Genomic DNA, 55219 nt, shown 5'->3' on the forward strand with positions numbered 1-55219 from the left:
CCCACGCCGGCAACGCCCGCCCCGACAAGAAAAAGTCCAGACTGGTGGAAACCGCACGCCGCGCCAAATACCCAATACCCAGCACAAAAGCGAAGTACAACGCCAACAACGCAAAATCCACCGCGTTGGCGTCAAGCAGCTGACCCTGAGCTAGCACCACCGTCACGCCACCTCCAGACCCAACAAACTCGAACGACAACCACCACGTTTGCGACAGCAGCCGGACAGTACCGCACAGTGGGGCGGATCACATCGAGCCGATACCATTTCGTTGAAACTCGACACTAAATCGATCAGGCGACTTCCGCCCGATGAGACGCCCCGCCGATCACCCGCCGCACAGGGGAGCGCGACCCGACGCGGCCATGCGAGTGATATGCGAAAAAGCGCTCCCCGCAACGGAGTGTGACCGGTATCGTCACTGTTGGCACATGCGCAGCGACGGGGGTGAAGCTGTGAACGCCCGGATCGATCTGGCGATCATCGCCGGACTCGCGGACGACCCGAACGACCAGACCGGGAACGACGCACAACCAGACCGCGGCCGAGCAGACCCCTTCCTCCGGCACTTCGCCGGACTGCTGGACCCGTGGACGGCCGTGCGACTGCGCCCCTGCGGCAAGTCCGACCGCGGCTGACTCGCGTGGTCACGGTGCTGATGGGGCTGGTGTTTCTCGGGCTGATACCGCCGTTGCAGCGTGACATTCGCCTGCACCGTGCCCCCCGGCGCCGGGCTGCTGGCGGCCATTGCTGGGCGGGGTGTTAGGACTGGGATGGACTCCGTGTGTCTGAGCCCGACGCCCTACGCTGATCAGGGTGCGGCCAGCGGGAGTCCGGGCACGGATCCAACAGCTCCAGGAAGGGGAACAGCAGCATGCCCGTGCACACCCGGAGCAGGCGCTGCAGCGGGCGCTGACCTGGTTCATTCACGGCTGTGCGTTGCTGGCCTACGCCGACGAGGGCGCTAGCGGCGTCGTGGAGTCCTATCGGTCCGTGCTGGTTTTTCTGGACAACCCGATCCAGCGCCGGAGCACCAGCGTGTGGGAGCAGACGGGATTGGAATGCCTCGCCCAACTCCGGGAGCCACTGGCCGAGGTCGCTGCGGATCCGCAGCGGCGCGCCGCGCGCGACGAGGAGATCGCCGCGTCGGCGCTGCTGAGGATCCCGCCCACGGTTCTGGTCGGTCGCGCTACGCCTGACGCCTACTTCCCGATGGCGTGCCTCAACGCCGCGGGATCGCTGCGGGAGGAGGCCATCACCCCGTATCAGGCGGTCACCCTGATCTGCGGTGTCGGCTTCTACGAGCCAGCGCAAGAACGCGATCTGCTCACGACGATCCGCACGCTGCGCACTCGTTACGAGGAACGACCAAGCGACCGTACGTCTCTCGATAACGAGATTCGCCGCAAGCTCCAATCCTGGGAATCGGCATACCGTAACCACGACAGTCATTAGCCACGACAGCTACGCCACCGCGGTCGGCAAGACCGCGGTGAAGATCGGCGACCCGGCCGTTGGTGACGGTGGCCGACGACGAGGTCGGCGAGGCCCTGGAGTCGTTGTGGGGCCGGTCGGCGGTGGGGACCTGGAATCCCGCAGGGGCCGCGGTGGGGTCGTGGCTGTCCGCAGGCCGCGCCGCCGTGTTGCTCTTCGCCGGGGACCTCGATCCCTCTGGCGTCGACCTCGAACGAGACTTCCTCGCCCGCGTGCTGGGACCACGCCGAACGAGTCGGCCTCACCGCCGAGCATGTTCGCGAATACGATCTGCCGCCCCAGCCAGGGAAGGGCACCGACTCCCGCGCGCCACGGTTCGTCGCTGAACACGGCCAGCTGGTCCAGGTGGAGGTCGACGCCCTCGAACCCGACGACCTCCACCGGCTCTTCGACACAGCCCTCGCCCGCTGGTGGAACCCCGCCGCCAACGAAGCAATCCTTGAGGCCGAAGACCACGACCGAGATCAGCTCAACGCGCAGTGACCAGCCCTCCAGCCCTTACCGGAGAAGCCTGTTCGGCTGCTACTCGCGCACACTCCTGCCACGCCTCTGTGACTCCTCGCCCGCCGCTGGCGACGGACGAGGAGCGGAGCCGCGTCAGAACAGACGGAACTCGTCGGGGTCGGTGCCGCGCAAGGCGTCATAGTCCAGCACGACGCACTGGATGCCCCGGTCCTCAGCGAGGGTGCGGGCTTGGGGCTTGATCTGCTGGGCGGCGAACACGCCCTTCACCGGGGCCAGCAACGGGTCGCGATTGAGCAGTTCCAGGTACCTGGTCAGTTGCTCGACGCCGTCGATCTCACCACGTCGCTTGATCTCCACCGCGACGCTGACCCCGGCCGCATCTCGACACATCAGATCCACCGGGCCGATCGCGGTCGGGTACTCCCGGCGCACCAACGACCACCCTTTGCCGAGAGTGGTGACGTGCTCGGCCAGCAACTCCTGCAGGTGTGCCTCCACTCCATCCTTCTGCAAACCGGGATCGACACCTAGCTCATGCTTCGAGTCATGCATGATCTCGTCGATCAGGATGACCAGCTTCTCCCCGGCCTTGTTCTGCACCGTCCAGACATCCGGATCCTCAATAAGCCAACAAGGAGGCGACATCCAATTGAGCGGCTTATAGGAGCCACCATCCGAATGGACGAGAACAGAGCCGTCCGCTTTCACCATGAGCACCCGATTCGCCATCGGCAAATGCGCCGTAAGCCGACCGACATAGTCAACCTGGCAACGAGCGACGACCAACCTCACTGGGCACACCTCCGCAAGAGCGAGCATCCGGCGCATCCTCGGACAGCACCGCGAAGCCAACCCGCGAACAGAGACAGATGTCTCGACCACGGATAGCGGAATTTGCAGGCGCGGTCGTCGGAGTGCACCGACACGGAACCATCGGCCTTGACCAGCAGCAAGCGCTGCGCCATGGGCAGGTGCGCGGTGAGCCGACCGACGTAGTCCACCTGGCAACGGGCAATGACAAGTCGCACCCGGCACAGAGTACGGACGTCGATCGAGAAGTCGAGCACCCCCGGGGCCCGGACAGGTCGGACCTCGATCTTCCCGCTGGGCGAGATACGGCTACGCCCCGTGTCGTTCGCCCGAACCCTGCTGCGCGTCAAGCCCGCGAACAACTCGCCGAAGACGGCGCGCACACCCAGTTGCACCAGCTCCTCGGCCCGGTGCCGCTCATCGCGCTGTCGGTCGGCGCGACGCTCGGTACCAAGGCGCGCCCGAAGGTGACAGGAAGGTTCCCATGCTCCAACCCGCTGCCCCCGGAGGTGACAGGAAGGTTCCCATGCTCTCGTCAGGGTTGGCGTAGCCAGGCCGTGGCGTCGCCGGGGAGGTAACCCTCTTCCGGTGCGGCGCTGGACAGGAGGAGCTCTCCCGGCGGGAGCAGGATGGCGACCGGTCCGGTGTTGACCAGGACCAGGATGTTGCTCCCACGCCAGAAGGCCAGGACATCGCCGACATTGTGCTGGTCGTCCCAGCCGAACTGTTCGCCGCTGCTGAACCCGCGGCGCACTCGCAGCGCAGCGCGGTAGAGCTCCAGCATCGAGCTCGGGTCGCCGCGCTGTGACTCGACCGAGTAGTCGCCCCAATCGGCGGGCTGCGGCAGCCAGGGCGGCGCGGCGCTGAAACCGAAGGACACCCTGTCGGGCTGCTCCGGGGCGAACAGGTGCAGGTACCACTGGCCGTCGGGCACCCTGCTCCAGGCGCTGCCGCCGAAGCGGGACTCCCAGTTGCTCGGCGGGCACTCCCCTCTCGGGCCCTTGCCGTCGCGGAAGATGTAGCGGTCGCGCTCAGGGGAACCCGGGCCCGCTGCCAGGGCTTGCCGGAACCACTCGCGTCGGTCCGAGGTGTGGTTCGGGACGATGTCGATCAGGACTCGGATACCTCGCTCGTGCGCCGCCGACACCATCCGGTCGAAGTCCTGCAGGGTGCCCAGGGACGGGTCGATGCCGCGGTGGTCAGTTATGTCGTAGCCGCCGTCGACCCATGGGGATGGGTAGCAGGGCGTTAGCCAGATCGCGTCCACACCGAGCCAGGCGAGGTAGTCCAGCCTGGACGTCACGCCCTGAAGGTCGCCGACTCCATCGGCGTTCGCATCGGCGAAGCTGCGGGGGAAGATCTGGTACGTGACCGCGTTTCGCCACCAGGGGTGGGGCATTGGGGTCCTTCGGTGGGGCTCTTGGCCTGGGTTGGTTGTTGGCCTGGTTGGTTGTTGGCGTTGAGGTTCGCAGGGTTTTGGGTGTTGCGCCCTTTTGGCTTGGTTTTTGGGGTCGGTCGGTTCGGTGGGGTTTGACTCGGGGGGTTGGGACCTTTAAGGGAACGAGTTCTCAAACCGCTTCTACAGCGCTTGAAGCCCTTGCGGTGTCGAACTTCCGGTGTTTTTGCTTCTGCTGCTTGGGTTTTCGTCCCCAAGAGGGTTTTTTCACCTGATCAAGTGACCATAAAAGACGTGCGAACAGGCGTTCTAATGCGGGAGAATACTTGGTATGACACCGCTGTTGAACACCCAGGATCCGGCCGTCGGCACCGCTGGTGCCCGGTCGGCGGTGTCGTGCACGGATGCCGAACTCGCCGCCCGTATCCGTGAACTGGAGGAGGGGATGCGGGTGTTGATGATGGAGCAGTTGCTGTGCATCGCCGAAGCCGACCACCGGGGTGTGTATGCCGAGTTGGGGTTCCGGTCGACGCAGGTGTGGCTGCAGGGGCTGCTCAACATCGATGCGCGTGATGCGCAAACCCGGGTCAAGGTCGCCCGCAATGTTGAGGACCGGCAGAGCTTGTATGGCGAGGTCATGCCCGCCGACCTACCCGAGACCGCCGCGGCTTTGGCCGAGGGTGCGATCGGGTTGGAGCATGCGCGGGTGATCGTGGACGGGGTCCGTCGCCTGCCGGAGTATGCCCGCTGCCATCAGGTCGGTGAGGTCGAATCAACCCTGGCCGGGTATGCGCGGATGATGACGCCTCGTGAGCTGGAGAAGCTCGCCGAGCGCATCCGCTATCTGCTGGACCAGGACGGCGCCTACGACGACGAGGAAGACCAGCACGAGTCACGGGAGCTGCACTACACCGTTGCCCGGGACGGGATGACGGTCATCAAAGCCCGCCTCGACCGCGAGACCGGCGCGAAGTTCGCAGCGCTGATGCAGCCGCTGGCCGCTCCCCGTCCGGAGGTGGAGGGGGAGAAGGACCCGCGCACGGTGGGGCAGCGCAACGCCGACGGGTTCGCCGCGATCCTGGACCTGGCGCTGGATCATGACGGGGTTCCGCGCACGGGTGGGCAGCGCCCGCACCTGACGATCTCTATCGATTTCGAGGATTTGAAGAAGGGGCTCGGGTTCGTCGCCGCCGAGACCGGTATGCCCGGGACCCTCAACACCGAACGGGCCATCACCGCCGAGAACGCCCGACGGATCGCCTGCGATGCCGAGGTGTTGCCGATGGTCCTCGACGGGGACGGGCTCCCGCTGGACGTGGGCCGGGCGAAGCGGACCGCGCCCGCCCAGATCCGCGCGGCGTTGCTGCAGCGGGACGGGGTGTGCGCGTTCCCGGGGTGCGACCGGCCGCCGGGAACCCCGGAAGCACACCACCTCGCCCACTGGGCCGACGGTGGAGCCACCGAGCTAGGCAACATGGTGATGCTCTGCGGTCACCACCACCGGACCCTGCACAACCAGCGATGGGAAATCACCATGCGCGGTGGGCGACCCGCGTTCATGCCACCGCCCACAGTGGACCCCAAACGAACACCACGACCAGGCGGTAGAGCACTACCCACCCAACACCGCGCGATCATTGATCGGCACCTGCCGGTGTCGGGCGGGTATGCGACCACGCCCACATGTTGACCAGGTTGTGCCACCACAGCGTGGCCCGCGTCGGGCACCATGGCCGTATGCAGCAGACGAGCAGTCGCGAGGTGTACGCCAACCCGTGGATGACCGTCCGCGAGGACGGCGTTCGGCGCGCCGATGGTTCCGACGGGATCTACGGCGTGGTCGACAAGCCCGACTACGCCTTGGTGATCCCGCTCGACGGCGATCGGCTTCACCTCGTGGAGCAGTTCCGGTACCCGTTGGGCCTGCGGCGGTGGGAGTTCCCGCAGGGCACCGCTCCGGACCGGCTCGAAGTCGAGCCGACCGAGCTCGCCGTGCGGGAGCTGCGCGAGGAAACCGGCCTGCGGGCAGCGAGCCTCGTCGAGATCGGCACCCTCGACGTGGCTCCCGGCATATCCAGCCAGCGCGGGCGGGTGTTCCTGGCCACCGGGCTGACGCCGGGCGAGCACGAACGCGAGTCGGAGGAGCAGGACATGCGGGCCGCCTGGTTCTCCCGGGCCGAATTCGAGAAGATGATCGCCGCAGCCGAGGTCACCGATGCGCAGTCGGTCGCCGCCTACACGCTGCTGCTCCTGCACGAACGCCGGAACCCCGCCTGAACGGCCGTTACCGGCGCCGACAGGTCAGGCTTCCGCCAGCACCGACCGCAGGAACGCCCGGGTGCGCTCCTGTTCCGGCCTCTCGAACAGATCGGCCGGCGGCTTGTCCTCGATGATCTTGCCTTTGTCGAACATCAGCACCCGGTGGGAGACGTCGCGGGCGAACTTCATCGCGTGCGTCACGCACAGCATCGTGATGTCGCTGGTGCGCGCCAGATCTCGCAACACGTCGAGCACCTCGGCCGCCAGTTCCGGGTCCAGCGCCGAGGTGATCTCGTCGAGCAGCAGCACGTCCGGGCTCATCGCCAGCGCTCGGGCGATCGCCACGCGCTGCTGCTGGCCACCGGAGAGCTGCGTCGGATAGGCGTCGACCTTGTCCGCCAAACCCACCATGTCCAGGAGTTCCCGCGCTCGCCGCTCGGCGTCCGCAGTGGACTTGCCGAGCACGTGGACCGGTGCCTCCGTGACGTTGCGCAGCACCCGCATGTTCGGGAAGAGGTTGAACTGCTGGAACACCATGCCGATCCGCCGTCGCACCTTGCGCAGGTGCTTCTCGTCGGCGGGCACCAGCCTTTCGCCGCGGCGCACGTGGGTGAGGCATTCCTCGCCCACGTGGATCGTGCCGCCGTCCACCCGCTCCAGGGTCATCAGCAACCGCAGGATCGTCGTCTTGCCCGATCCGCTCGGCCCGATCAGGGTGACCCGCTCGCCTGAGCGGACCGCGAAGTCCAGTTCGTCCAGCACCACGTTGTCGCCGAACCGCTTGACCACGCGGTCGAACCGGATCATCTCGCCGCCCGCCTCAGACCCCAACACGCCGTTCCAACCTCCGCACCAGCAGCGACGACGGATAGCTGAGCAGCAGGAAGCAGATGCCCGCCAAGGTCAGCGGCTCCACGTACCGGTACGCGTCCGACCCGGCTTCCTGTGCCGCCCCCACCAGGTCGAGTACCCCGATCGCCAGCAGCAGCGGCGTTTCCTTGAACATCGAGATCGTGTAGTTGCCCAGCGCGGGCAGCACCCGCGGGATCGCCTGCGGCAGGATCACGCTCGTCCACACCCTGCGGATCGGCAGGCTCAGCGCCGTCGCCGCTTCCCACTGACCTCGCGGCACACCTTCGATGCCGGCCCGGTAGACCTCCGCCGTGTAGCAGGCGTAATGCACTCCGAGACCGATCACTCCGGTGGTCAGCGACGAGAACTTCAGGCCGATGCCCGGCAGCACGTTGAACAGGAAGTACAGCTGCACCAGCAGCGGCGTGCTGCGGACGAACTCGATGAACGCCCAGACCGCCGTGCTGACCAGCCAGACCCTGGATCGCCGCAACAGGGCCAGCACAAGACCGAGCGCGAACGCCACGATCGAGCCCAGCACCGTGGCCTCGAACGTCAACACCAGGCCGCCGAGGATGTCCGGGATGATCCGGCCGGTGAACTCCCAGTCCCAGATCAACTAGATCGCCCCGCCTTCGACCCGGCCGAGCGCCTTCGACGGTTCGACCGGTTCGCGGCCGACGGCCGCGGCGGCCCGCCGCTCCAGCACCCGCATCACCATCGTGACCAGCACCGCCAGCACCAGGTATAGCGCGAGCATCAGCAGGTAGATCAGCGCGGTCTGGCCGGTGAAGTTCGGTTCGAGTACCTCCCGGCCCTGGTAGGTGATGTCGTGCACGAAGATCAGCGACAGCAGCGCGCTGCTCTTCAGCAGCTGGATGAACAGGTTGTTGAACGGCGGGATCATCTCCACCACCGCCTGCGGCAGGATCACCCGCCGCATCCGCTGCACCCGGCTGAAGCTCAGCGCGACCGCGCACTCGTACTGCTCCTTCGGCACCGCCTGCACCGCACCGCGCACGATCTCGCCGCCGTACGCGCCGTGGTTCAGGCCGAGCACGAGGACGCCCGCCCACAGCGGCAACAGCTCGAAACCGACCAGCAATGGCAGCGCGAAGAAGATCCAGAACAGCTGGACCACTTCGGACGTGCCGCGCCAAACCTCGACGTAGCTGCGGGCGATGACGCGGACCCACCGCCAGGGCGCGAGCATGCCGAGTCCAGCCGCGAACGACAGCACGATGCACAGCGCTATGCCGCACAGGCTCGCGATCACCGTCGGCGGCACACCCTGCAGCAAGACCGAGAGGAAGTGCGAGAAGTTCTCGAACATGTCGCCTCCCGTCGCCGGGATCAGCTACCGGCGCACAGTGCCTCCGTGGTCACCCCGGCCGGTGGCAGGTTGTCCTCGGTGAAGCCGAACGGCTCGGCGATGCGGACCCACTCGCCGCTGTCGTGCAGCTTCTTCAGCTCGGTGTTGAACGCATCGCGCAGCGAGGTGTCCGGCGCGCGGAACACGAACGCGCCCGCCTGCACCTCGGGCCTGCCGTTGATCACCGGCGTGAAGCCCTTGGTCACCTCGACCTGCGCGCCCGGGCTCTTCCGCACCAGGTCGTTGAGCGAGATGTTGGTCAACGCTGCGCAGTAGACGCGTTTGTTGGTGACCGCCTGCAGGAGCGCGTTCTGCGAATCGAAGACCTGCACCTGCGCGTCCGGCACGCCCAGCCGTTGCGCGTAGTCCTTCTCCACCGCTCCGCTGAGGACCGCGACGTTGAGCTTCTTCTTCGCCACGTCCTCGAAGCTAGTGACGCCCTCGGGGTTTCCCGCGGGCACCAGGAACGCCGTCGGCGCGATGTAGTCCGGGATCGAGAACGTCGCGTTCTTGCAGCGCTCCGGGGTGATGAACATGCCCGCCGCGACCACGCTGAACTTGCCCGCGTTGAGGGCCGGGATCAGCTGGTTGAAGTCGACCTGCGAGGCCAGCACGGTGTTCACCCCGAGGTTCCGGAACACCGCCCGCGCCACCTCCGGGGCCTCGCCGGTGATCTTGCCGGATGCGTCGGTGAAGCCGTAGGGCGCCTCACCGGCTATGCCGACCTGGATGGTGCCGGAACTTCGGGCCGCCTGGAGCGGATCACCACCCGCACCACCCCCGCCGGTGCGGGTGCACCCGCCCAGCACCAGCGCGCCCACCGCGGCGCCGGAGCCCTTCAGGAAATCTCGCCGCGTCCAGCCTCTGCTCGCCATGACCATCGCCCCTTCGAAGCGGGAGCAGGGTTCTCGCCCATGGTCAGGCCCAAACGCATGACTTGCATCACTTGAGCGCGTCGGGTTGGTGGACCGCTCAGTCGGTCACGCGTTCGATGTCGGCGCCGAGACCGCGCAGGTTCTCCACGAAGTTCGGGTAGCCGCGATCGATGTGGAACACGTCCCACACCTCGGTCGAGCCGTCCGCGCACAGCCCGGCCAGCACCAGGCCCACCCCGGCGCGGATGTCGGTCGCCCACACCGGGGCGCTGGAAAGCCGCTCCAGGCCGCGCACCACCGCGTGGTGCCCGTCGGTGCGGGCGTCGGCACCCATCCGGACCAGCTCCTCGATGAACCGGAACCTGGACTCGAACAGGTTCTCGGTGATCATCGACGTGCCGTCGGCGACCGCCGACAACGCCAACGCCATCGGCTGCAGGTCGGTCGGGAAACCCGGGTACGGCAGCGTCACGAAGTCCACCGCGTGCGGGCGGCCGTGCATCGCCACCCGGAAGCTCTCCTCTGACGTGGTCACCTCGGCGCCCGCGCTGCGCAGCTTCTCCAGCACCAGGTTCACGTGCCGCGGATCGACCCCGCGCACCGTGATGTCGCCGCGCGTCGCAGCCGCCGCGAACGCCCAGGTCGCGCCGACGATCCGGTCCCCGATCACGCGGTGCTCGACGGCCTTCAGCGAGGACACGCCGTGCACCGTCAACGTCGACGTACCGGAACCCTCGATCTTGGCGCCCATCTGCTGCAGCATCACGCAGAGATCGACGATCTCCGGCTCCCGCGCCGCGTTGTCGATCACCGTGGTGCCTTCCGCCAGCACCGCGGCCATCAGGATGTTCTCGGTCGCACCTACGCTGGGGAAGTCCAGCCAGATTTGGGCGCCGCGCAGGTTCTCCGCCTCCGCAACCACCGCGCCGTGCTCGATGTGGCTGGTCGCGCCGAGCTGCCGCAGGCCGTTCTGGTGCATGTCCAGCGGGCGGGAACCGATCGCGTCACCACCGGGCAGCGTCACCACCGCGCGGCGGCACCGGGCCACCAGCGGCCCCAGCACGCACACTGACGCACGCAGCTTGCCCATCGACGGCGAGATCGCCTCGTGGTTGATCGACGCCGGGGTCGTGATGTGCACCGTGCCGCCGTCGATCGACACCTCGCAGCCGAGGCTGCGCAGCACGTCGGCCATCAGCGGAACGTCGAGGATCTCCGGGCAGTTGACGATCGTCGTCGTGCCCTCCGCCAGCAGCGCCGCAGCCATCAGCTTCAGCACGCTGTTCTTCGCCCCGACCACGTCGACTTCGCCGACGAGGCGCGCCCCGCCGTGTACCCGGAAGTGCTCACTCACGAGCATCGAGGTTACGGCCCGACCCCCACCGCCATCGGATCGGGTTGCGATCGGGGCGAGCATGGGAACCTTCCTGTCACCCCCAGCGCGGTCGGACTGCAGCATGGGAACCTTCCTGTCACGCACGCCCGGGCACCGGCGGCATCCGCCTAGGCTGTCGGCATGGCAGTCCACCTGACGAAGATCTACACGCGGGCCGGCGATTCGGGAACGACTCGGTTGTCGGACAACTCCAAGGTGCACAAGACCGATCCGCGGCTGATCGCCTACGCCGATGTGGACGAGACGAATTCGGTGCTCGGCGTGGCGTTGGCAACCGCGCAGCTCGCCGGCGACGTCGTCGAGGTGCTGAGGGCGGTGCAGAATGACCTGTTCGACGTCGGAGCGGACCTGTCGACGCCGGTGGTCGAGAACCCGAAGTACCCGCCGCTGCGCGTCACCCAGGCCTACGTCGACCGCCTCGAGAGCTGGTGCGACGAGTTCAACGCGCGCCTGGGCAAGCTGGACTCGTTCATCCTCCCAGGCGGCACCCCCGGCGGCGCGCTGCTGCACCAGGCACGGTGCGTGGCCCGGCGCGCCGAGCGGTCGGCGTGGGCGCTGCAGGAAGCCGACGGTGAGCGCACTTCGCCGCTGCCCGCCAAGTACCTGAACCGGCTGTCTGACCTGCTGTTCATCCTCGCCCGGGTGGCGAACCCGGACGGTGACGTCCTTTGGAAGCCGGGCGGCAACGCCTAGACCTCCTTGGCGAAACACCTGATCATCGGGTCGTCGCGGCACGTCCCGAACGTCGCGAAAAAGCGGGGCCCGGAAGCGGACCCCGCTGGAAGGTTTCAGGATGCCCAGGGCACCGATCGGCCCGGTGGGGCGGATTCGAGCCAGGACAGGAAGCCGGTCAGGGCGTCGGTGCTCATCGCCAACTCCAGCTCCGGGCCGGTCAGGTCGAGGACCGTCGACCCGGTAGGCATCGCGTAGGCCTCCGCCATCGACGGCTCGCGGCGCCGCGCGATCTCCACGTCCCGGCGGTTGATCACCCAGTTCGGCCCCGATCGCAGGCTTAACGCCCGGTACCAGGCGAACTCCTCGCCCCGGTAGTGCGCGACACCCAGGTGCCAGCCGCGGCCACCGCCGTCCTTGCGGGCGCGCAACGCCACGTCGATGCCCCCGACGCGCAGTTCCCGCAGCCGCCGCCACGCGAGCGCCGCGACGACCACGGCAGCGATCAGCAGCAGCCCGAAGGCCACCGCGAGCAACAGGACCGGGGAACCCATGCGCGGCCCGGTTCAGGCCGAGTGGCCGGCTGCTCGCAATCGGCTCAAGGCCCGTGCCCGGGCCTGTTCATCGGCGCTCTTGACGTCCTCGCGGGCCTGCGCCACGTCGATCTCGGAGGCGAGCTCCGCGGTCTCCGCCAACACGCTCACACCGTCCGCGGTGACGGAAAGGAAACCACCGTGCACCGCGGCGGTCACGGTCTCCTTGTCGGTGGTGGTGATACGCACCACGCCACCCTCGATCAGCTCGCCGAGCAGGGGCTCGTGCCCCGGCAGGATGCCGATCTCCCCTTCGGTGGTCTGGGCGACCACGGCGGTCGCCTCCCCGGACCACAGGCGGCGCTCGACGGCGACCAGTTGGACGGACATGTTGGCCACGCGCGTCTCCTTTGTCGGGTGTGTGCCCGCAGTCTATCCGGTGCCACCAGGGCGATCGTGACTGGCCGGGCTGGAATTGCATTGTCGCGGTGCTTGGCAAGCGGGGTCGGGGTCCGCTCGGACCCCGACCCCGTTGCCGGTCTGCCGTCCCCGTCAGTGGGGTCCGGCACCTTATGTTTGTAAGCGGCGAAGCCGCTTGGCCCACGCTCGCAAGATGACCACCCGCGGGTTCTCAGGTTCCGCTACGGGACCACTTACGCAGAGTGCGCCGGATCCTCTTATTTCTCGGTGAGCTTCTTGTACGCCTGCTCCAGGTCGTCGAGACCACCGATGGACAGGAACGCCTGCTCCGGGTAGTGGTCGAAGTCGCCCTTGCAAAGCTTGTCGAACGCCTCGATGGTCTCCTTCAGCGGAACGAAGGAGCCCTCCTGGCCGGTGAACTGCTTGGCCACGAAGAAGTTCTGCGACAGGTAGCGCTCGATGCGCCGCGCCCGCTGCACCGTCACCTTGTCCTCTTCGGACAGTTCGTCCATACCGAGGATGGCGATGATGTCCTGCAGTTCCTTGTACTTCTGCAGGATCCGCTTGACCTCCTGCGCCACCCGGTAGTGCTCCTCGCCGACGATCGCCGGGTCGAGGATCGTGGAGGTGGACGAAAGCGGGTCCACCGCCGGGTAGATGCCCTTCTGCGAGATCGCACGGGAGAGCTCCGTGGTCGCGTCCAGGTGGGCGAAGGTGGTCGCAGGGGCCGGGTCGGTGTAGTCGTCCGCGGGCACGTAGATCGCCTGCATCGAGGTGATCGAACGACCCCGCGTCGAGGTGATGCGCTCCTGCAGCTCACCCATCTCGTCGGCCAGCGTCGGCTGGTAACCCACCGCAGACGGCATCCGGCCCAGCAGGGTCGAAACCTCCTGGCCGGCCTGGGTAAACCGGAAGATGTTGTCGATGAACAGCAGCACGTCCTGGTTCTGCACGTCGCGGAAGTACTCCGCCATCGTCAGCGCGGACAGCGCCACCCGCATACGGGTGCCCGGCGGCTCGTCCATCTGCCCGAACACCAGCGCGGTGTCGGCGAGCACGCCCGACTCGTCCATCTCGACCCAGAGGTCGTTGCCCTCACGGGTGCGCTCACCGACGCCGGCGAACACCGAGGTGCCACCGAAGTTCTTGGCGACCCGGCGGATCATCTCCTGGATGAGCACCGTCTTGCCGACACCGGCACCACCGAACAGGCCGATCTTGCCGCCCTGCACGTACGGGGTGAGGAGGTCGATGACCTTGATGCCGGTCTCCAGCATCTCGGTCTTGCCCTCGAGCTGGTCGAAACTCGGCGCCTTGCGGTGGATCGCCCACTTCTCGGCGTCCGAGGCGTAGCCCGGCTCGTCGAGGCAGTGGCCCAGCGCGTTGAACACGTGGCCCTTGACGATGTCGCCGACCGGCACCGAGATGCCGGCACCGCTGTCGGTGACCACGACGCCGCGGACGAGACCCTGGGTGGGCTGCATCGAGATCGTACGCACGACGCTGTCACCCAGATGCTGGGCGACCTCCAGCGTCAGCGTCTTCGCCATGCCCTCGGCGGTGATGTCCACCGTGAGGGCGTTGAACAGGTCTGGCACCTGGTCACGCGGGAACTCGACGTCCACGACCGGGCCGAGCACCCGGACGACGCGGCCCGTGCCAGTGGTGGTGGCAGTAGCAGCAGTCATGTCACTCACTTCCTGCGGACGAGAGCGCCTCGACACCGCCGACGATCTCGCTGATTTCCTGGGTGATCTGGGCCTGGCGGGCCTGGTTGGCCTCACGGCTGAGGTTGCGGATCAGCTCGTCGGCGTTGTCCGTCGCCGACTTCATCGCCGTCCGGCGGGCCGCGTGCTCCGAGGCAGCCGAATCCAGCAGGCCCGCGAACAGGCGGGTCTTGATGTACTTCGGCAGCAGCGCGGCGAACAACGTCTCGGCGTCCGGTTCGAACTCGTACGTGGACTTGAGCGTCTTCACCGGCTCGTCGGAGTACTCCACCTCGAGCGGAGCGATCCTGCGGACCGCCGGCCGCTGCGTGAGCATCGAGACGAATTCGGTGTGCACCAGGTGCAGCTCGTCCACGCCAAGCTTACCGTCCGGCCCCCCCTCGTCGAGGTAGTCGTCGGCGCCCGCCAGGAACGCCTTGACCAGCGTCTCGCCGATCTCGGCCGCGTCGGCGTAGTCGGGGCGGTCGCTGAACCCGGTCCAGCTCGCCTCGATCTCACGCTGGCGGAACCGGTAGTACGTCTCGCCCTTGCGGCCGATGACGTACAGCACCGGGTCCTTGCCCTGCTCGCGCAGCAGCGCCTGCAGCTCCTCCGCCGCCTTGATCACGTTGGCGTTGTAGCCACCGCAGAAACCCCGGTCGCTGGTCACGACCAGCACGCCGGCGCGCTTCGGGTTCGAGCGCTCGGTCAGCAGCGGGTGGTCCAACGTGCTCACGTCGGCCAGCGCAGACAGGACGCTGGTGATCTCCTCGGCGTACGGCCGCGAAGCCTCGACCCTGGCCTGCGCCTTCATGATGCGCGAGGTAGCGATCAGCTCCTGCGCCTTGGTGATCTTCCGGGTCGATTTGATCGACCGGATCCGATTCCGGAGTTCCCGAAGTTGAGCCATGACTTACCCGGTCACTTCTTCGGCGCGGGGCGGTTGACCTTCACGGTCTCCTGCCCCACCTCGTCGGCCGCCAGCGCTTCGGCGTCCGGCTCGGCCGGGACGACCGACTCGCCGCCGGAGCCCGTGAACTGCTTCTTGAACTCTTCGACCGCCGACACGATGGCCTTCTCAGCGTCTTCGGAGAGCTTGCCGGTTTCGACGATGTCCTTGAGCGTCGTCTCGCTGGTACGCCGCACGTACCCCAGGAACTCGCTCTCGAACCGGCGCACGTCGGCGACCGGCACCGAGTCCAGGTGCCCCTTGATGGCGATGTAGAGGGAAACGGCCTCTTCCTCGACCGGGAGCGGCTCGCCCTGGCTCTGCTTGAGGACCTCCATCAGCCGGGCACCGCGGTCCAGCTGGGCCTTCGAAGCGGCGTCCAGGTCCGAGGCGAAGGCGGAGAACGCCTCCAGCTCGCGGTACTGGGCCAGGTCCAGACGCAGCGAGCCGGTGACCGACCGCATCGCCTTGATCTGCGCGGAACCACCGACGCGCGACACCGAGATACCGACGTCGATGGCCGGGCGCTGACCCGCGTTGAACAGGTCGGACTGCAGGAAGCACTGGCCGTCGGTGATGGAGATGACGTTCGTCGGGATGTAGGCCGACACGTCGTTCGCCTTGGTCTCGATGATCGGCAGACCCGTCATCGAGCCGGCGCCCATCTCGTCGGAGAGCTTCGCGCAGCGCTCCAGCAGGCGCGAGTGCAGGTAGAACACGTCGCCCGGGTAGGCCTCACGACCCGGCGGGCGGCGCAGCAGCAGCGAGATCGCGCGGTACGCCTCAGCCTGCTTGGTCAGGTCGTCGAAGATGATCAGGACGTGCTTGCCCTGGTACATCCAGTGCTGGCCGATGGCCGAACCCGCGTACGGGGCCAGCCACTTCAGACCAGGCGAGTCGGAGGCCGGCGCGGCGACGATGGTGGTGTACTCCATCGCACCCGCGTCCTCCAGGGACCGCTTCACGCCGGCGATCGTGGAGCCCTTCTGGCCGATCGCGACGTAGATGCAGCGGACCTGCTTGTCCGGGTCGCCGCTGGCCCAGTTGGACTTCTGGTTGATGATCGTGTCGACCGCGACCGTGGTCTTGCCGGTCTTGCGGTCGCCGATGATCAGCTGGCGCTGGCCGCGGCCGATCGGGGTCATCGAGTCGATGGCCTTGATGCCGGTCTGCAGCGGCTCGTGCACGCCCTTGCGCTGCACGACCGTCGCGGCCTGCAGCTCCAGGGGACGCTGCGCCTCGGCGGCGATGTCGCCGAGGCCGTCGATCGGCTCGCCCAGCGGGTCGACCACGCGGCCGAGGAAGCCGTCGCCGACCGGGACCGAGAGGACCTTGCCGGTCCGCTTGACCTCCTGGCCCTCTTCGATCTTCTCGGACTCGCCCAGGATGACCGCACCGATCTCCTGAGCTTCCAGGTTCATCGCGACACCGTAGATGCCGCCCGGGAACTCCAGCAGTTCCTCGGTCATCACCGAAGGCAGACCCTCGACATGGGCGATGCCGTCACCGGTATCGGTGACGACCCCGACCTCCTCGCGGCTGACCTCCGGGGAGTAGCTGGAGACGTATTTCTCGATCGCACTGCGGATCTCGTCCGACGAGATCGTCAGCTCCGCCATGTCTCGTTCCTGCCCTCGGTTAGTTCTTGGAAGGGAGTTGGTGTTCGACGCCCCTTGCCGGTCGACCAGTCGGTCAGTCGGCGAGGTCACGTCGAAGGGACTGCAGGCGTCCCGTGATGCTGCCGTCGATGACCTCGTCGCCGACCCGGATCAGCAGCCCGCCCTCGACACCGGGGTCGACCTCGAGGTGCACGGCGATCGGCCGCGCGTAGATCCGCTGCAAGGTGCGCGACAGCCGCTGTTGCTGCTCATCGCTGAGCGGGATCGCGGACCGGACGTGCGCCACCGAGCGCTCGCGGCGCTTCGCCGACAGCTCGGCCAGCTCTTCCAGGCCTTCGCTGACCCGCCGGCCGCGCGGCCGGGCCACCAGCTGGCGGACCAGGCTCAGGGTCACCGGCTCGACCTTGCCCTCGATGAGCTGGTCGACGACCGCGTGCTTGCCCGCCTCGTCCCCCGTCGGGTCCGACAGCAACCGCTCCAGGTCAACCTGGGAGCCGATGATGCGGCCCAGCCGGAACAGCTCGTCCTCGACGGCGTCGAGCCGGCCGGCCCGCTCGGCCTGCACCAGCAGCGCGGTGCGGGCCAACCGCTCCAGCCCGTCGACCAGGTCCGTCGGACTGGACCAGCGGGCCCGGACGGCCTCGACGACCACCGGCAGTGCCCGCGCGCCGAGCTTGTCCGCCAACAGCCCGCGGGCCAGGTCCTCCCTGGACCGCGGGTCGGTGGAGGCGTCGGCGAGCGCCCGCCGCAGCGTGGACTCGTGGCCCAGCAGGGCGGCCACGCCGAACAGCTCGTCGGCGAGCCCGGTGATCTCCGCGGCCTGGGCCCCATCGGTGGCCTGCAGCAGCTGCAGCTCGGTGGCTGCCAGCGCCTCGCGGCTCGCGGCGTTCACGAGGGTGCTCAACTCTCAGCGCCTTTCACTCGGTTAGGCCTGACCAGACCGGGACGATGCGGCCGATTCGGACGACGCCGGGGCCGAGGCGGCCTCCAGCTCGTCGAGGAACCGGTCGACGGTGCCCCGCCGACGGGCCTCGTCCTCCAGGGACTCGCCGACGACCCGGCTGGCCAGGTCGACCGCCTGGCGGCCGAGCTCCGACCGCAGCTCGGCGACGATCTGGGCCCGCTGGTGCGCCAGCTGGGTCTGGCCCTGGTTGATGATCCGCTCGGACTCGGTCTGCGCCTGGGCGCGCATCTCTTCCAGGATCTGCTGGCCTTCGGCGCGGGCGTCATCGCGGATCCGGGCCGCTTCCGCACGGGCCTCGGCCAGCTGCGACTTGTACTGCTCCAGCGTCCGCTGGGCCTCGGCCTGGGCGGCCTCGGCCTTGGCGATACCGCCCTCGATCCGCTCGCTGCGCTCCGCGTAGATCTTCTCGAAGCGCGGGATCGCGTACTTCCACAGCACGAACAGCAGCAGCAGGAAGGCGATCAGACCGACCACGATCTCCGCTGGTTCGGGGATGATCGGGTTGTGCTCGCCGGCCGCGGCCAGCAGCATCTGCGTCTTCACCACAACGTCTCCCAACGCGTTAAGCCGTTATCAGGCAGCGGAGGCGATGAAGTAGACGACCAGACCGATCAGCGCCAGCACCTCGACCAGAACGAACGAGATCCAGGCGATGCCCTGCAGCTGGCCCTGGGCCTCCGGCTGGCGAGCGGTGCCGTTGATGACGGCCGCCCAGATCAGGCCGACGCCGATACCGGGGCCGACAGCGCCCAGGCCGTAGCCGATCGCGGCCAGACCGGGGTTGATGCTGCCCGCGGCCTCAGCGGCCTGCGCAAGAACGATGTTGCTCACTTTCACTACCTTTCACTCGGTCCGCTTCTCGGCGCGGATCGGAGGTCTTGGTCTTTCTCGTCAGTGCTCAGAGGACAGCGCCGCGCCGATGAAGTTCGCGGTCAGCAGCGCGAAGATGTAGGCCTGCAGCACCTGGATCAAGGCTTCGACGAACGTCAAGGCAATGGAGAAGGCGAACGCGACGATCGAGATCGGCTTGAACGCCCCACTCGCCTCGATGAGCAGGAATTCCCCGCCCAAGGTGAACACCAGGAGGATCAGGTGTCCGGCGAACATCGCGGCGAAGACCCGGACCGCCAGGGCGGCCGGCTGCGCGATGAACTTCTGCAGAAATTCGATCGGGGCAAGCAGGATGTAGATCGGCTTGGGCACCCCGGGTGGGAACATCACGTGCTTGAAGTAGCCCAGGAAACCGTGCCGGGCGAAGCCGACCCCGTGGAACACCAGGTACACCACGACGGCCAGCGCGATCGGGAAACCGATCCGCGACATCGTGGGGAACTGGATGACAGGGACAATGCCGAAGATGTTGTTCACCAGGATGAAGGTGAACAACGTGAAGATCAGCGGCACGAACGGACGGAAGTCCTTGGCGCCGATCTGCTCCCGCGCGATCTTGTTGCGGCTGAACTCGTAGACGAACTCCGCAACGAACTGCCCCTTGCCCGGGACCAGCTTCAGGTTCCGGGTGGCGATCACGAAGTAGGCGCCCACGATGATCGCCGACAGCACGACGAGGAGCATCGGCTTGGTGACTCCGCCGAAGATCGGCGGAAGGACAAAGCTATCGGCACCCGGCGGTTGGAATGTTCCGACCTCGGCCAGCATCAGCGCGCCCAACTGGGCTCCTTCCGGTTCTCCCGGTGAACTTCACTCTGCCGGGGGAATCGTCACGTTTTGCACTTAACGTACCTGATACGCGATCTGGCACGCGGAGGGGCCCTCCCCACCACGTGGGATCGCGGGACCTCCGTGGAGTCCTCCGACCCGCGCTGCGCAGGGAAGGCTTCTGCCGCGGGACGATATCAGCGGGTAAGTAGCCACCCGACATGTGGTCGGGCACCACCCATCCGGCCAACGGCCGACCACGGGGAAATCCCGCCGAAACCGATCAGTTCCCCGGCACGATGGTGGGAATCTTGGTGCGCTTGAAAGCCACCACTTCGGCGCCCGCCCACACCATCACGGTGGCCAGCATGGTGAATGCCAGCGATTCCCGGTGGATCGCGTCGATGCCGCCCAGCAGCGTCATCACCACCAGCAGCACGATCATCTTGCCGATGTAGCCGCCGAGCGCGGCGACCATCACGAAATGCGGGTTCATGCCACCGGTGAACCGCATCAGCCAGATCGTCAGCAGCGACGAGGCGAACGCCACGACGCCGCCGACCAGCGCACCGATCAGCCCGGGCACCCCGAACAGCACGGTCGCCACGATCGCCCCGATGGCCACCGTCGCCACACCCGGCCACACGGCGGTGCGCAGCATGGCCGATGCGAGCCTCCGCACGATTTCCGCATGCGGGTTCGCGGTCTCGGCCGCCTCGGGGGTCTCAGCGGGGGTCGGCGCGTCGGTCGCTTCGCTCATCGGGACTCTCGATCGGCTCGGGTGCGCATTCGCGGAATCACCGAGATGATAGCCGCCAGCAACACCCCGAGGCCTACGACCCATGCCACAACAACCGCGTTGAACAGCGTCAACGACACCGCGCCGAAGGCGATGACGGCCGCCCACAGGTAGATCAGCAGCACCGCGCGGCGCTGCGAATGCCCGATTTCCAGGAGCCGGTGGTGCAGGTGCATCTTGTCAGCGTGGAAGGGGCTCTTGCCTGCCCGGGTGCGGCGCACGACGGCCATGATGAGGTCCAGCAGCGGCACGAACAGCACCGCCGCGACCACCAGCAGCGGCGACAGCAGCGCGATGGTGTCGGTCGGGTTCATGTAGGCGTAGTTCATCCGGCCGGACGCCGACGTGCTGGCGGTGGCCAGCATCAGGCCGATCAGCATCGAACCCGAGTCGCCCATGAAGATCTTCGCGGGCTGGAAGTTGTACGGCAGGAAGCCCAGGCAGGCCCCGGCGATCGCGGCCGCGATCAGCGCAGGCGGGTAGGCGTTGACGTCGCCGCCCTGCCGGTCCAGCACGCCGAGGCAGAACACGAAGGTGGCGGTGGCCGAGACCAGGCCGATGCCGGAGGCCAGCCCGTCCAGCCCGTCCACGAAGTTCATCGCGTTGATCATCGCGACGACCAGCAACACGGTCAGCAGCTGGCCCTGGTTGCTGCCCAGCACCATCAGCTGACCCACATGGCCCTCGTCCCCACCACCCCACGGGACCCAGAACATGAACCACTGCACACCGAAGAGCACCAGGATCCCGGCCGCGGTGACCTGCCCGGCCAGCTTCGTCAGGGAATCCAGCTCGAAGCGGTCGTCCAGCGCTCCGACGAGGACGATCAGCCCCCCGGCGATGATCACGGCCAGGATGTCGTTGGAGTAGGAGAAGCCGCGCGACAGCGTCGGCAGGTTGGCGGCGAGGAACATCGCCACCAGCACCCCGCCGTACATCGCGACCCCGCCCATCCGCGGCATCGGCTTGACGTGCACGTCTCGCTTGCGAGGGTAGGCGACCGCGCCGACGCGGATCGCCAGCAACCGGACCAGCCCGGTCAGCAGGAAGGTCGCCGCCGCAGCGGTGAGCATGACGAGGAGGTACTCACGGGCGGGTAGCCCGGCCGGAGCCCACGGCGCATTGTCCATACCGGTGGCTCACCCGCGCTGCGCCGAGGCCCGCGGGAATTCGGTGTTCAGCCCCCAGAACGGATTGCTCAAGCCCGGCGCTCCTCATCGCTGTTCACGTTGTGGCTGGCGAGTGCTAACGCTATCGGCCCGCGCCCGGGGCGCATTCACCGGTCCGCTTCGAGCTCTTCGCCGAGCACCTCGGACAGGTCGGCGAGGCTCACCGCGCCCTCCCGCAGCACCCGCGGCTTGCCCTGGGTGAGATCGACGATGGTGGAGGCGACGGGTTCCCCGGACGGGCCGCCGTCGAGGTAGACCTGCACGGAGTCGCCGAGCTGCTCGCGCGCCTGGTCGGCGTTGCCGGCCGGCGGGTGGCCGGTGCGGTTGGCGCTGGAGACGGCCATCGGGCCGACCTCGCGCAGCAGGTCCAGGGCCACCGGGTGCAGCGGCATCCGCAGGTTCACCGTGCCCCGGGTGTTGCCGAGGTCCCAGGACAGCGACGGCGCCTGCGGCAGCACTAGCGAAAGCCCGCCGGGCCAGAACGCCTCGATCAACGCGCGCGCCTGTTGCGGAACGGACATCACCAGCCCGTCCACAGTGGACCAGGAGCCGACCAGGACCGGCACCGGCATGTCCGGGCCGCGCCCCTTGGCGGCGAGCAGGGCGTGCACGGCGTTGGAGTCGAAGGCGTCCGCGCCGATGCCGTAGACGGTATCGGTGGGCAGCACTACCAGCCCGCCCGCGCGAACCGCGTTGGCCGCGGCGGCCAGGCCTTCCTCGCGGCTGTCCGGACTGGTGCAGTCATAGACGGTGCTCACACCCCGAATCCTGGCACGCCCGGGATCGGCCCCGTTCGAGTGGTGCGGCTCATCGCCGTCCGGCGGGCCTGCTGCGCGAGTTCGTCAACGCCCGCAGCTGATCCGGCCCGGCGGCTGGAGCATGGGAACCTTCCTGTCACTCCGGCCGGGTGCGGCGGGCGGTGGCGAAGCGGGGGCGACCGGCCAGGTCGGTGTGTTCCTGGACGTCTTCGAGGACGCGGCGGGCGCGCAGCAGAGCGGGCACCGAGCCGCCGTGGGTGTCGTCGTGCTCGATGGCCACCCCACCGCCGGGACGCAGCAGCCGCGCCGCGCAGCCCACGACGTGCCGGACCACGTCGAGGCCGTCGCGGCCGCCGAACACCGCCTGGTGCGGGTCGTGGTCGCGGACCTCCGGCGGCACCGGGGTGCCCTCCGGCACGTACGGCGGGTTGCAGAGGACCAGGTCGGCCAGGCCCTCCAGCTCCATGAACAGCATCGGGTCGGTGACATCCCCCGCGTAGAGATGGATCGGGGTGTCACCGGCCTGCGCCTGCTGGTCGGCGTTGCGGCGCGCCCAGGCCAGCGCGGCGGGCTCCTTCTCCACCGCGTGCACGGTGGCGTCCTTGCGGGCGTTCGCCATCGCCAGCGCCAGCGCCCCGGACCCCGTGCAGAGGTCCACCACGGTCGGCCTCTCCACGTCTTCCAGCGTCGCCAGGCCCCAAGCGAGCAGCAGTTCCGTCTCGGGCCGGGGCACGAACACGCCGGGCCCGACTTCGAGCGCCACGGCGCCGAGCGACGCGGTACCGGTGAGGTGCTGCAACGGCACCCGCGCGGCCCGGCGGCGCACCAGATCGTGCAGCGCCTGGACCACCGGCGGGTCCACCAGCGGCACCATCATCAACTTGGTGCGCTCGACCCCGAGCAGGTGCGCGGCAAGCAGTTCGGCATCGGTGCGCGGGCTCGCCACGCCCGCCGCGGCGAGGATGCGTTCCGCCTCGAGAATGGCCAGGCGTAGGGGCTGTCGCGTCACACGGTTAGCTTAAATGCCTGCTTTTGGTCTTTGCTCTTGAAGCGGCGCCAGCCGCTTAGCCCACGCACGCAACTTGTGGACATACGTAAATCGGGGGCCCCGCAGACCAGACGGCGTCTGAGGTTCCGCCACTCGCACCGCCACGCAAAACGAGCCTGGAAACAGGCCTTAAAGCGCGAGGCGTTCTTTCCGGTCGGCGGCGAGCAGGGCTGCCACCACCGCATCGAGATCGCCGTCCAGGACCTGGTCCAGGTTGTAGGCCTTGTAGTTCACCCGGTGGTCGGAAATGCGGTTCTCCGGGAAGTTGTAGGTGCGGATGCGCTCCGAACGGTCCACTGTGCGCACCTGGCTGCGCCGCGTCTCCGAAGCCTCCCGCTCGGCTTCTTCCTCGGCGAGCGCCTGCAACCGGGCCTTGAGCACCTGGATGGCGCGCTGCTTGTTCTGCAGTTGCGACTTCTCGTTCTGGCAGGACACCACGATACCGGTCGGCAGGTGGGTGACCCGCACCGCCGAGTCGGTGGTGTTCACGCTCTGCCCGCCCGGCCCGGACGACCGGTAGACGTCGATGCGCAGGTCCTTCTCGTCGACCTCGACCTCGACCTCCTCCGGTTCGGGGTAAACCAGCACCCCGGCGGCGGAGGTGTGCACCCTGCCCTGCGACTCGGTGACCGGCACCCGCTGCACGCGGTGCACGCCGCCCTCGAACTTCAGCCGCGACCAGACCCCGTCGGGGCTGGTGTCGCCGGCCTTGGCCTTGATGGCGACCGTGGCGTCCTTGTAGCCGCCGAGGTCGGATTCGGTCTTGTCCAGTACCTCGGCCCGCCAGCCCTGGCGCTCCGCGAACCGCAGGTACATGCGCAGCAGGTCGCCGGCGAACAGCGCGGACTCCTCGCCACCCTCGCCCGACTTGACCTCCAGCAGCACGTCGGAACCGTCGTGCGGGTCGCGGGGCAGCAGCAGTTCGGTGAGCTTCGCTTCCAGAACCGGGACCGACTCGGCGAGCAAGCCGGCCTCTTCGGCGAAGGCGGCGTCCTCGGCGGCGAACTCGCGGGCCGTGTCCAGATCGGACTGGGCCTGGTCAAGCTCCCGCGCGGTGCGCACGATCGGGGCGAGCTCGGCGTAGCGCCGGCCGAGCTTGCGGGCGTTGGCCTGGTCGGCATGCACGCCGGGATCGGCCAGCCGCTGCTCCAGTTCCGCGTACTCGGTGAGCAGCACTTCGAGCTTCGATGTCTCCACTGGCGACCCTCTTCCGCTGGTTCCTCATTAACAAGCGGCGTCAGCCGCTTGCGGTGGGGCAAGCAACTTGCGGTGGGGCAAGCAACTTGCACCGCCGCGGGTTCTCAGAAGTGCCTTGCGGGACTTCTTTTGCTGCGGGCGTTCGGACACCAAACGTGGCGACGGCGCCCGTCCCGCGCTGCTCGCGTGGGACGGGCGCCGTCGGTGCAGCTACTTCTGTGCCTTCTGGCGCTTGCCGTAGCGGGCCTCGAAGCGGGCCACGCGGCCGCCGGTGTCCAGGATCTTCTGCTTGCCCGTGTAGAACGGGTGGCAGTTCGAGCAGACCTCGACGGTGATCTGGCCGGTCTTGCGGGTGCTGCGGGTGGCGAAGCTGTTGCCACAACCGCAGTTCACCTGCGTGACCACGTACTCGGGGTGGATGCCACTCTTCAACGGCTCGTCCTCTCTACTTGGCCGCCGGGTCCACGCGGCCGCTGCCGCGCGGTGAACCGGTGCCGGATCAACCCTGCATTCTGCCAGACCAGGGCTCGTGACCTGCAACGCAGGGGGCCCATCCGGTATTCCGCCGGGCCTTTCGGCGCGTCCGCGCAACCGCCCAACGCACCAAACGAACCGCCTGCCGAGCAACCCCCGGTCGAGGGTGCGTCCGGGGTGGTACGCCGTCCATCCTCGACGCGTGCAGCTGTGTTCGGTCCTGGGAAGGCTCACCGTGAAGTCGTGGGTGTTCCTGCCCCTGCTCTTCGTATGCAGCGCGGCCGGGGTCGCCGCCCTGCTCGACGTGCTGCTCGTGCGCGACCCGAGCCTCGACCAGGACCTGAGCCTCTCCGCGCCGCTGCTGTTCGGGTTCGCCGCCGGGCTGGCCCTGTTCACCGCGAGCCACGTCCGCTGGAACTTCCGTTGGCAGCGCCGCGGCCTGCGGTTCAGCTACCCGCTGCTGATGGTGGCCTGCGCCCTCGCCATGGACGGGCTGCGGCTGCCCGTCGTCGCCGCGCTCGCCTTCGGCCCGGTCGGCGCCGCGCTGCTGGCCGCCCTGCTGGTCCGCGCCTACCGCGACCGGGACACCCCGGAGTGCGCCCGAGCCTGACGCCGCGCGGGTGTGAGCATGGGAACCTTCCTGTCACCCACCCCCAGAAAAACGGCAGGGCCCGCACCGGGGTCGGTGCGGGCCCTGCCGTCGGGCGCGAACGGGACAGCCGGTGGGAACCGGTCAGTCGTCGTCCTTGCCCGGGGTGGTCTTGGCGACCTGCATCAGGAACTCGATGTTGGTGCGCGTCTTGCGCAGCCGGTCCTGCAGGAGTTCCAGCGCCTGCTGCGCGTCGAGCGCGGCGAGCACCCGGCGCAGCTTGTGCGTGACGGCCAGCTCGTCGGGCGAGAGCAGGATCTCGTCCTTGCGGGTGCTGGAGGAGTCGACGTCCACCGCCGGGAACAGCCGCTTGTCCGCGAGCTTGCGGTCCAGCTTCAGCTCCGCGTTACCGGTGCCCTTGAACTCCTCGAAGATGACCGTGTCCATCGTGGAACCGGTCTCCACCAGCGCCGTGGCGAAGATGGTCAGCGAGCCGCCGTTCTCGATGTTGCGAGCCGCGCCGAGGAACCGCTTCGGCGGGTACAGCGCCGTGGAGTCCACACCACCGGACAGGATTCGCCCGGACGCCGGGGCCGCCAGGTTGTAGGCGCGGCCCAGTCGGGTGATCGAGTCCAGCAGGACGACCACGTCGTGGCCCATCTCGACGAGCCGCTTGGCCCGCTCGATGGACAGCTCGGCGACCGTGGTGTGGTCCGACGGCGGCCGGTCGAAGGTGGAGGCGATGACCTCACCCTTGACCGAGCGCTGCATGTCGGTGACCTCTTCCGGACGCTCGTCGGCGAGGACGACCATCAGGTGGCACTCGGGATTGTTGGTGGTGATCGCGTTGGCGATCGCCTGCAGCACCATCGTCTTACCGGCCTTCGGCGGCGAGACGATCAGCGCGCGCTGCCCCTTGCCGACGGGCATCACCAGGTCGATGATCCGGCCGGTCAGGTTGTGCGGCTCGGTTTCGAGGCGCAGCCGCTCGTTCGGGTAGAGCGGGGTCAGCTTGTGGAACTCGGGGCGGTTCTTCGCCGCGTCCGGCTCCAGGCCGTTGATGGAGTCCACCCGAACCAGCGGGTTGAACTTCTGCCGCTGCTGCTCGCCCTCGCGTGGCTGCCGGATGACGCCCTTGATCGCATCGCCGCGGCGCAGCCCGTACTTGCGGACCAGCGACAACGACACGTAGACGTCGTTCGGGCCGGCCAGGTAGCCGGAGGTGCGCACGAAGGCGTAGTTCTCCAGCACGTCCAGGATGCCGGCTACCTGCAGCAGCACGTCGTCCTCGCGGACCTCGGGCTCGCCGCCCTCGCCGCGGCCTCGGTTGCGGCGGCGGTCGCGGTCGCGGAACCGGCGGCCACGACCCCGACGACCGCCCTCGTCGTCATCGTCGTCCTGCCGGTTGTCGCGGTCCCGGTCCTGCCGGTTGCCGCGGTCCGGGCGGTTGTCCCGCTCCGGGCGGTTGTCCCGCTCCGGGCGGTTGTCCCGCTCCGGGCGGTTGTCGCGGCCCTCCGGCTTGCGCTCGGTGCCGCGCTGCTCGTCGGCACCACCCGATTCGGCGGCCGCGCTGGCCCGGCCGGGCGAACGGCGGCGACGGTTACCGCGCCGGTTGTCGTCCTCACCTGCGGACTCGACGGCCTGCGGGCGCCGGGCGCGGGTGCGGGCACCGTTGGTGCCGCTGCCGGACTCGGCCGGGGTCTCGCGCGGGGCGGCCTCGGTCTCGTCCAGCGCCGGCTGGTGGGCCTTGGCGGCAAGGGGCTCCTCGGCGCGGGCCGTGCTCTTCTTGGCGGAGCGGGTCCGCGGCGCGGTCGTGCCGCCCTGCTTCTCCTTGATCGCGGCGATCAAGTCGCCCTTGCGCAGACCACCAGTCTCGATCCCCAGTTCCCCCGCGAGTTGGCGCAGTTCGGCGAGAACCATGCCGGAGAGTCCGCCACGTCGCCGCGGGGTGCCGTTGGCCTCGGATTCCTGCTGGCCAGCCGAAGAGGCGTTCGTCGCCTCGCTGCTCAACAGTTCGGTGTTGCTCACGAATGTCCTTCCTGACCGGACCGCGCCTCCTACGCGACCCAGCGGATTGCCCGCCCGCTCTTGGAGTGCGGGCGGCCGGTGTGTGCTACCAGCCCTCTTGCCGGTTCGGATCAGCTCCGCGCACGCGGCGCGACCGATTTCGGCGATGGCTCGGGAAACCAGCAGCACCGGGCGGTGGGAGGTACCCGGCTCGCGTGGTCCATGTGCGACGCATCCACTCCGATCCACACATGCCGATGCACGCCCTGCTGCCGCCTCATCCCAGGAATTCCCGACTCACCTTGCGCCCCGGTGGAGAACCGGGAAGCTACGGGGCGTCGAGCCGGCGTCATGGTCACCTCGGGGGCCACACCGTGGAACTTAAGGCCCCCACCCCGACATCGGCAACGGATGTGCACCGCCGATCGTCCCGAAGCGAACTCAATTGAGTTGACAACTCCTGCCTCGGTCACCGCGATCGCCCCGGACTCGCTAAGTTGATCTTCACCCGTACCGGGTGGAGTCCAATTCACAGCGGGAGATGCGCCCCGGAAAACGATGTCCCGGGCATGGCACCGGCGCCCTGGGCGCGGTGACTGATTGACCTTGAGGGTAGACGCCCCGTAGTCCGGGTGCAACAACCCCCCCTGGGCGTGGCACGCCCGTCCCAGATCACGCCGTCGACAACTACCCAACGGGAGCCGCTGCCAGCGGCCGACGACACTTCCTTTGTACCACTCGGCCGCAAGACGGCGGGTTCCGGGGCCATGAACTGGGCTTTCCGGCATGGTTCACGGCCCCGGGTCAGACCTGCGGCTCGACCCGCACGCCGGCCGGATCGACCGGAAGGCGCAGCTCGTCGAAGCCGTTCGGCGCAATGCCGGACGCAATGCCGGCCGGAAGCGCCCCGCCGGGCGGGAACGCCAGTACCGTCGGGCCCGCACCGGACACGGCGGCGGCGATGCCCGCCGCGCGCAGCCGGCGGACCAGCGCGATGGTTTCCGGCCAGGCCGGCTCGCGGTAATTCTGGTGCAGCCGGTCGTCGGTGGCGGCGAGCAGCAACGCCGGATCGCTGGTGATGGCGTGCACCGCCAGCGCCGCACGGCTGGCCGCGAACGCCGCGTCCGCGTGCGGAACCCGTTCGGGCAACAAACCGCGGGTGGTGTGCGTCAACGACTCCTCTTGGGGGACAAGGACGATCGGTGACACGTCCGGGTGCGGCCGCATCCGGACCGCGTGGAAGCGCCCGGATTCCTGCCAGGCGACGACGAATCCACCGAACAGGCTCGCCGCGGCGTTGTCCGCATGCCCTTCCCAGACCGCGGCCAGCTGCAACGCCCGGTCGGGGTTTTCCTTGTCGCGCAAATCGAATCCGGCGAGCCCGAAGGCGGCGGCGACCCCGGCGACGATGGCCGCCGCCGAGGAACCCAGCCCGCGCGATTGCGGAATCGAGTTCTGGCAGTGCAACCGCAGCGCCGGTGCCGCGAAACCCAGTTCGGCCAACGCCTTGTGGATGACCCGCACCACCAGGTGACGCTCGTCGGTGGGCAGCTCGGCGGCGCCCTGCCCCTCGACCGACACGCACGCCGAACCCGCGGCTCCATCAACGACCCGCACGGAAACCGCGTCGTACAAGGACAACGCCATGCCCAGGGTGTCAAAACCGGAGCCGAGGTTCGCGGTGGAGCCGGGCACGGTCACCCGGACGGCCGATACCGGCAGTCCGGTCATGCCAGTTCCAGCGCGGTGGCGACCGCGCCGGGGTCCACCGGCAGCGGCTCGACCTCGACCATGCCGGACAGCGCGGTGTCCGGGTCCTTGAGGCCGTGGCCGGTGACCGTGCACACCACGACCGAACCGGCCGGGAGCCGGCCGTCCGCGGCGGTGGCCAGCAGGCCGGCGACGCTGGACGCCGAGGCGGGCTCGACGAAGACGCCTTCCCGCGCGGCCAGCGTCCGGTAGGCGGCGAGGATCTGCTCGTCGGTCACCGCCTCGAACAGCCCGCCGGACTCGTCTTTCGCGCGCACCGCACCGGCCCACGACGCCGGGCTGCCGACCCGGATCGCGGTCGCGATGGTCTCCGGCTGCGCGATGGCCTGGCCGTGCACCAGCGGCGCGGCACCGGCGGCCTGGAAGCCGAACATCCGGGGCGTGTGCTCGATCACGCCGTCGGCCGCGTACTCGGTGTAGCCCTTCCAGTAGGCCGTGATGTTGCCGGCGTTGCCGACCGGCAGGCAGTGCACGTCGGGTGCCCGGCCGAGCACGTCGCAGATCTCGAACGAGGCGGTCTTCTGGCCCTCCAGCCGGACCGGGTTGACCGAGTTGACCAGGGTCACCGGGTGCTCGGCGGAGGTCTTGCGGGCCAACTCCAGGCAGTCGTCGAAGTTGCCCTCGACCTGCAGGATCTTCGCGCCGTGCACGACCGCCTGGGCGAGCTTGCCGAGCGCGATCTTGCCCTGCGGCACCAGCACCGCCGAGGTCAGCCCGGCGCGAGCGGCGTAGGCCGCGGCCGAGGCCGACGTGTTGCCGGTGGAGGCGCAGATGACGGCCTTGCTGCCCTCGGCGAGGGCGTGCGTGATGGCCACCGTCATGCCACGGTCCTTGAACGAACCGGTGGGGTTGGCGCCCTCCACCTTCAGGTAGACGGTGCAACCGGTGAGCTCGGAGAGGTGGTGGGCCGGCACCAGCGGGGTGTTGCCCTCCTGCAGGGTCACGATGCGCGCCCCGTCCGGGACCGGGACCCGGTCTCGGTACGCCTCGATAAGGCCAGGCCACCCAGCACCGGACTGCACCGGCACACCCTGGACGTTCGTCACGACGATTCACCTTCCACGCGCATCACGCTGACCACCTCGCGCACCACCGGTAGCTGCGCGATCTTGTCCACTGTGGACCTCAGTGCCGCATCGGGCGCGGTGTGGGTGACCACCACGAGGCTGGCCTCCGCTCCCCTGCCCTGCTGGCGCACCACCGAAATGCTCACATCGTGCTCGTTGAACGTGGCCGCGACCTGCGAGAGCACGCCCGGCTTGTCGGCCACGTCGAGGCTGATGTGGTAGCGGGTCGGGGTCTTGCCCATCGGGCGCATCGGCAACTGCGCGTGCGCCGACTCACGGGGCCCCTTGCCCGCCACGACCAGGTTACGGGCGACGGCGACGAGATCGCCGAGCACCGCGCTGGCGGTCGGCGCCCCCCCGGCGCCCTGCCCGTAGAACATCAGCTGACCGGCGGCCTCAGCCTCCACGAACACCGCGTTGAACGCGTCACCGACCCCGGCCAGCGGGTGGCTGCGCGGGATCATCGCCGGGTGCACGCGGGCCGACACCGACTCGGTGCCGTCCTCGTCGACCACCCGCTCGCAGATCGCCAGCAGCTTCACCGTGCGGTCCAGGGTGCGCGCAGCGGCGATGTCGCCGGGTGTGACCGCCGAAATGCCCTCGCGGTGGACGTCGCTGGCGGTGACCCGGGTGTGGAAGGCCAGCGAGGCCAGGATCGCGGCCTTCGCGGCGGCGTCGAAGCCGTCCACGTCCGCGGTCGGGTCCGCCTCGGCGTAGCCCAGCCGACCGGCCTCGTCCAGCGTCTCGGAGTAGCCGGCGCCGGTGGAGTCCATCGCCGACAGGATGTAGTTGGTGGTGCCGTTGACGATGCCCATGACCCGGTTGATCCGGTCCCCGGCCAGCGACTCGCGCAGCGGGCGCAGCAGCGGGATCGCGCCCGCCACGGCCGCCTCGAAGTAGATGTCGGCGCCCGAGGCGTCGGCCGCCGCGTAAAGCTCCGAGCCGTGCTCGGCCAGCAGCGCCTTGTTCGCGGTCACCACCGACTTGCCGGACTTCAGCGCGGTCAGCAGCAGGCTGCGGGCCGGTTCGATGCCGCCGATCAGCTCCACGATGACGTCGACATCGCCCTCCACCAGCGCTTGCGCGTCGGTGGTGAGCAGGTGCTCGGGCACGTCGGGGTGCTTGTGCGGGCGGCGCACGGCCACCCCGGTCACCAGCATCGGCGCGCCGGTGCGCGCGGCGAATTCCTCCGGTTGGTCCTGCAACAGGCGCAGCACCTCGGTACCGACGGTCCCGCACCCCAAGAGCGCGACCCTGATCGGTTCACGGTCGTGGATCACTCAACCTCCAGCCGGAGCAGGTCGTCCTCGGTCTCCCTGCGCAACAGCAACCGCGCCTGACCATCGCGAACCGCCACCACGGGCGGTTTGGGCAGGCGGTTGTAGTTGCTGGCCATCACGTAGCAGTACGCGCCGGTGGCGGCCACCGCTAGCAGGTCTCCTGGAGCAATGTCCTCCGGCAGCCAGCTGTCGCGCACCACTACGTCACCGGATTCACAGTGTTTGCCCACGATGCGGGACAGCGCGGCGGGCGCCTCGGCGGCGCGGGACACCAGACGGCAGTCGTAGACGGCGTCGTAGAGCGAGGTGCGGATGTTGTCGCTCATGCCGCCGTCCACGCTCACGTACTTGCGCTCCACGTCGCTGCCGAGCGCCACGTCCTTGATGGTCCCGACCTCGTAGACGGTCACCATGCCCGGGCCGACGATGGCGCGGCCGGGCTCGACGGCGATCTTCGGCACCGGGATGCCGGCGTTCCCGGCTTCCTTTCCGACGATCTCGTGCAGCCGGACCGCCAGCTGCGCCGGCGGCAGCGGGTCGTCCTCGGCGGTGTAGGCGATGCCCAAACCGCCACCGAGATCCACGGTGGAAGCGGTGGCCAGCGCGTCGGTGCCGTGCTCCTCGCGCAGCTCTGCCAGCAGCCGGACCACCCGGTGCGCGGCCAGCTCGAAGCCGTCGACGTCGAAGATCTGCGAGCCGATGTGGCTGTGCAGGCCGGACAGCACCAGCGAGTCGGCCTTGAGCACGCGGTGCACCGCGTCGGCGGCCTGCCCGTTGGCCAGCGAGAAACCGAACTTCTGGTCCTCGTGCGCGGTCGCGATGAACTCGTGGGTGTGCGCCTCGACGCCGACGGTGATGCGCACCAGCACGTGCTGGCGGACGCCTCGCTCGGAGGCGATGTGGTCCAGCCTGGTGATCTCGTGGAACGAGTCCAGCACCACGGAACCGACCCCGGCCTCGACCGCGGCGGTCAGCTCGGCGACGGACTTGTTGTTGCCGTGGAAGGTGACCCGCTCGGGCGGGAATCCGGCGCGCAGCGCCACGGCGAGCTCGCCGCCGCTGCACACGTCCAGGCTCAAGCCCTCCTCGGCGACCCACTTGGCGACCTCGGTGCACAGGAACGCCTTCGAGGCGTAGTGCACGGCGGCCGGGTCGCCGAAGGCTTCGGCGTAGTCGCGGCAGCGCGACCGGAAGTCGTCCTCGTCGAGCACGAACAGCGGGGTGCCGAAGCGTTCGACGAGCTCCCGGACGTCGATCCCGGCGAACCGGGTGACGCCGTCGGCGCCGCGCTCGCAGTTGCGCGGCCACACGTGCGGGTGCAGCAGGTCGAGTTCTCCGGCGGTGCTCGGAACGGGCCCTGCGGTGTTGCCGGGCGGCACGACATCGGCATGCCGCGGCCCGGCGGGATGGGCGCGCATTTATAGCTCCTTCGCGCGGCCTGCTGCTGGACAGGCCGTTGTTACTTACATCGGCTCGCGTCAGCGCGCTACATCTTCTCGGGGGCGCTGACCCCGAGCAGGCCGAGGCCGTTGGCGAGGACCTGGCGGGTCGCCTCGCACAGCTGCAGCCGCGCGATGGTCAACGGGCTCGCCTGGTCGTCACCGGGCTGCAGCACGCGGCACGCATCGTAGAACTTGTGGTACGCGGCGGCCACGTCCTCCAGGTAGCGGGCCACCCGGTGCGGTTCCCGCAGCTGGGCGGCCGAGCGCACCACACGCGGGAATTCACCCAGGGTGCGGATCAAGTCGCCCTCACGTTCGTGGGTGAGCAGCGACAGGTCGGCGTTGTCCACCGAGCCTCGCTCGATGCCGAGCGAGGCGGCGTTGCGCTGCAGCGAGGCCAGCCTGGCGTGCGCGTACTGCACGTAGAAGACCGGGTTCTCGTTGGTGCGCTTGCTGATCAGGTCCAGGTCGATGTCGACCGCGGAGTCCGCGGAGGACCGGATCAGCGAGTATCGGGCCGCGTCCACACCGACGGCGTCGACTAGGTCCTCCAGGGTCACGACGGTGCCCGCGCGCTTGCTCATCCGCACCGCCGCACCGTCGCGCACCAGGTTCACCATCTGCCCGATGAGGACCTCGACGACGGCGGGGTCGTCGCCCAGCGCCGCGGCGGCCGCCGTCAGCCGGGCGATGTAGCCGTGGTGGTCGGCGCCCAGCATGTAGATGCACAGGTCGAAACCGCGGCGGCGCTTGTCCCGCAGGTAGGCGACGTCGCCGGCGATGTAGGCGGGCGCGCCGTCGCTCTTGATCAGCACCCGGTCCTTGTCGTCGCCGTACTCGGTGGAGCGCAGCCACCAGGCACCGTCGGAGAAGTACACGTGACCGGACTTCTTGAGCTCCTCGACGCACTCGGCGACCGCGCCGGAGGTGTGCAGCGAGTCCTCGTGGAAGAACACGTCGAAGTCGGTGCCAAACTCGTGCAGGCTCTGCTTGATCTCGTCGAACATCAGCCCGACGCCGACGCGGCGGAACGTCTCGTCGCGCTCCGCTTCGGGCAGCTCCATGGCGTTCGGCTCGGCCTTGAGCACAGCCGCGGCGATGTCGGCGATGTAGTCGCCGCCGTAGCCGTCCGCCGGGGCGGGCTCGCCCTTCGCGGCGGCGACCAGGGACCGGACGAACCGGTCGATCTGCGCGCCGGCGTCGTTGAAGTAGTACTCACGGGTCACCTCGGCGCCCTGCGCGGCCAGCACGCGGCCGAGCGCGTCGCCGACCGCCGCCCACCGGGTGCCGCCCAGGTGGATCGGGCCGGTCGGGTTGGCCGAGACGAACTCCAGGTTGACCTTCAGCGCGGTGTACAGGTCGCCGCGGCCGTACGCGGCGGAGCCGTTCAGCACCTCGCGCACGACCTGGCCCTGCGCGTCGGCGGCCAGCCGCAGGTTGAGGAAGCCCGGCCCGGCGACGTCCACAGAGTCGATGGCGTCCTGCCCGGTCAGCGCCTCGGCCAGCCAGCCGGCGAAATCCCGCGGCGAAACGCCGGCCTTCTTGGCGACCTGCATGGCCAGGTTGGTCGCGTAGTCGCCGTGCTCCGGGTTGCGGGGTCGCTCAACCGTCACCGCCTCCGGCAGGACCGTAATGTCCAGGTCTCTGGCGGTGAGGACCTCGACGGCGGTGTTGCGGACCAGTTCTGCGAGCGCGGCGGGAGTCACCCTATGCAGTCTAAGGATGCGTCCTCGCTGCTCAGCCAACGGGTTGGGCACGGCGAGACCGGGCACGCCACGCCGCGTGATCACATCGTCACTCATATGTGAGAAACTGGTGGCGAGCATTGGACGCACGGCAACCCGAAGCGCCCGCAATCTCTACACTGACGGGCCGGATCCCCCCGGTGGTTCTTGTCGAGACGAGGTTTGCGAACAGCATGGCGAACAGGAAGAACAAAGCGGTGCGCGGTGCCGTGGTGCACCAGCGGTCGATCCCCTGGATGCTGATCTCCGGCGTCACCGTCGTGGTGGTGTTCGCGGCCGTGATCTTCGGCTACGCGTACTCCCGGTGGTCCGGGCAGGAATCCGTCCGGCAGGCCCAGGCCGCGGCGGAGCAGGCGACCGAGGCGTTCAAGCCGTCGCCGCAGAACCCGGACCCGTCCAAGACGATCCCCGGCGTTACCGTCGTGAACTACCCGGGCCAGATGCACATCACCGCCGCGCAGCGGGTGGCCTACGACCAAAGCCCGCCGTTCGGCGGTCCGCACGACGGCATCTGGGCCGACTGCACCGGCGTGGTCTACCCGGACGCGGTGCGCACCGAGAACATGGTCCACTCGCTGGAGCACGGCGCGGTGTGGATCGCCTACAACCCGGACAAGGTCGACGAGCCCGGCCTGGAACGGCTCAAGGCCCGCGTGGACGCCAAGCCCTACACGATGATGTCGCCGTACCCGGGTCTGGACAGCGCGATCTCGCTGCAGTCGTGGGGCCACCAGCTCAAGGTCGACCGCGCCGACGACCAGCGCATCGACCAGTTCATCACCGCGCTGCGGTTGAACAACAACGGCGTCTACCCGGAGATCGGCGGCTCCTGCCAGGCCTACCCGGGCGCGTTCGACACGAACAACCCGCCGAAGTTCGACGGGACCCCGCCCGGCCCCGACGCGGTCCCGATGGACGGCCGCGGCTCTTCCCAGGCTTCCGGCGAGATGGGTCAGTGAGCGGTGTCGGTTGAGGCGCGGCGGCCGCTCGTGGCCCGCATCTTCGTGGCCGTCGCGGCCGCGGTCGCCCTGCTGCTGCTCGGGGCGGCGCTCGGTCTGCTGATCCGGGTGCCGTCCTTCGACAGCGCCGAACCGAAGCCGACAGCGGTCGACGTCGGGTTCGCGCAGGACATGTCGGTGCACCACCAGCAGGCGGTGACCATGGCGACGCTCGCGCGGGAGCGCGCCGCCGACGTCGCCGTGCGGCAGCTGGCGTTCGACATCGAAACCAACCAGCGCGATCAGATCGGCCGGATGCAGGGCTGGCTCAGCCTGTGGGGCCAACTCGCGCAGGCGGTCGGCCCGCTGATGACGTGGATGACGGCGGACGGTGGGCACGACCACACCGCCCCCGCGGCGGCCGGGGCGTCCTCGGGAGGGCCGATGCCCGGCATGGCCACCAGCGCGGAGATGTCCCGGCTGCAGTCGCTGCGCGGCCCGGAGTTCGACGTCTACTTCCTGCAGCTGATGCTGCGCCACCACGAAGGCGGCGCCCCGATGGCCGACTACGGCGCGACGCACGCGGCGCTGCCGGCGGTGCGTGAGCTGGCGAAGAACATGCTCGGTTCGCAGCGCAGCGAGAGCGACCTGATGCGCTCCATGCTCTCCGAACGAGGCGCCCAACCGCTGCGCTGACGCGAGCATGGGAACCTTCCTGTCACCGCGGCGATCACCAGGTCAGGGCTTGGCAGCGCTTGGCGCATTCCGCGGGTTCGACCTGCAGGGTCGCGTGGTCAATCTGGTAGCGCTCGGCCAGGAGGCGCTGCGCCGCGATCAGCACGCCGCCGTGGTCGGCGTCGGCCCCGGTGGTGAGGTGGGCCGAGGCGACCTCCATCCCCGAGGTGAGGGTCCACACGTGCAGGTCGTGCACCTCGGTGACCGATGGCAGCGCGGCGAGATCGGCCCGCAGCTCCGGCACGTCCACGCCCTCGGGCGCTTGCTGGACGAGGATCCGCAGCGCCTGCCGGGCGAGCTTCCAGGTTCGCGGCAGCACGAACAGTCCGACGGCGACGGCGACGATCGGGTCGGCCAGGTACCAGCCGAACGCCCAGGTCACGGCGCCACTGATCAGCACGCCGACGGAACCGATGGTGTCCGCGAGCACTTCGAGGTAGGCGCCGCGCACGTTCAGGCTCTCGTTGGCGCCCTGCCGCAGCAGCGCGAACACCACCAGGTTGGCGACAAGGCCGGCGGCGGCGGTCAGCATCATCGGCAGGCCGGCGACCTCCGGCGGCTCCTGGAACCGGGCGATGGACTCGAAGAGGATGTAGCCGGCGACGCCGAACAGCAGAACGGCGTTGGCGAGCGCGGCCAGCACTTCCATGCGGTAGAGGCCGAAGGTCCGCTTGTCCCCGACCGGTCGCCGCGCTGCGGTGATCGCGGCCAGCGCCATGCCGACCCCGAGCACGTCGGTGAGCATGTGCCCGGCGTCGGAGAGCAGCGCCAGCGATGAGGTGAGGAAGCCGACCACCGCTTCAAGGACGAAGAACGCGAGCAGGATCGCGAACGACGCGACCAACCGCCGCAGGTAACGACCGGATGCGCTGACCGCATCGGCGGCCGAGCCGTGCCCGTGCCCCTGACCCATCGACCGTCCTCCTCACGCTGCCTCTCAGATACATAGTGAAGTATGCATGAATGCACGCGTCAAGACTCGGCCCACCCGTCGGGACGCGAGCAAGGGAACCTTCCTGCCATCGGTGACCGGAAGGTTCCCTTGCTCCAACTCCACCGCGAAGGTGCGGTGAAATGCGAGAAGGGGCAATCCGACCCCCTCCGAAGGGGATCTGCCGGGTGCGCTAAGCTAACGATCGTCCGCAGCGACAAGCCCTCGTAGCTCAGCGGATAGAGCACTGCCCTCCGGAGGCAGGTGTCACAGGTTCGAGTCCTGTCGAGGGCGCATTGCAGTGCTAGCGAGATCCGCCCCTGAGCAGCAGAGATGCCGCCAGGGGCGGATCTGTACGTGCGTCACCGTCTGCCAGCGACAGGCACGATCTGTCGTGGTTCACGTGCAATGCACGTACACGATCGTTCGGGCAGGCGTTAGCCCTGCCAGCCGAAGAACTCGTCGACTCGCTGGCGGGCGATCACGTCTTGCCCGTGCAGACATGCGGCATAGGTCTCCAGCAGCACAGCCACGGAGTGCCCAGCCCATCGAGCGACGGTCGCGGGGTCGACGCCGGCGGTGAGCCATGAGCTCACAGCGGCGTGTCGGAGGGAGTACGGGCGTCGGCAGAGTCGTGACGCCGCAACTTCCTTGGTGAAGGTCGCCGTACGTGCAGCTCGCCACACCCGCATGTACGTCATCTTCGGGACGTCCTCTCCCTGCTCGCCGGTGAACACCAAGTCGTTCTCACCTGGCTCGTACTTAGCGAGGTGGCGACGCAGCAGCTCGGTGAGTTCGGGTGGGCACGGAACAGGCCGACCTTCGTCTTGGCCTCTGCTCTTGAGACCTCGGACCTCGCGGGCCTTCCCTGTCCCGGTCCAGTGCCGTCCGGCATGGGGATGTGCCTCTTCAACGTAGATCTCACCCCAGCCCTTCCTCGGTAGATCCAGATTGGAAACGCGGAGTGCGGCAGCCTCTTCCGGACGCAGCGCGGCGAAGTACATCGAGCCGAAGAATGCCTCCAGTCTCGGACCACTTCGCTTGATCCCTCGGACTTCACGTAGAAGTGTTCGCGCCTGCACCGGGTTTGGGACGGTTCGCGGGTCGATCGTGCGGTTTCCTTTTGGCATTGACGTCCACTTCTCTTCGCCAAGCGGGTTAGCGTCCAGAGCTTCCCGTTTTACGGCGTAGGTCAGGAAGTTCGACAGGACCGAGCGGGTCTTGCGTGCCACCGACGGGGCGTACTTCTCTCCGGACAACTTCGTCGTGACCACTTTTTCGAGAGCGTCCAACACGTTACGCTCCTGCGCCGCGCTCACCGGCAGGCTGTTGCGCGAGCACCAATCGAGAACTTCCTTTACCTCCACCGGAACTTCCTCTGAACGTTTCGGTGGATTGAAGGCCCAGCCGCGAAGCGCGGACCGAATTTCGCGATCCTCAGGTTTCCCGCGGCCACCTTTCAGGAACACAGGAGCAACTCGAATCAGAGCTTCTGCCAGGGTTTGTCGGGTCATCGCTGCAGAGCTCGGCCATTTCATGTCGATGTACGCGCACGCGAGATCGAACCACGGGATGTCACAAGGCTTGCGTCCCATCGACGCCGGGAGTCCGGTTACCGTGTCGAATGGCTCTCCTCTGTTCTGGGCCGACTTCAGCTCCGAACGGAAGCCGTCGGCCTGTGAGTAGGACTTGAAGGACTCGTAGAACTCTTCGCGGACGACGCGCCAACGAACGCTGTAGCTGGTCACCTTGCCCTTCGCGTTCTTTCGTGGCGCGATGTTCCACACGTTCACGTCGAAGCTGGTGGGCATTAGGCGGCCTCCTTGCAGGTGTCGAGCCACATTTCGAGGTCGTCGCGACAGATTCGCAGCTCACCGTTCGGCAGCTTCGTGCAGCGCGGGGCGGTTCCCTTAGCTCGCCACTTGTAGAAGGTGTCTCGGGAGATTCCGAGCTCTTCGCAGAGTCCGGCGATGTTGAGGAACTCACGTCGGCGGGCCATAGCATCCCCCTGAGTCGAGTCGCTTGTGGAGTGATCGGTGCAGCTGCCCCGAGGTTGGGAGCAGCGGTCTGGCGTGGTTACGCGTGGTGACGTTTTCGGCGGTGTTGGTGGTGGTCGGGTCGGGTGGGTGATCCGGGATGTTCTGTCAGGGCCGGGAGTGGCGTTTTAAACCCGCAAACCCCGCAAAAGGGTGTGTGACCTGGTGTTTTGATTGCGGTGTTTGTGGTTCGGGCTCTGGTTTCAAACTCCGCTAACACCGCAAGTTTGCGGGGTTTGCGGGGTTTGGTGGTGGTCTTGCGGGGTTTGAACAAGTCAGAACGCTGGGATCGTTTCTGCTGGTGGTGGCTGGTCTTGCGGGGTTTGCGGGGTTTGCGGGTTTGATTTGAGGAGTGTGGGTTTGTCGGATTGGCGTTCGACCCAGTAGGCGTGCACTTTGGTGTGCGTGTCTTTCACGCTGCGTAGTACGACGTCGCCGCGCCATCGGCCGATCTGCCCGGTCAAGTTGCGGCCCAGGGATTTGGCACTTTGTAGCTTGCCGGTCTCGGTGGTGGGGAAGCTCCCAACCCAGGGGTCAGGGGTCCCGGATTCGGGTTCGGCGCTGGCGCGTAGTTCGTTGGCGGTCATGGGTTTGGTGCCGTGAAGTGCGTGCCAGCGCAGCAGGAAGGCCTGCCATTCGGTGGCGTCGTCGTCGAGTTCGCGGGATTCCTCGGCGTTAGTGAGGAAGCCGCCGATGCCGTGGTGTTCGAGGAACCCGCCGATGTGTTGTGCCCAGCGGGTGAACTGCCGCATCTGCGGCACGCTGGTCGAGGTGGGTGCGCCGTTGGCGGTCCAGTCCAGGATCAACGTGAGCACGTGGCGTAGGACGGTGGCCTGGTTGGCGGGGTCGAGGATCCAGCTGTCGAGGTTGGGGATGGTGAACCCGCTACGCGCCTCAGGCCGGGGGCAGTCGGGGTCCAGGCGGACCCACACGGTGCGGCTGGCCATGTCCCCACCGACCCGGAGGTTGTTGCCGGTGGCCAACCACAACCGGTCGTTGGGGAACGTCGAGGCGGTGTTGGTGCCAAGCCGCCGGTCGGTCCAGGTCCGTTCCGTCACGAGCCGGGCCAGGTTCGCGGAGTTGATGACCGCGCCCTCTTCGAGGTTGTCGAACACGGTCACGCCAACCTGATCGGCCAGCACGGAAGTGATGGCCTTGCGGAGTTCCTCCTCGGAATCGGTCCAGGTCAGCACCCGCTGCCCGACCAGCAGCCCGACGCACCCGGACAGGATCGTTTTGCCGCTGCCGGGCATGGTCGCGTCGATCACCCCGAACGGGGAGAGGGCACGGGTGAACGGGCGAATGATCGGCGTCACCAACAGGCCCAGATAGTTCGCCCGGTCGCCCGGGGTCCGCCACGGGAAATCGTGCAGGAACCGTTCCAGCAGGAACTCCCGCGCCTGCTCGACCTGTTCGGCGGTGGGGCGCTCGGGCACGGGCTCGAGGTGGGCGCGGCCGGCGAGCAGGAACCCGGTTGCGGGGTCGTAGCCGGGTTGCTGCAGCAGGGTGCCATCCGGGCGTAGCACGGGGGTGGAGATGATCCGCCGCAGCACCGGCAGATCCGGCCACGACCGGCGCGCGAGCACCGAGCCCAGCACCTCTCGTTTCGGGGACACCTCGACTTCGACGTGGTTGCCTTTCTTGTCATCTTCGGACTGCACGATGCTGGCGTGTTCGGCCAGCAGGCTGGCCAGCAGCGGCGGCCGCAGCGGCGACGCCGACAAGGGCAAGGCCACGTCGTCGTCACCGGCGGTGGGGTCCCCGGATCCGGAGACGGCTTCGACGACCACCGGCACCCCGTCCTGGACGTAGGTGTCCGGCAGCAGCCGGTTGCCCACCGCGTGAGTGAGCACCCGGATCGCGTCCGGGTCCGTGGTGACCCGCACCTTCGGCCGGCCATCGACACCGACCGGCCACATCGGCCGGGTGGAGCTGCGCGGTTCGGTCATGAGGTCACCTCCTGCCAGAACGGGAGCGTGTCCAGTGGTTCCCGGTTGCTCCACAGAACCTCGGTCCTCTCCTGCCGGGTGCCGCCTTGTCCGGTCGTGGTGTTGATCCGGGAGACGTGCCAGCCGTCGTACAGCTCGGTGTAAAGCGGGGAGTCGTAGCCGGAGAGCACCACCGACGCCGTGCAGTCGTGAAGTGCGGCCGCCAGCTCGCGGTGCTCACCCTCGCTGCGCATCTCGTGGACGTAGCCGCCAGAGAACCGGGTCGACCCCAGATAGGGCGGGTCGACGTAGAGCAATACGTTGGGGCTGCGGCCATACCGTGCGATGAGTTCCAGCGCAGGCCTGCACTCCAGGCTGACCCCAGCGAGGCGCTCCGCGGCGATGTACATGCGGCCGATGTACCCCTGCAGGTAGTCCGGCATCGAGGCCCCGGAGCCTGCGGGATCGGCGTAGTGCCGCCACCCGGTTGCGGCGCGGAGGCCGGCGCGCCCCTGAGTCAGCTGCACCCAGACACGGCGAGCCTGTTCGAGTTCCTCAGCCACAGCAGCGTTGGCGGCCTGATGCTCGGTTCGGGAGTGCGGAGTCAGAGCGCACACCCGAGCGAGTTCCGTTGGTCGGTCGCGGAGTACCCGCCAGAACGTCATGAGTTCGCCGTCGAGGTCGTTGACGGTCTCCATGCGACTGCGTCCCTTGGCCAACAGGACCGCTAGGGAGCCTCCGAAAGGCTCCACGTAGTGCTCGTGGTCAGGAAGCTGCGCCACGATTCGTCCAGCCAGTCGGGTCTTGCCGCCGAAGTAGGCGATGGGAGGGGCACTCATGCCGCACCCCCGAGACCGATCAGGGAGTCGGGGCCGTCGTGGGTGCCGCGTTCCCAACCTTTGGTGGCGTTGTATCGGGCGGCGGTTTCCTCGACGGGTTTGCCGGTGCGCTGCCGCCGGCGGATCGCGGCGTCGATCAAGGCGTCGATGGCTTCGCGCTTGCCCCAGGGGGCGTTGTCGTGGGTGGCGAGGTTGGCCAGCCGCCGAGCGGAGTTCCAAACGATCTGCCACCGCTGGCCGTCGAGGGTTTCGACCTTGGCCAGCTCGCCGTCCCAGATCCGCTGCCAGTAGCCAGGAGCGTGGTTGCCGGGCTGGCTCCGCGAGAGGTTGGGAGCTTTGCTCGGCGGGACCACTCGCGGTGCTGGGACGACGCGCGGACGCAACCAGTCGGTCAGCGCTGCGATCGTGATGCTGGCCGAGATGCGGGTGTAGGTGCCGGTGGTGTCTTCCGGTGGTGCGGTGATCCGGCAGCCGGGGGCGACGACGTAACCACCTTCGGCGCGGATGTCGATCTGATGCCCGACCCGTCCTTTGGCGTCGCTGGGCACGTGGGGGCCATCGGGGCGGCGGAAGAAGAGGTGCCTGCCGTCGGAGGGGGTGGCGACGGTGAAGGTGTCCGGCCACGGCACACCTTCGGCGGTGGCGATGGCATGCAGGGCTCCCAACCCGTCGGCAACCAGCTCGGGGACGTCGTGTGCGGCGGCCGCGGGGGGTTTGGGTTTGCGGTCAAGGTCGAGTACCACGAGCTTGGACGGGCCGGTGGCGATGCCGACGTTGGCAAGCGGCATCACGGTGAACCAGCGCCGGACCTGGTCGAGGTCGAGGGTGGCGGACAGCAGCCCGTGGCAGGGCCGGTCCGCAGTCAGGCACGGGCATTCGGCCGGGGTGCACTCTCCGGCGTTGCAGCGTCGGCAGTTGCCCCAAGGCCGTTTGCTGTTCGGGCGCAGCGGGAACACGTGCATGCCGTGCTGGGCCAGCCAGGCGGCGATGTCCAGAGAAGAGGACATGGTTGACCTCCAAACGAGAGGGAAGGAGAACCTCGCCCGGGCGACAGGGCCGGGCGAGGTACGCGGACAGTTCTCAGCTCGCCGAGTTCTCGCCGTCAGGCGGCGGCGTGCTGCGAGGTGGTGGGGGTGTGACGGCGTCAGTGCCAGCCGGCGTCGGGGTCGCGGCGGTTGAGTTCGTCGACGAGCCGCCTGGAGTACTCGGCCATTTCCTTGCAGCCGTTGACCGCGTCCCGCCACGCGGGGGCGGTGTCGGGCCAGTAGTTGGCCACGGTGCCGTCGTCGTTGCAGCTGGCTGCGTACTCGCCGGGCTGGTCGTAGCCACCCAATCCCTCGGCGGTCCATTCCGAGGGGTCCGGGCGGAAGCGCTGCTGCCCGCCGGTGCTGATCGCGGGCTTGTTGACGTCGCTGCCGCTGGTGGTGGAGTGGCCTGGTTCGTGACAGGCAGCGAGACCGACGAGCAGTGCCCCGGCGACGGCGGTGCGGACGATCGCGGACATAGTTCTCCCCTTGTCAATTACTTTGTGTGAGCGATGGTTGGTAGTGAGTGCCGCAGTGAATCCAGCGGGGCGCAGTGACTATTCACTTCCGGCTCACTACACCGGACTCACTGGGCGCGACCAGTAGAAACAGCGGGGTCAGTGACTGAAGTGAGTCAGTGAGCGGACCTGCCCCAGCCCCGTGCAGGGGCAGGTCCGCAGGGGGTCAGTCCTTGTCACTCACTGCCCGTCGGCCCACAGCATCGGTGACGTTCTGTAGTCGAACGGAAGGGAAGCCGTTGTGCGGTTTCACCGGCACGCCTTCGGCGTCCAGGAGCTTCGCGAGGTCGGCGCCGTTGAGCTTCTTGTAGGGCTGGTGGCTTGGGGCGAGGTCGCGCAGCAACGCGGCCAGGTCTCGTACCTTCACCCGCTCTTCGTCGGGGAACGCTTCCACCACGTCGTCGAGGAAGTCCCGCTGCTCTGGCTCGTCGACCTGGTGGTGTACACCGGCACGCAATCGCTTGGCCCGCTCGGCGATGGCGTAGCCCTGCTCGGTGGAGATGAAGTGGGTGCGCACCGTGGTGTGGGTGACGCCGCCGGGCAGGTCCAGCGACTCACCCGGGGCGAGCACGACCGTTCCCCGGTCCTTACCCGCGCGCAGCGCGTGCGGAGCGGCACCGGTATCGACGGGGGCGTCTCCGAGGGCCATGCGGCCGATGGATTCCTTGCCGACGAACAAGCTGGCGCGGATCATCGCGCCCTCACGCACCACAACCGGCATGTTGGCGTCGGTGGGGTTCTGGGAGAACTGCCACAGGTGGATGTTGACCGCCCTGGCCTGGTCGTGAAGGGCCTGGGCAGCGCGCACGGCGCGGGACTTCTTGCCCTTGCCGCCGATGTCGCCGCCGTCGGGGTGCACGGTGGTGCAGCCGTAGAGCTTCTGCGCCTCGTCGACGATGACGATCAGCGGTTCGAACCCGCTGCCCGGCTTCGACGATTCCCGGTCGACGTCGCCCTTGCGGCCCATCGCACGCCACTTCTCGTAGCGGCGCTCCATCTCCCCGACGGCCCAGTCGAGCATGTCGCTGGTCTTGATGAAGTTCTCCGCACCGGCGCCCTCGATCAGCTCGTCTGCCAGGTCGGCGAACATCGCCCAGTCGCCGAAGCCCTTCAGATCGGCGATGCGGAACCGCACCGACGGGTCCAGCGCCGCCCACAACGCCAGGGCACGGGCGGCAGCGGTTTTGCCCTGTTTGGACAGACCGGCCAACAGGAAGTGCTGCTGCAGCAGGTTCAGCAACACCGCATCGCCCTTGAGGGAGACACCCCAGGGCATCAGGTCGCGGTAGATGTCGACCGGCCCGAAGTCCTCGTCCAGCAGCGGCGACGGCGGCACCGGCTGGTCCAGGGCACCGGAGTGCGCCACCCACAGCGTGAATTCGCGCTCGCTGGATTCCTCCCGCTCGATGTGGACCTCGTGCTGGCCGCGGTCGAGGTTCCCGGCGAGCTTGTCGCGGCGGTCGTTGACATTCGCCCAGGTCACAGACCCGTGCGGCAGGGTGACCTCCATCTGCACCCCGGGCCCGTAGCGGGTGACCGGCCCCAACAGCGCCGCCCGCTGCGACTCGTCCGCGCCGTCGATCCATTTCCGCAGATCAGCGATACCGAGGTTGCGCAGCGCCATGACCACCGCATGCGGGGTGATGTTCACCAGCTCCGACTTAGGTACCGGCGGCGCCAGCGCGGCGGGAACCGCCGTGTCGCGGCGACGCCGGTTGTAGCCCTTGACCAGCATCCCCACCAGCAACGCGACCCCGGCCCACGGCGCCCACGACGCCGCCCACGCCACCCAGTCGAACCCGGTAGCCAGCGCCTCGAACAGCCCCGTCCACACGGTGGCGAACGTCAGCCCACCGGGCTGGAGCTGCGCGATGATCGCCACCACCAGCGTGATCGAGATGATGGCCAGGACCGTCATCCCGAGGAACTTCGGGGCCTGCAACAACAACTCACCAAAGACCTTGATGCGCTCGAGGACCAGCCGACGGGACTCGTTGCGCTGCGCCGAGAGCTGCGCGACCACCCCGTGCTCCCCCGCTGCCTTAGCGGCATCGATGCGGTCGTCGATATCCCGACCGGTCCACCGGCTGTAGCTGGCGGAGAAGGTGTCCCACGCCCCGCCACCGAGGTAGTACAGGTGGCGAATGGTGAACTTGAACGCCTTCCCGCCGACCGGCAGCGCCTCCAAGGCGGCCTTCTTCGCCTTCCCGACCAGTGCCGGCGGGACCGGCTTGGGGCGTTCGGCCAGCTCGGTCGACGGAGCGTCGGGCTGTTCGGTCTCCTGGTCGGGGTCGATGCGTTCGGCGACCGCGCGCACGACCGCCCCGTCAGTCTGCTGCTCGGTGGTGGTGCGGTGAGGGAACCGGATCACCTCACCCATCGAGTTCTCCTCGTGCGGCATCATGTCGTTTCACCTCTCGGCGGTGCCGGTTGGGCGGAAAAAGGGATAGGTCGGCCCCGCCCCAACGCTTGCGTGCGGCGGGGCCAACGTGGGTTCAGCGGGGGGGTTGTTAGGCGGCGGTGGGGGTTGCGGGGTTGCCGTCGGTGTCATCGCGGCGCAGTTCCCGGATGACGTCCTGCGCGGTTCCGGCGCGGACCCCGAGGAACGCTTGGACCTTGCGGCGGCTGGGCTTCGCGGGCAGATCGCCGTCGCGGATGGCCTGACGCACCCGGTCGAGATGAACGCTCACGGCCGGGTCCACCGTGGTTCCCGCGCTGGTGTCTGTGTCGGGTGTTTGTGCTGTTCCCGACGGTTCCGACGCCTCGTCGAGCAGGGCACGCAGCTCCGCGTCGAACTCGGCATCCTCACCGGCCACAGGGAGGCCGGGAACCACCGTGGGAACCAGTCGCGACCGCAGCCGCCCTTCCAGGGTGACCATGCCCGGGGTGTAGAGCAGCCGCACCGTCCCATCCGTGGCGAGCTCGCCCACCGCCCGGCGCACCGCGGCCCGTTCCATCCGGGTCACCCGCCGGACCGCCACCCGGTTCGTGCGGGCGGCGCGGCGTTCGGCCGCGCTGCGGCGGGTCCGCATCGGCGCGGCGGTGATCAGCTGATGCGCTACCACCCCGCCGACGCTGACCAGGGCCATGACCACGCCGTCGCCGACACCACCATCGGGCATGGTCAGGCCGTGGATGAAGTTGAGGACCCCGGCGACGGCAGCGAAAAACCAGATCCCGACCTGCAACCACCCCGTGGGGCGCGGCGTCTCGCTCTTGCGGGCGGCGTGGGAGGCGAACGCGAACGCCCACATCGCCGCCTCACTGAACAGCGGCAGTCCCCAGCCGACCGGGCCGTAAACGTCCTTGCCGTAGGCGGCCATCGCGGTCCAGGCCATCACCGCCGGCACCACCACGATCACGCTCAACGCCAGCTCGACCACGTGCCCCGACAGCCACCCGGCCGCCGAACCCAACGCCTTGGCACGACGCTCGGCGTTCTCGCGCTTCTCGTTCTTCTTGGCCTTCCGGTTCTCGCGGGCCTGCTCGCCGTTCGCGGCGATCAGCTTCGTCTGCGCGTCGGCGAACTTCACCGCTGCCTCGGCCTTGGCCGTCTCGGCCTGCCCGGCCGCCGCCAACCGTTCGGCCTTGTGGTCGTAGTACGTCGTCATCACGCCACCTCCAGCGGTCGCGGCAAGCGGGGAGCCGGAACGTGGCGGCCGGCGGCATCAGCCGCAGCGATCGTCAGGTAGGCCAGCGCCACCAGCGGGAACACCGCCATCAGCACGGCGGTACGCACCGCACCCGACACCAGCGCCGCCACCAGCAGACCCACCACCGGCAGTCCGGCGGTGAACACACCGAGGAACAGGAACCGGACACCGAGGATCAGCAGCCCCAACGTGATCACCAGGGCTTCCACCAGCGTTTTCATGCCGTGACCTCCTTCGACCCGGTGGATCCGGTGGTTTCGGTTTCCGGGCACCGTGAGCAGAACCGCATCCGGTACGTGAGCAGCTCGGCGACGTCCTGGCGCATGACGTGCAGCCACTTCGACCAGTCGTGCCCGTACTCGCCGCACCACCGGCGCGCCTCGCAGACGTCGCACCGCAGACGGCCGTTATCGCCGACCACCCAGGTCAGTTCGTCGTGGTACGGCGTGGTGATCTCCTTCGCCGCCTCGACGGCGGTCCGGAAATGCACGACACCATCGACGTGCGCGCCGTACAGGTCGCCGCAGTCGTCACAACGGGCCGTGACACAAAGCTCTAGCATCGGAATTCCTCTCGATCGGTTCGCTGATCGGTGGGAAGCCCGGCCCAGCAGGCAGTTCTTGGCGGGACAGCTGCTGGGCCGGGGCGCAACTAGCGGGCGCTGTAGCCCTCGGCGACGTACTTCGCGGCCAACCGGTCCGGCAACAGGCCCTTGTCGATCGCGGCCAGCTCGGCGAATGCCTGCGCGTACGTCACCCGGTTCTCGCAGAGGAGGCGGTCGTAGCGCTGGTTCTTACGCTCGTTGTCCTCGGCGGCCTTGCGCAGCAGGCCTGCGGCTTCTTCCAGGTAGCGGCTCATTGCTCTTGTCCTCACTGCTCGCTGTTGATCTGGGGGGTCACGGCTTCCGGGGCCGCGCAGAACGCTGTGATGAAGGTGCGGCGAACTTCAGCCGCCCACGTCCGGGAGATCGTCGGCGTAGGGCCGCCGATGTTGCTGGTGGTCCTGCCATCCGGCGGGGTGTCATTCATCGCCTGCACCGAGCGGTAGCCGAGCGGGCTGGTCTTCAGCACGCTCAAGGCGTCCCACACCTGCTCAGCGCGCACCCGCACCGCCCGCCGCCGCGGCCAACCCGTGATCGCCCCGCAGAGCTTCCGGGCGTCAGCGCCGCGCTCGGCGACAACCCGCAGGTGCTCCGTCTTCTCGTCGTAGGTCGCAGGCGTCGACTCGTTCACGGTCATGGCCATCCTCTCGGTCTTGCTCATCGCTTCCTCGCTTTCCATGCGGCTATGCAGCCGGGGCAGGTGGTCCCGCCGCCGAACCAGCTCTCCCGGTAATGGCCCGACGGGAACGTCTGGCCACACCAGCCGGTCACCGACCCGTCCCACCACGACCGCTTCCACAACTTGTGCTTGATCTCGTCCATGCCCTTACCTCCCGGCTTAGAGCTGCTGCCCGTACTGCTCGGTGTTGTCGAGGCGCTGGTGGGTTCCTGCGGGCAGGACCTCGCGGTCGATGTCGCGGTGGCTGACGGCGGCGTTGATCCCTCCGATGACCACAGCGGCCGCGATGCCTTCGGCGATGGCCACGCTGCGGTGCCGGCCACCGACACAGCCGACCGCGACCAACACCTGGTTCGTAGCGGCAGAGGCGTTGAGGAGGTTGCGCACCAGATCGGCGGTGTCCTCGATCAACCGCAGGACACCGGGGGTGTCGAGCACGTGATCCCGCACCACCGGGTCCTGCCCGGTCAGGTACCGCATCGCGGGGTCGTGGTGCGGATTACGGAAGCGCCGGCGCACGTCAAGCGTGATGTCAGCGCGCGGGGCCGGGGCGTGGCCATAGCCGAAGCTGATGGCCACGACGCGAACGGGCTTCATGGTGGTGTCCTCCATCGTGGTCAGATTCAGAGACGCTGGCCGTACTGCTCGATCTCGGAGACCGCGCCCGAGACCAGCTGGTGCAGCTCGGTGATGCGCTGCTCGGCCAGCTCCTGGAACAGGGCGATGACCTGCTGAACTTCGTGCTGCCCGGACTCACCAAGCGCCATGTGCAGGTGCCCGGCGATCTCTCCGGCCCACTGCTGGACCTGCGCCAACGCGCCCTGGATCTGCTCGCCCTTGCTGCTGGTGTTGGAGATCGCGGCCAGGACTTCTTCGATACCCATGGTGTTTCCTCCCGTTGCCGTGGTGGTGTTTGAGGTGGTGGTGTTTGGGGTGGTGGTGCGGGGTTTCGGGACCCGAGTGGGGGCGATCTGGTGGGCGGTGTTGACGACTCGCCGGACCTGGTCGCCATCCATGCGGCCGTTGGTCAGCAGTTCTCGGGCGACCGTGGTGATCTGTGCCCAGTGCTCGGCGATGACCCGGTTCGCGTCGGCGCGGCCGGTTTTCATCACCTGCCGCATCGGCACATTCCCGTTGACAGCCGCCTCTAGGGCCAGGGCGTCACCCGAGCCGCCGTAGGCGACATCGAGCCGGTTGGGATGGGTGTCCTGCCCGCGCTCGACAAGCCAGCGTTCGTTGGCGACGACGCCCGCCGTGACCATCGCGGCGTAGTCGTTCAACGTCGACGCCTCAAGGCTCGGGACGTCGAAATACGCGGCTCCGGTGACGTTCGCGGTGAAGCCGCCCGCAAGGTCCGATTCGTGCTCGCCCACAACGACGTTGTCCAGCGTCATCCCGAGGCGTGTGCCGACGACGGCGTGCGCCGCCTCGTGCACCGCGGTGTACTCCCGCCGCTCGTCCTCGGACAGGAACGGCAGCGGCAGGCCGATCACGACGTCATGCGTGCCCAGCTTGGCGCGCATGGCGTCGACACGGTCGATGCAGTCCTGGCAGTGCCGGAAATCCTTGCGAATCAGCGGGACAAACCGCTGCCCCCACCCGTTCTTCATGATGTCGTACTGGCAGGAGTCGCAGATCACGTCGGCGTAGCGGGCGTTCGGTTCCATCTCGCGGTACTCGCTCAGTTCCGCGGGGTGCGGACACGGCCGGATACCGACGTGGCGTGGGCGTTCACGCGCACCCCGTCGTAGGCGGTGATGAGGATGTCGCCGGAGACGGTGCGGGCGGTGATCTCCGCGTCGTGCGCGACACGCAGCCGCACATCGCCCGACGTTGAGGTGAGATGGGCGTGGGTGCCGATGAGCCGCCCGGCGTCGAGGTCGCCGGAGATGCTGCGGGCCCGGATGTCGTGGGCCTCGCCGATCCTCACCTCACCCGAGGTCGTCTCAGCGTCGACCGCGTTGGCGGTGTCGACCGCGACGGCACCGGAGATGCTGCGTGCCCGCAGCTGATCGGTGGAGAAGACATAGAGGCCGCCCGAGGTCGACTGGAAGTCCACCGTCGGCAGGTGCACGTTGGCCACGACGCCGGCTGACACGGTGGTCGCCTTCAGCCGGGAGCCGTGCGGCAGGCGGGCGGTGACCTTCACCCCGCCGCCCCCAACGGTGCGCGTGCTGCGGTTTCCACTGATGATCTGGCCGTTGACGATGACCACGCCGGTCACGACCGCACCCCGGCCGACGTGCCCGAAACTCTGGTGGACGACCGTGCTTCCAGTGCCCAGCACGGTCGGTTCCGGGTGCGGGATCCGCAGGTCCAGCACCGAACCACGGCTGGTGTGCCGGGTACGGCTGATCAGGTCGGCCGCGACCTCGTCACCGGCCACGACCGGTTCCAGCAGGATCTCAGCCCGCTCGCGGTCCTCCAGCAGGATCTCGACCTGGCCGGCGGCCATGTCCAGCTCGAACGTCATCGCCCCGAGCTCGGTGTGGATGATGCGCTTGTTCACAGCAAAAGTCCCTTCAATCCAGGAGAAAAGGCAGCTCAGACGGCGGTGATCAGTGCGGCAACGAACAGCCACGCCCAGTGCCAGGACTGATCCAGCACATAGGCACCCGTGCCGAGAGAGGGGTTGTCGTCGTGGCCGGTGCGAGGTGCGCCGAGGCGGTAGAACCCGGCCTTGCCTAGCAGCTCGGCCAGGCGGAAGAGGGTGAAGCGGCGGTCGGCCCAGTAGTGCGTCACCGCCGAGACCAGCTGCCCGGCCACGAACCCGACCGGGGAAATCGGCAGGCCCAGCACCGTCCACGCCAGGCCCACCGCCAGAGCGGTGACCAGCGTGTAGCTCGCCACGTGCTTGAAGCACGCCCACCGACCCGACCCGTCCGGGCGGCCCTTGTTCGCAGCCTGGTGTGAGGTCTGTACCCAGTGATCGGCCACGTTGTGCGCCACCAACAGGGTCGGCAGCACCGCCGCGAACGTCACTGCGGCATCGAGATAAGCGGTCATCACGCCGCACCCCCGGCGTGACGAGCCTCGATCTTCCTGGCCTCGCCTCGCTCAGCAGCTCGTCCGCAGCGGCAAGCACCGCGTACGCCAGCGGCATCGACTGGTGAGCCAACGACGCGACCAAGCTCTTGTAGAGCCGCGCCAGATTGCGGCGAGCAGCTACCGCCCGAGCCGGGTCTTCCGAAACCAGCACCCGCATGAACTCGTTGTAGGCACGGTCGATGTTCCCTGTGAGCAGGTCCTTCGGCACGGAGATCTTCTTCAAGGCAGCCATCACGCCACCGCCTTCGGGGCCGTGGTGCCGCTGATCCGCTGTGCAGCCAACTGAGCCGACACCACCGGGCCGAATCCCTTGTCCAGGAGCGCATGCGCGATCTTCTGCGCCTGCCGCATGTCGAAGACATCCAACTCCAGCAACGTCTCCCGGATCCGGTGCGCATCGATCTCGGCCACCAGCTTCGGGTCGCACTTCGGGCCGTCGGAGTGGGTCCACTGTCCGCCCGTGTAGGTGTTGATCGTCCGGTCGCAGTGGGCGCAGGCGGCAACGTCGCTGCCGTACCACACGCCGGGGTGCGCGCTGGGGCGCCGCAGGGTGGGCGTGTTGTCGGGGGCAGTGGCGGTACGGGGGTGACGGCCCTTGGTGGCCGTCCACGCCTCGTCAGAGCGCAGCTGCGCCCGCTGCCAGGAGTTCCACGCAAGCCGGGTCCGCTCGACCGCAGCCTCGTGCGCGGACATTTCCTTATCCCGTGCCCTGCGGTAGTCGAGTCGGTTGGGCCGCTTGGCCAGCAACTGGTTCAACGAATCAAGCCGCCTCGCCGACGCGGCCATAGCCTTACGAGCCTCCAAATACCCCGCGCAGGCACGCTCTTCCGACAGCCGAAAAGCCATCAGAACAGTGTCGTGACCATTGGTTTCCTGTTCCATCACAGTTACTCCCTTGTCAGCATGAATAAGTGCTCAAAATTGACGCTTGTTTGTCAGCGAAAAGGTGGGGCGCGGCACCGTCAGCACCACGCCCCACTACCGCACACACGGCCATGACCAGCGGAAACGGGCATGGATGGCGTGCGGCAACGTCTTCCCCGTTGCGGGAAGACACGGGGCGAGTGGTCGCGGAAAAACCACGACAACACCTCGCCCCGACACTCGGCACGAATACCCAATCGTGCCGAAAAAGAGCGCAAAATATCCACTATGGAGTTCTCTCGCGTAACGATTGCACCGCCAGACGAATTACCCATCAGCTCCCGAAAACCGGGCTACCTTAAGAACGTCGAGTGCAATGGCCCCTGTGTTCTAGTACTTGGAGCGACCGCCTAACGCCGCGCGAGCGACGCAAAACACAAACCAAAAATCAGAAAACAGCCGCGCTTATCGCTCAGTCCTCAACGCAGCGGCGCGACGCAGCACGTCAGCACCGAAGCTGGCCGGGCCCTTGCTGAACCCGTGCTCGGTGACGATCTCCAACACAGCAAAGTTCACGCCTTTGAGGTGGTTCCACAGCTTCAGCCGCTGCCCACCACCCAGGTGCACGACGATGGACGCCCTGACAAAGGTGCGGTCGTAGCTGCGTTCCAGATTGACGTCAGTGCCCAGGTGCTCCGCCCACGCGGCCAAATCCGCCATGACGGACCCACCGATCCCGGGCGGCAACTGCGCCTCCACCTCGGTGCCGTCGATGCGCAGGGCCACGATCGGAGGCAGGGCCGGGAGAGCACGCACGGTCAACCACGCGGCCAACTCAGCGGCCGTCTCAGCCATCACCTGGTTCTGGTCGGTGCCGTGGGGGTGGACCACGCCGTAAGCCTGCTGCGTCATCTGGATCATCTCACTCTCTCCTGATGTCTTGCGACATTGTCGATGTATGAAGACATTAAGGGTGGCGGGGTTCCCTGTCAACCCCATGTCTTAAGACGATTCGCGGTACTCTGATCACGTGGTTGCGAACGAAGCCCAAGAGGACAAACGCCCAGCTAGCCGACGTGTTGCAGACGCGTTACTTGAGTTGATCCACGCCGGCGAACTTGCGCCGGGCGATCCGCTGCCGACATACCGGCAGCTCGCGAAAGAGCACGATGTCGCAGTGAACACTGCGATGCACGCAGTACGTTTGCTGCGAGAGTCCGGCGTTGTCACCAACCGGCCGCACGCTGGTGCGAGGGTCAGCGACCGAACGGAAGACGTGGACATCGCCAAGGAACTCGGGCGCGCACGCGCCGAGGTTGGCGAGCTGCGAGACCAGGTTCAGCGTGCCAATGCCAAATTGGCAGACCTTGAAGAACGGCTTGGTTCGATCGTCGATCGAGTCCGCAAGGTCGAACAGTAGAGAGGCTGGCTGGTCGGCCTCGCGCCCTACTGGCCGATGACTCCCTGCAGGAAGGTGGCAACCCCCTCGGCGGCGGCAGTTGCCGTCGCCCACCCTTCCTTCACCCACTGCGCGGCATCCGTCGGGTGTTTCACCACCAGGATCACCACTGCGGCCACGAACAGCAGGCCGAGCACCTTCTTGCCAGTGCCGCCACCCTTTGGCATCTGGAACGGCATCATCTGGTTCTTCGCCATTTCGACCTCCATCGGTTCGCCCCGCGACACCCTCGGCCAGGTGTCGGTGTTCCGGGGTTCCGTCTTGCATGGCAACAAGTTCACGCCAGATCAGCGGACGTTCCAACGGGTCTTTCAAGGTCACTTGAAAACGTCTTTCCAGCTCTATATGGTCCCTACAACGTCCCAAATTCGTCCTAGAAACGTCCCTGGGGGTGGGGTGGCTAACGAGCGACTACGTGCCGCGATTCGCGCTGCTGGGCTGACACTGGGAGAAGTCGCACAGCACACCGGAGTTGACGAGAAGACAGCAGAGCGCTGGATCACCAGGGAGCGGGTACCGCACCGCCGGACACGCCAGAAGGTCGCGGAGCTGGTCAAAACAGCGGAAGTCCAGCTCTGGCCCTCCCTGGCAAACGACCTGTACACACGGCCGAACGAGGAAACCGAGCTGGTACACCTCTACCAGTCCCGCTCGTCCGTGCCGTACGCACTGTGGAACGAGCTGATCGCTGGCGTCCAGGAACGCATGGAGGTGCTGGTATTCAGCGGACAATTCTTGGTCGAGCAGCACGACATCTTGCCGATCATTAAGCGGAAAGCCGAGGAAGGCGCAGTCTTCCGGTTCGCCGTCGGCGATGAGAAGTCCGCAGCCGTCATTCAGCGAGCCGTCGAGGAGGGAACAACTGGCGGACTCGAAGGGAGAATTCAGATGATGCGTCGCTACCTGAGCAAAGTTGCTGGACTGCCGAACGTTGAAGTACGTACGCACGGCACGATCCTTTACAACTCGCTCTATCGATTCGATGACCAACTACTGGTCAACGGCCATGCTTTCGGCGCGCTTGCTGGCGAAAACCCGGTCATGCATCTACGTCGAGTCCCAGGCGGCTCGATGTGGGAGCACTACATGCGTTCGTTCGAGCGGGTCTGGCAAGAGGCCACACCCGACACAATCTAATGGAGAGCCAAAGTGGCCCGTATCGACTACTTCAACGATCCC

Annotated in this window: 60 protein-coding genes, 1 tRNA gene and 3 pseudogenes (2 of these 64 running past the window's edge); 14 read left to right on the forward strand and 50 right to left on the reverse strand. The window is 68.0% G+C overall.

Translation table 11 applies throughout. The annotated features are described in order from the left end of the window. Positions 1-157: the 5' portion of a sodium:solute symporter family protein gene (locus tag ACRXBZ_RS13305; protein WP_433883865.1), read on the reverse strand. Its footprint begins 1526 nt before the window's first position; only the first 157 of its 1683 coding nucleotides appear in the window; it begins with the start codon at positions 155-157; the stop codon falls past the left edge of the window. A 298-nt stretch (positions 158-455) separates the two neighbouring features. Between ACRXBZ_RS13305 and ACRXBZ_RS13310 the strand changes: the two genes are divergently transcribed. The 4 genes and pseudogenes from ACRXBZ_RS13310 (at position 456) to ACRXBZ_RS13325 (ending at position 1977) form a co-directional block, all read left to right on the forward strand. After that, a complete protein-coding gene (locus ACRXBZ_RS13310) occupies positions 456-638 on the forward strand; it encodes a hypothetical protein (protein ID WP_433879402.1) in 183 nt (60 codons plus the stop codon). Continuing rightward, positions 632-789 (forward strand): annotated as a pseudogene (locus ACRXBZ_RS13315) (cytochrome c biogenesis protein CcdA); the annotation flags it as partial. The gene ACRXBZ_RS13310 and the pseudogene ACRXBZ_RS13315, both read left to right, overlap by 7 nt. A gap of 27 nt (positions 790-816) precedes the next feature. After that, positions 817-1455 (forward strand): hypothetical protein, encoded by a 639-nt coding sequence (locus ACRXBZ_RS13320; RefSeq protein WP_433879403.1) that lies wholly within the window; start codon positions 817-819, stop codon positions 1453-1455. Between the two features lie 384 nt (positions 1456-1839). Beyond that, on the forward strand, positions 1840-1977 hold the full coding sequence (locus tag ACRXBZ_RS13325; protein WP_168585114.1) for a hypothetical protein: 138 nt from the start codon (positions 1840-1842) through the stop codon (positions 1975-1977). Positions 1978-2091: 114 nt separating this feature from the next. On the opposite strand, the gene nucS is transcribed toward ACRXBZ_RS13325, so the two are convergent. From nucS to ACRXBZ_RS13340, 3 genes and pseudogenes are all read right to left on the reverse strand, one after another. Beyond that, positions 2092-2751: an endonuclease NucS gene (gene nucS / locus ACRXBZ_RS13330; RefSeq protein ID WP_168589847.1), complete on the reverse strand. Its 660-nt coding sequence runs from the start codon at positions 2749-2751 to the stop codon at positions 2092-2094. 101 nt (positions 2752-2852) lie between these two features. Next, a pseudogene (locus ACRXBZ_RS13335) lies at positions 2853-2987 on the reverse strand (endonuclease NucS); the annotation flags it as partial. A 665-nt stretch (positions 2988-3652) separates the two neighbouring features. After that, positions 3653-4168, reverse strand: a pseudogene (locus ACRXBZ_RS13340) (alpha-amylase family glycosyl hydrolase); the annotation flags it as partial. Between the two features lie 328 nt (positions 4169-4496). Between ACRXBZ_RS13340 and ACRXBZ_RS13345 the strand changes: the two are divergent. Together ACRXBZ_RS13345 and ACRXBZ_RS13350 are read left to right on the forward strand one after the other, a co-directional pair. Then, positions 4497-5855: an HNH endonuclease signature motif containing protein gene (locus tag ACRXBZ_RS13345; RefSeq protein WP_433879404.1), complete on the forward strand. Its 1359-nt coding sequence runs from the start codon at positions 4497-4499 to the stop codon at positions 5853-5855. A gap of 47 nt (positions 5856-5902) precedes the next feature. Beyond that, complete coding sequence (locus ACRXBZ_RS13350) at positions 5903-6442, forward strand: NUDIX domain-containing protein (protein ID WP_433879405.1); 540 nt, start codon at positions 5903-5905, stop codon at positions 6440-6442. 24 nt (positions 6443-6466) lie between these two features. On the opposite strand, the gene ehuA is transcribed toward ACRXBZ_RS13350, so the two are convergent. From ehuA to murA, 5 genes are all read right to left on the reverse strand, one after another. Further along, the gene (ehuA, locus tag ACRXBZ_RS13355; RefSeq protein ID WP_433883866.1) at positions 6467-7231 is read right to left on the reverse strand and encodes an ectoine/hydroxyectoine ABC transporter ATP-binding protein EhuA; all 765 of its coding nucleotides are present in this window, start codon (positions 7229-7231) and stop codon (positions 6467-6469) included. A 13-nt stretch (positions 7232-7244) separates the two neighbouring features. Next, positions 7245-7895 (reverse strand): ectoine/hydroxyectoine ABC transporter permease subunit EhuD, encoded by a 651-nt coding sequence (gene ehuD / locus ACRXBZ_RS13360; RefSeq protein ID WP_433879406.1) that lies wholly within the window; start codon positions 7893-7895, stop codon positions 7245-7247. Continuing rightward, positions 7896-8609, reverse strand: a complete 714-nt coding sequence (gene ehuC / locus ACRXBZ_RS13365; RefSeq protein WP_433879407.1) for an ectoine/hydroxyectoine ABC transporter permease subunit EhuC — start codon at positions 8607-8609, stop codon at positions 7896-7898. A 20-nt stretch (positions 8610-8629) separates the two neighbouring features. After that, positions 8630-9523, reverse strand: a complete 894-nt coding sequence (gene ehuB / locus ACRXBZ_RS13370; RefSeq protein ID WP_433879408.1) for an ectoine/hydroxyectoine ABC transporter substrate-binding protein EhuB — start codon at positions 9521-9523, stop codon at positions 8630-8632. A 97-nt stretch (positions 9524-9620) separates the two neighbouring features. Beyond that, positions 9621-10877 (reverse strand): UDP-N-acetylglucosamine 1-carboxyvinyltransferase, encoded by a 1257-nt coding sequence (gene murA, locus ACRXBZ_RS13375; protein ID WP_168585121.1) that lies wholly within the window; start codon positions 10875-10877, stop codon positions 9621-9623. Between the two features lie 162 nt (positions 10878-11039). Here murA and ACRXBZ_RS13380 point away from each other — a divergent pair, with 162 nt between their 5' ends. Then, positions 11040-11612, forward strand: coding sequence for a cob(I)yrinic acid a,c-diamide adenosyltransferase (locus ACRXBZ_RS13380; RefSeq protein ID WP_433879409.1), 573 nt, complete (start codon positions 11040-11042; stop codon positions 11610-11612). Between the two features lie 95 nt (positions 11613-11707). Here ACRXBZ_RS13380 and ACRXBZ_RS13385 read toward each other — a convergent pair whose 3' ends face one another. From ACRXBZ_RS13385 to rpmE, 15 genes are all read right to left on the reverse strand, one after another. Continuing rightward, a complete protein-coding gene (locus tag ACRXBZ_RS13385) occupies positions 11708-12145 on the reverse strand; it encodes a DUF2550 domain-containing protein (RefSeq protein WP_433879410.1) in 438 nt (145 codons plus the stop codon). A 12-nt stretch (positions 12146-12157) separates the two neighbouring features. Next, positions 12158-12523: a F0F1 ATP synthase subunit epsilon gene (locus ACRXBZ_RS13390; RefSeq protein ID WP_010305255.1), complete on the reverse strand. Its 366-nt coding sequence runs from the start codon at positions 12521-12523 to the stop codon at positions 12158-12160. A 278-nt stretch (positions 12524-12801) separates the two neighbouring features. Then, on the reverse strand, positions 12802-14232 hold the full coding sequence (gene atpD / locus ACRXBZ_RS13395) for a F0F1 ATP synthase subunit beta (RefSeq protein ID WP_433879411.1): 1431 nt from the start codon (positions 14230-14232) through the stop codon (positions 12802-12804). Position 14233: 1 nt separating this feature from the next. Then, positions 14234-15160, reverse strand: a complete 927-nt coding sequence (locus ACRXBZ_RS13400) for a F0F1 ATP synthase subunit gamma (RefSeq protein ID WP_433879412.1) — start codon at positions 15158-15160, stop codon at positions 14234-14236. A gap of 11 nt (positions 15161-15171) precedes the next feature. Beyond that, positions 15172-16818, reverse strand: a complete 1647-nt coding sequence (gene atpA / locus ACRXBZ_RS13405) for a F0F1 ATP synthase subunit alpha (RefSeq protein WP_168585126.1) — start codon at positions 16816-16818, stop codon at positions 15172-15174. Positions 16819-16891: 73 nt separating this feature from the next. After that, complete coding sequence (locus ACRXBZ_RS13410) at positions 16892-17722, reverse strand: F0F1 ATP synthase subunit delta (RefSeq protein ID WP_433879413.1); 831 nt, start codon at positions 17720-17722, stop codon at positions 16892-16894. A gap of 21 nt (positions 17723-17743) precedes the next feature. Further along, on the reverse strand, positions 17744-18325 hold the full coding sequence (locus tag ACRXBZ_RS13415; RefSeq protein ID WP_433883867.1) for a F0F1 ATP synthase subunit B: 582 nt from the start codon (positions 18323-18325) through the stop codon (positions 17744-17746). A gap of 30 nt (positions 18326-18355) precedes the next feature. Further along, entirely contained in the window at positions 18356-18613 is a 258-nt protein-coding gene (locus ACRXBZ_RS13420; RefSeq protein WP_029534827.1) for an ATP synthase subunit c family protein, read from the reverse strand. Positions 18614-18673: 60 nt separating this feature from the next. Further along, positions 18674-19453: a F0F1 ATP synthase subunit A gene (atpB, locus tag ACRXBZ_RS13425; protein ID WP_168585129.1), complete on the reverse strand. Its 780-nt coding sequence runs from the start codon at positions 19451-19453 to the stop codon at positions 18674-18676. Positions 19454-19724: 271 nt separating this feature from the next. Further along, positions 19725-20201, reverse strand: coding sequence for a Cg1360 family ATP-synthase-associated protein (locus ACRXBZ_RS13430; protein ID WP_433879414.1), 477 nt, complete (start codon positions 20199-20201; stop codon positions 19725-19727). Beyond that, positions 20198-21370, reverse strand: a complete 1173-nt coding sequence (locus ACRXBZ_RS13435; protein WP_433879415.1) for a glycosyltransferase family 4 protein — start codon at positions 21368-21370, stop codon at positions 20198-20200. Before ACRXBZ_RS13435 ends, ACRXBZ_RS13430 begins: the two co-directional genes overlap by 4 nt. Before the next feature lie 146 nt (positions 21371-21516). Next, positions 21517-22167, reverse strand: a complete 651-nt coding sequence (locus ACRXBZ_RS13440; RefSeq protein ID WP_168585132.1) for an L-threonylcarbamoyladenylate synthase — start codon at positions 22165-22167, stop codon at positions 21517-21519. A gap of 136 nt (positions 22168-22303) precedes the next feature. After that, positions 22304-23176 carry a peptide chain release factor N(5)-glutamine methyltransferase gene (prmC, locus tag ACRXBZ_RS13445; protein ID WP_433879416.1) on the reverse strand — a complete coding sequence of 291 codons (873 nt, stop codon included), beginning with the start codon at positions 23174-23176 and terminating at the stop codon, positions 22304-22306. 168 nt (positions 23177-23344) lie between these two features. Then, entirely contained in the window at positions 23345-24412 is a 1068-nt protein-coding gene (gene prfA / locus ACRXBZ_RS13450; RefSeq protein ID WP_433879417.1) for a peptide chain release factor 1, read from the reverse strand. Positions 24413-24622: 210 nt separating this feature from the next. After that, positions 24623-24844, reverse strand: a complete 222-nt coding sequence (rpmE, locus tag ACRXBZ_RS13455; RefSeq protein ID WP_433879418.1) for a 50S ribosomal protein L31 — start codon at positions 24842-24844, stop codon at positions 24623-24625. 277 nt (positions 24845-25121) lie between these two features. Here rpmE and ACRXBZ_RS13460 point away from each other — a divergent pair, with 277 nt between their 5' ends. Further along, positions 25122-25496 (forward strand): hypothetical protein, encoded by a 375-nt coding sequence (locus tag ACRXBZ_RS13460; protein ID WP_433879419.1) that lies wholly within the window; start codon positions 25122-25124, stop codon positions 25494-25496. Between the two features lie 123 nt (positions 25497-25619). On the opposite strand, the gene rho is transcribed toward ACRXBZ_RS13460, so the two are convergent. The 6 genes from rho to argS form a co-directional block, all read right to left on the reverse strand. Beyond that, positions 25620-27503 carry a transcription termination factor Rho gene (gene rho / locus ACRXBZ_RS13465; protein WP_433879420.1) on the reverse strand — a complete coding sequence of 628 codons (1884 nt, stop codon included), beginning with the start codon at positions 27501-27503 and terminating at the stop codon, positions 25620-25622. 783 nt (positions 27504-28286) lie between these two features. Then, on the reverse strand, positions 28287-29213 hold the full coding sequence (gene thrB, locus ACRXBZ_RS13470; protein ID WP_433879421.1) for a homoserine kinase: 927 nt from the start codon (positions 29211-29213) through the stop codon (positions 28287-28289). Next, complete coding sequence (thrC, locus tag ACRXBZ_RS13475) at positions 29210-30274, reverse strand: threonine synthase (RefSeq protein WP_168589850.1); 1065 nt, start codon at positions 30272-30274, stop codon at positions 29210-29212. Before thrC ends, thrB begins: the two co-directional genes overlap by 4 nt. A 20-nt stretch (positions 30275-30294) precedes the next feature. Beyond that, positions 30295-31599: a homoserine dehydrogenase gene (locus ACRXBZ_RS13480; protein WP_433879422.1), complete on the reverse strand. Its 1305-nt coding sequence runs from the start codon at positions 31597-31599 to the stop codon at positions 30295-30297. Then, positions 31596-33017 (reverse strand): diaminopimelate decarboxylase, encoded by a 1422-nt coding sequence (gene lysA / locus ACRXBZ_RS13485; RefSeq protein WP_433879423.1) that lies wholly within the window; start codon positions 33015-33017, stop codon positions 31596-31598. The genes ACRXBZ_RS13480 and lysA overlap by 4 nt, the downstream gene beginning before the upstream one ends. Positions 33018-33085: 68 nt before the next feature. Continuing rightward, entirely contained in the window at positions 33086-34747 is a 1662-nt protein-coding gene (gene argS, locus ACRXBZ_RS13490; protein WP_433883868.1) for an arginine--tRNA ligase, read from the reverse strand. 212 nt (positions 34748-34959) lie between these two features. Between argS and ACRXBZ_RS13495 the strand changes: the two genes are divergently transcribed. Both ACRXBZ_RS13495 and ACRXBZ_RS13500 read left to right on the forward strand, forming a co-directional pair. Continuing rightward, the gene (locus ACRXBZ_RS13495; RefSeq protein ID WP_433879424.1) at positions 34960-35745 is read left to right on the forward strand and encodes a thioredoxin-like domain-containing protein; all 786 of its coding nucleotides are present in this window, start codon (positions 34960-34962) and stop codon (positions 35743-35745) included. Between the two features lie 3 nt (positions 35746-35748). Further along, a complete protein-coding gene (locus tag ACRXBZ_RS13500; protein ID WP_433879425.1) occupies positions 35749-36420 on the forward strand; it encodes a DUF305 domain-containing protein in 672 nt (223 codons plus the stop codon). A 34-nt stretch (positions 36421-36454) separates the two neighbouring features. Here the strand turns inward: ACRXBZ_RS13500 and ACRXBZ_RS13505 are convergent, their stop codons facing one another. Beyond that, positions 36455-37372, reverse strand: a complete 918-nt coding sequence (locus ACRXBZ_RS13505; protein ID WP_433879426.1) for a cation diffusion facilitator family transporter — start codon at positions 37370-37372, stop codon at positions 36455-36457. Positions 37373-37611: 239 nt separating this feature from the next. Here ACRXBZ_RS13505 and ACRXBZ_RS13510 point away from each other — a divergent pair. Continuing rightward, positions 37612-37684 (forward strand) — tRNA-Arg (locus ACRXBZ_RS13510). A 143-nt stretch (positions 37685-37827) separates the two neighbouring features. On the opposite strand, the gene ACRXBZ_RS13515 is transcribed toward ACRXBZ_RS13510, so the two are convergent. From ACRXBZ_RS13515 to ACRXBZ_RS13600, 18 genes are all read right to left on the reverse strand, one after another. Next, complete coding sequence (locus tag ACRXBZ_RS13515) at positions 37828-39201, reverse strand: tyrosine-type recombinase/integrase (RefSeq protein ID WP_433879427.1); 1374 nt, start codon at positions 39199-39201, stop codon at positions 37828-37830. Next, the gene (locus tag ACRXBZ_RS13520; protein WP_433879428.1) at positions 39201-39389 is read right to left on the reverse strand and encodes a helix-turn-helix transcriptional regulator; all 189 of its coding nucleotides are present in this window, start codon (positions 39387-39389) and stop codon (positions 39201-39203) included. The genes ACRXBZ_RS13515 and ACRXBZ_RS13520 overlap by 1 nt, the downstream gene beginning before the upstream one ends. Before the next feature lie 312 nt (positions 39390-39701). Further along, positions 39702-41375: a hypothetical protein gene (locus ACRXBZ_RS13525; protein WP_433879429.1), complete on the reverse strand. Its 1674-nt coding sequence runs from the start codon at positions 41373-41375 to the stop codon at positions 39702-39704. Next, a complete protein-coding gene (locus tag ACRXBZ_RS13530; protein WP_433879430.1) occupies positions 41372-42193 on the reverse strand; it encodes a DNA adenine methylase in 822 nt (273 codons plus the stop codon). Before ACRXBZ_RS13530 ends, ACRXBZ_RS13525 begins: the two co-directional genes overlap by 4 nt. After that, complete coding sequence (locus tag ACRXBZ_RS13535) at positions 42190-43200, reverse strand: bifunctional DNA primase/polymerase (protein ID WP_433879431.1); 1011 nt, start codon at positions 43198-43200, stop codon at positions 42190-42192. Before ACRXBZ_RS13535 ends, ACRXBZ_RS13530 begins: the two co-directional genes overlap by 4 nt. 137 nt (positions 43201-43337) lie before the next feature. After that, positions 43338-43697: a hypothetical protein gene (locus ACRXBZ_RS13540; RefSeq protein ID WP_433879432.1), complete on the reverse strand. Its 360-nt coding sequence runs from the start codon at positions 43695-43697 to the stop codon at positions 43338-43340. Positions 43698-43902: 205 nt separating this feature from the next. After that, complete coding sequence (locus ACRXBZ_RS13545) at positions 43903-46116, reverse strand: FtsK/SpoIIIE domain-containing protein (protein WP_433879433.1); 2214 nt, start codon at positions 46114-46116, stop codon at positions 43903-43905. Positions 46117-46246: 130 nt separating this feature from the next. Then, positions 46247-47347 (reverse strand): ATP synthase subunit B family protein, encoded by a 1101-nt coding sequence (locus tag ACRXBZ_RS13550; RefSeq protein WP_433879434.1) that lies wholly within the window; start codon positions 47345-47347, stop codon positions 46247-46249. Continuing rightward, complete coding sequence (locus tag ACRXBZ_RS13555) at positions 47347-47610, reverse strand: hypothetical protein (RefSeq protein WP_433879435.1); 264 nt, start codon at positions 47608-47610, stop codon at positions 47347-47349. The genes ACRXBZ_RS13550 and ACRXBZ_RS13555 overlap by 1 nt, the downstream gene beginning before the upstream one ends. Beyond that, entirely contained in the window at positions 47607-47951 is a 345-nt protein-coding gene (locus tag ACRXBZ_RS13560; RefSeq protein ID WP_433879436.1) for a hypothetical protein, read from the reverse strand. The genes ACRXBZ_RS13555 and ACRXBZ_RS13560 overlap by 4 nt, the downstream gene beginning before the upstream one ends. An 89-nt stretch (positions 47952-48040) precedes the next feature. Then, positions 48041-48247 carry a hypothetical protein gene (locus ACRXBZ_RS13565; protein ID WP_433879437.1) on the reverse strand — a complete coding sequence of 69 codons (207 nt, stop codon included), beginning with the start codon at positions 48245-48247 and terminating at the stop codon, positions 48041-48043. Between the two features lie 11 nt (positions 48248-48258). Then, a complete protein-coding gene (locus tag ACRXBZ_RS13570) occupies positions 48259-48777 on the reverse strand; it encodes a hypothetical protein (protein WP_433879438.1) in 519 nt (172 codons plus the stop codon). A 51-nt stretch (positions 48778-48828) separates the two neighbouring features. Further along, the gene (locus tag ACRXBZ_RS13575) at positions 48829-49266 is read right to left on the reverse strand and encodes a RapZ C-terminal domain-containing protein (RefSeq protein WP_433879439.1); all 438 of its coding nucleotides are present in this window, start codon (positions 49264-49266) and stop codon (positions 48829-48831) included. A gap of 26 nt (positions 49267-49292) precedes the next feature. Continuing rightward, on the reverse strand, positions 49293-50336 hold the full coding sequence (locus ACRXBZ_RS13580) for a hypothetical protein (RefSeq protein ID WP_433879440.1): 1044 nt from the start codon (positions 50334-50336) through the stop codon (positions 49293-49295). A 14-nt stretch (positions 50337-50350) separates the two neighbouring features. Continuing rightward, positions 50351-51178: a DUF4097 family beta strand repeat-containing protein gene (locus tag ACRXBZ_RS13585; RefSeq protein ID WP_433879441.1), complete on the reverse strand. Its 828-nt coding sequence runs from the start codon at positions 51176-51178 to the stop codon at positions 50351-50353. 35 nt (positions 51179-51213) lie between these two features. Next, positions 51214-51675 (reverse strand): DUF3307 domain-containing protein, encoded by a 462-nt coding sequence (locus ACRXBZ_RS13590; RefSeq protein WP_433879442.1) that lies wholly within the window; start codon positions 51673-51675, stop codon positions 51214-51216. A gap of 273 nt (positions 51676-51948) precedes the next feature. Then, on the reverse strand, positions 51949-52599 hold the full coding sequence (locus ACRXBZ_RS13595) for a hypothetical protein (RefSeq protein WP_433879443.1): 651 nt from the start codon (positions 52597-52599) through the stop codon (positions 51949-51951). A 447-nt stretch (positions 52600-53046) separates the two neighbouring features. Further along, positions 53047-53502, reverse strand: coding sequence for a hypothetical protein (locus tag ACRXBZ_RS13600; RefSeq protein ID WP_433879444.1), 456 nt, complete (start codon positions 53500-53502; stop codon positions 53047-53049). A 109-nt stretch (positions 53503-53611) separates the two neighbouring features. On the opposite strand from ACRXBZ_RS13600, the gene ACRXBZ_RS13605 reads away from it, so the two are divergent. After that, positions 53612-54001, forward strand: coding sequence for a GntR family transcriptional regulator (locus tag ACRXBZ_RS13605; RefSeq protein WP_433879445.1), 390 nt, complete (start codon positions 53612-53614; stop codon positions 53999-54001). Positions 54002-54027: 26 nt separating this feature from the next. On the opposite strand, the gene ACRXBZ_RS13610 is transcribed toward ACRXBZ_RS13605, so the two are convergent. Further along, positions 54028-54237, reverse strand: coding sequence for a hypothetical protein (locus ACRXBZ_RS13610; protein ID WP_433879446.1), 210 nt, complete (start codon positions 54235-54237; stop codon positions 54028-54030). Positions 54238-54436: 199 nt separating this feature from the next. On the opposite strand from ACRXBZ_RS13610, the gene ACRXBZ_RS13615 reads away from it, so the two are divergent. Both ACRXBZ_RS13615 and ACRXBZ_RS13620 read left to right on the forward strand, forming a co-directional pair. After that, on the forward strand, positions 54437-55177 hold the full coding sequence (locus ACRXBZ_RS13615) for a helix-turn-helix domain-containing protein (protein WP_433879447.1): 741 nt from the start codon (positions 54437-54439) through the stop codon (positions 55175-55177). A 12-nt stretch (positions 55178-55189) separates the two neighbouring features. Beyond that, positions 55190-55219, forward strand: partial view of an NUDIX domain-containing protein gene (locus ACRXBZ_RS13620; RefSeq protein ID WP_433879448.1) — the beginning only. 447 nt of this gene lie beyond the right edge of the window; the window shows 30 of its 477 coding nt (coding positions 1-30); its start codon is at positions 55190-55192; its stop codon lies off the right edge, out of view.

The sequence above is a fragment of the Saccharopolyspora hattusasensis genome, from assembly GCF_050972075.1.
Taxonomy (GTDB): Bacteria; Actinomycetota; Actinomycetes; order Mycobacteriales; family Pseudonocardiaceae; genus Saccharopolyspora; species Saccharopolyspora hattusasensis.

Excerpts from the sequence above, each read along its gene's own strand:
- ACRXBZ_RS13530 (WP_433879430.1), bottom strand. The coding sequence starts at position 42,193 with ATGAGTGCCCCTCCCATCGCCTACTTCGGCGGCAAGACCCGACTGGCT.
- atpA (WP_168585126.1), bottom strand. The coding sequence starts at position 16,818 with ATGGCGGAGCTGACGATCTCGTCGGACGAGATCCGCAGTGCGATCGAG.
- thrB (WP_433879421.1), bottom strand. The coding sequence starts at position 29,213 with ATGACCGGACTGCCGGTATCGGCCGTCCGGGTGACCGTGCCCGGCTCC.
- ACRXBZ_RS13400 (WP_433879412.1), bottom strand. The coding sequence starts at position 15,160 with ATGGCTCAACTTCGGGAACTCCGGAATCGGATCCGGTCGATCAAATCG.
- ACRXBZ_RS13525 (WP_433879429.1), bottom strand. The coding sequence starts at position 41,375 with ATGACCGAACCGCGCAGCTCCACCCGGCCGATGTGGCCGGTCGGTGTC.
- ACRXBZ_RS13545 (WP_433879433.1), bottom strand. The coding sequence starts at position 46,116 with ATGGGTGAGGTGATCCGGTTCCCTCACCGCACCACCACCGAGCAGCAG.
- lysA (WP_433879423.1), bottom strand. The coding sequence starts at position 33,017 with ATGCGCGCCCATCCCGCCGGGCCGCGGCATGCCGATGTCGTGCCGCCC.
- ehuC (WP_433879407.1), bottom strand. The coding sequence starts at position 8,609 with ATGTTCGAGAACTTCTCGCACTTCCTCTCGGTCTTGCTGCAGGGTGTG.
- ACRXBZ_RS13345 (WP_433879404.1), top strand. The coding sequence starts at position 4,497 with ATGACACCGCTGTTGAACACCCAGGATCCGGCCGTCGGCACCGCTGGT.
- ACRXBZ_RS13350 (WP_433879405.1), top strand. The coding sequence starts at position 5,903 with ATGCAGCAGACGAGCAGTCGCGAGGTGTACGCCAACCCGTGGATGACC.
- ACRXBZ_RS13385 (WP_433879410.1), bottom strand. The coding sequence starts at position 12,145 with ATGGGTTCCCCGGTCCTGTTGCTCGCGGTGGCCTTCGGGCTGCTGCTG.
- ACRXBZ_RS13600 (WP_433879444.1), bottom strand. The coding sequence starts at position 53,502 with ATGATCCAGATGACGCAGCAGGCTTACGGCGTGGTCCACCCCCACGGC.
- ACRXBZ_RS13575 (WP_433879439.1), bottom strand. The coding sequence starts at position 49,266 with ATGAAGCCCGTTCGCGTCGTGGCCATCAGCTTCGGCTATGGCCACGCC.
- ACRXBZ_RS13495 (WP_433879424.1), top strand. The coding sequence starts at position 34,960 with ATGGCGAACAGGAAGAACAAAGCGGTGCGCGGTGCCGTGGTGCACCAG.
- ACRXBZ_RS13430 (WP_433879414.1), bottom strand. The coding sequence starts at position 20,201 with ATGAGCGAAGCGACCGACGCGCCGACCCCCGCTGAGACCCCCGAGGCG.
- ACRXBZ_RS13435 (WP_433879415.1), bottom strand. The coding sequence starts at position 21,370 with ATGGACAATGCGCCGTGGGCTCCGGCCGGGCTACCCGCCCGTGAGTAC.
- ACRXBZ_RS13555 (WP_433879435.1), bottom strand. The coding sequence starts at position 47,610 with ATGAAAACGCTGGTGGAAGCCCTGGTGATCACGTTGGGGCTGCTGATC.
- ACRXBZ_RS13560 (WP_433879436.1), bottom strand. The coding sequence starts at position 47,951 with ATGCTAGAGCTTTGTGTCACGGCCCGTTGTGACGACTGCGGCGACCTG.
- ACRXBZ_RS13520 (WP_433879428.1), bottom strand. The coding sequence starts at position 39,389 with ATGGCCCGCCGACGTGAGTTCCTCAACATCGCCGGACTCTGCGAAGAG.
- ACRXBZ_RS13590 (WP_433879442.1), bottom strand. The coding sequence starts at position 51,675 with ATGACCGCTTATCTCGATGCCGCAGTGACGTTCGCGGCGGTGCTGCCG.
- ACRXBZ_RS13540 (WP_433879432.1), bottom strand. The coding sequence starts at position 43,697 with ATGTCCGCGATCGTCCGCACCGCCGTCGCCGGGGCACTGCTCGTCGGT.
- ACRXBZ_RS13535 (WP_433879431.1), bottom strand. The coding sequence starts at position 43,200 with ATGTCCTCTTCTCTGGACATCGCCGCCTGGCTGGCCCAGCACGGCATG.
- ehuA (WP_433883866.1), bottom strand. The coding sequence starts at position 7,231 with ATGATCCGGTTCGACCGCGTGGTCAAGCGGTTCGGCGACAACGTGGTG.
- ACRXBZ_RS13595 (WP_433879443.1), bottom strand. The coding sequence starts at position 52,599 with ATGGAACAGGAAACCAATGGTCACGACACTGTTCTGATGGCTTTTCGG.
- ACRXBZ_RS13580 (WP_433879440.1), bottom strand. The coding sequence starts at position 50,336 with ATGGAACCGAACGCCCGCTACGCCGACGTGATCTGCGACTCCTGCCAG.
- ACRXBZ_RS13380 (WP_433879409.1), top strand. The coding sequence starts at position 11,040 with ATGGCAGTCCACCTGACGAAGATCTACACGCGGGCCGGCGATTCGGGA.
- ACRXBZ_RS13550 (WP_433879434.1), bottom strand. The coding sequence starts at position 47,347 with ATGACGACGTACTACGACCACAAGGCCGAACGGTTGGCGGCGGCCGGG.
- ACRXBZ_RS13610 (WP_433879446.1), bottom strand. The coding sequence starts at position 54,237 with ATGGCGAAGAACCAGATGATGCCGTTCCAGATGCCAAAGGGTGGCGGC.
- ehuB (WP_433879408.1), bottom strand. The coding sequence starts at position 9,523 with ATGGCGAGCAGAGGCTGGACGCGGCGAGATTTCCTGAAGGGCTCCGGC.
- atpD (WP_433879411.1), bottom strand. The coding sequence starts at position 14,232 with ATGACTGCTGCTACTGCCACCACCACTGGCACGGGCCGCGTCGTCCGG.
- ACRXBZ_RS13505 (WP_433879426.1), bottom strand. The coding sequence starts at position 37,372 with ATGGGTCAGGGGCACGGGCACGGCTCGGCCGCCGATGCGGTCAGCGCA.
- ACRXBZ_RS13515 (WP_433879427.1), bottom strand. The coding sequence starts at position 39,201 with ATGCCCACCAGCTTCGACGTGAACGTGTGGAACATCGCGCCACGAAAG.
- ACRXBZ_RS13565 (WP_433879437.1), bottom strand. The coding sequence starts at position 48,247 with ATGAGCCGCTACCTGGAAGAAGCCGCAGGCCTGCTGCGCAAGGCCGCC.